Annotated in this window: 50 protein-coding genes (1 of these 50 running past the window's edge); 21 read left to right on the plus strand and 29 right to left on the minus strand. The window is 68.6% G+C overall.

Going from position 1 to position 57,671, the window contains the following annotated elements:
* Positions 1-186: 186 nt before the first annotated feature.
* On the plus strand, positions 187-813 hold the full coding sequence (locus tag DMC64_RS00005) for a hypothetical protein (RefSeq protein WP_125731210.1): 627 nt from the start codon (positions 187-189) through the stop codon (positions 811-813).
* Here the strand turns inward: DMC64_RS00005 and mctP are convergent.
* Entirely contained in the window at positions 810-2,453 is a 1,644-nt protein-coding gene (gene mctP, locus DMC64_RS00010) for a monocarboxylate uptake permease MctP (RefSeq protein ID WP_073845870.1), read from the minus strand. The two genes, DMC64_RS00005 and mctP, sit on opposite strands and share 4 nt — an antisense overlap.
* On the minus strand, positions 2,450-2,728 hold the full coding sequence (locus DMC64_RS00015; RefSeq protein WP_037334291.1) for a DUF3311 domain-containing protein: 279 nt from the start codon (positions 2,726-2,728) through the stop codon (positions 2,450-2,452). The genes mctP and DMC64_RS00015 overlap by 4 nt, the downstream gene beginning before the upstream one ends.
* A gap of 204 nt (positions 2,729-2,932) precedes the next feature.
* Between DMC64_RS00015 and DMC64_RS00020 the strand changes: the two genes are divergently transcribed.
* Together DMC64_RS00020 and DMC64_RS00025 are read left to right on the plus strand one after the other, a co-directional pair.
* Entirely contained in the window at positions 2,933-4,549 is a 1,617-nt protein-coding gene (locus tag DMC64_RS00020) for an alpha/beta hydrolase (protein WP_125731212.1), read from the plus strand.
* 339 nt (positions 4,550-4,888) lie between these two features.
* The gene (locus DMC64_RS00025; RefSeq protein ID WP_125731214.1) at positions 4,889-5,164 is read left to right on the plus strand and encodes a helix-turn-helix domain-containing protein; all 276 of its coding nucleotides are present in this window, start codon (positions 4,889-4,891) and stop codon (positions 5,162-5,164) included.
* A gap of 243 nt (positions 5,165-5,407) precedes the next feature.
* Here the strand turns inward: DMC64_RS00025 and DMC64_RS00030 are convergent, their stop codons facing one another.
* The 12 genes from DMC64_RS00030 to DMC64_RS00085 form a co-directional block, all read right to left on the minus strand.
* Positions 5,408-5,983, minus strand: coding sequence for an EndoU domain-containing protein (locus DMC64_RS00030; RefSeq protein ID WP_037334282.1), 576 nt, complete (start codon positions 5,981-5,983; stop codon positions 5,408-5,410).
* A gap of 76 nt (positions 5,984-6,059) precedes the next feature.
* On the minus strand, positions 6,060-7,307 hold the full coding sequence (locus DMC64_RS00035; RefSeq protein WP_125731216.1) for a DUF6297 family protein: 1,248 nt from the start codon (positions 7,305-7,307) through the stop codon (positions 6,060-6,062).
* Entirely contained in the window at positions 7,301-7,906 is a 606-nt protein-coding gene (locus DMC64_RS00040) for an ABC transporter ATP-binding protein (RefSeq protein ID WP_125731218.1), read from the minus strand. The genes DMC64_RS00035 and DMC64_RS00040 overlap by 7 nt, the downstream gene beginning before the upstream one ends.
* Complete coding sequence (locus tag DMC64_RS00045; RefSeq protein ID WP_125731220.1) at positions 7,903-8,775, minus strand: LLM class F420-dependent oxidoreductase; 873 nt, start codon at positions 8,773-8,775, stop codon at positions 7,903-7,905. The genes DMC64_RS00040 and DMC64_RS00045 overlap by 4 nt, the downstream gene beginning before the upstream one ends.
* A gap of 85 nt (positions 8,776-8,860) precedes the next feature.
* Positions 8,861-10,684: a phosphoenolpyruvate carboxykinase (GTP) gene (locus tag DMC64_RS00050; protein WP_125731222.1), complete on the minus strand. Its 1,824-nt coding sequence runs from the start codon at positions 10,682-10,684 to the stop codon at positions 8,861-8,863.
* 396 nt (positions 10,685-11,080) lie between these two features.
* Positions 11,081-11,800 (minus strand): hypothetical protein, encoded by a 720-nt coding sequence (locus DMC64_RS00055; protein ID WP_125731224.1) that lies wholly within the window; start codon positions 11,798-11,800, stop codon positions 11,081-11,083.
* Positions 11,801-11,910: 110 nt separating this feature from the next.
* Complete coding sequence (locus tag DMC64_RS00060) at positions 11,911-12,414, minus strand: hypothetical protein (protein ID WP_037334266.1); 504 nt, start codon at positions 12,412-12,414, stop codon at positions 11,911-11,913.
* Positions 12,411-14,252 carry a dynamin family protein gene (locus DMC64_RS00065; RefSeq protein WP_037334264.1) on the minus strand — a complete coding sequence of 614 codons (1,842 nt, stop codon included), beginning with the start codon at positions 14,250-14,252 and terminating at the stop codon, positions 12,411-12,413. Before DMC64_RS00065 ends, DMC64_RS00060 begins: the two co-directional genes overlap by 4 nt.
* Entirely contained in the window at positions 14,249-14,734 is a 486-nt protein-coding gene (gene grpE, locus DMC64_RS00070; protein ID WP_125731226.1) for a nucleotide exchange factor GrpE, read from the minus strand. The genes DMC64_RS00065 and grpE overlap by 4 nt, the downstream gene beginning before the upstream one ends.
* A 38-nt stretch (positions 14,735-14,772) precedes the next feature.
* Positions 14,773-15,429 (minus strand): TetR/AcrR family transcriptional regulator, encoded by a 657-nt coding sequence (locus tag DMC64_RS00075; RefSeq protein ID WP_125731228.1) that lies wholly within the window; start codon positions 15,427-15,429, stop codon positions 14,773-14,775.
* Positions 15,426-15,905 carry a hypothetical protein gene (locus tag DMC64_RS00080; RefSeq protein WP_125731230.1) on the minus strand — a complete coding sequence of 160 codons (480 nt, stop codon included), beginning with the start codon at positions 15,903-15,905 and terminating at the stop codon, positions 15,426-15,428. The genes DMC64_RS00075 and DMC64_RS00080 overlap by 4 nt, the downstream gene beginning before the upstream one ends.
* Before the next feature lie 120 nt (positions 15,906-16,025).
* Positions 16,026-17,549 carry a dynamin family protein gene (locus tag DMC64_RS00085; RefSeq protein ID WP_125732748.1) on the minus strand — a complete coding sequence of 508 codons (1,524 nt, stop codon included), beginning with the start codon at positions 17,547-17,549 and terminating at the stop codon, positions 16,026-16,028.
* A gap of 209 nt (positions 17,550-17,758) precedes the next feature.
* Here DMC64_RS00085 and DMC64_RS00090 point away from each other — a divergent pair, with 209 nt between their 5' ends.
* The 3 genes from DMC64_RS00090 to DMC64_RS00100 all read left to right on the plus strand — a co-directional run bounded on the left by DMC64_RS00090 (position 17,759) and on the right by DMC64_RS00100 (position 20,398).
* Entirely contained in the window at positions 17,759-18,946 is a 1,188-nt protein-coding gene (locus tag DMC64_RS00090; RefSeq protein ID WP_125732750.1) for a sensor histidine kinase, read from the plus strand.
* Complete coding sequence (locus DMC64_RS00095; protein ID WP_005167029.1) at positions 18,943-19,599, plus strand: response regulator transcription factor; 657 nt, start codon at positions 18,943-18,945, stop codon at positions 19,597-19,599. Before DMC64_RS00090 ends, DMC64_RS00095 begins: the two co-directional genes overlap by 4 nt.
* 385 nt (positions 19,600-19,984) lie before the next feature.
* A complete protein-coding gene (locus tag DMC64_RS00100; RefSeq protein WP_125731232.1) occupies positions 19,985-20,398 on the plus strand; it encodes a VOC family protein in 414 nt (137 codons plus the stop codon).
* Positions 20,399-20,419: 21 nt separating this feature from the next.
* Here the strand turns inward: DMC64_RS00100 and DMC64_RS00105 are convergent, their stop codons facing one another.
* Both DMC64_RS00105 and DMC64_RS00110 read right to left on the minus strand, forming a co-directional pair.
* On the minus strand, positions 20,420-21,331 hold the full coding sequence (locus tag DMC64_RS00105; protein WP_125731234.1) for an SDR family NAD(P)-dependent oxidoreductase: 912 nt from the start codon (positions 21,329-21,331) through the stop codon (positions 20,420-20,422).
* Positions 21,332-21,910, minus strand: coding sequence for a TetR/AcrR family transcriptional regulator (locus tag DMC64_RS00110; protein WP_125731236.1), 579 nt, complete (start codon positions 21,908-21,910; stop codon positions 21,332-21,334). It lies immediately after the preceding gene.
* Between the two features lie 190 nt (positions 21,911-22,100).
* On the opposite strand from DMC64_RS00110, the gene DMC64_RS00115 reads away from it, so the two are divergent.
* From DMC64_RS00115 to trmB, 6 genes are all read left to right on the plus strand, one after another.
* Positions 22,101-23,039 carry an ABC transporter ATP-binding protein gene (locus DMC64_RS00115; protein ID WP_125731238.1) on the plus strand — a complete coding sequence of 313 codons (939 nt, stop codon included), beginning with the start codon at positions 22,101-22,103 and terminating at the stop codon, positions 23,037-23,039.
* A 28-nt stretch (positions 23,040-23,067) separates the two neighbouring features.
* Complete coding sequence (locus DMC64_RS00120) at positions 23,068-23,796, plus strand: ABC transporter permease (RefSeq protein ID WP_125731240.1); 729 nt, start codon at positions 23,068-23,070, stop codon at positions 23,794-23,796.
* A 149-nt stretch (positions 23,797-23,945) separates the two neighbouring features.
* Positions 23,946-24,866: an ABC transporter ATP-binding protein gene (locus DMC64_RS00125; RefSeq protein WP_125731242.1), complete on the plus strand. Its 921-nt coding sequence runs from the start codon at positions 23,946-23,948 to the stop codon at positions 24,864-24,866.
* Entirely contained in the window at positions 24,863-25,615 is a 753-nt protein-coding gene (locus tag DMC64_RS00130; RefSeq protein WP_073845880.1) for a hypothetical protein, read from the plus strand. The genes DMC64_RS00125 and DMC64_RS00130 overlap by 4 nt, the downstream gene beginning before the upstream one ends.
* Positions 25,616-25,784: 169 nt before the next feature.
* On the plus strand, positions 25,785-26,327 hold the full coding sequence (locus tag DMC64_RS00135) for a hypothetical protein (RefSeq protein WP_037334228.1): 543 nt from the start codon (positions 25,785-25,787) through the stop codon (positions 26,325-26,327).
* Between the two features lie 44 nt (positions 26,328-26,371).
* The gene (gene trmB, locus DMC64_RS00140) at positions 26,372-27,055 is read left to right on the plus strand and encodes a tRNA (guanosine(46)-N7)-methyltransferase TrmB (protein ID WP_037334225.1); all 684 of its coding nucleotides are present in this window, start codon (positions 26,372-26,374) and stop codon (positions 27,053-27,055) included.
* A gap of 222 nt (positions 27,056-27,277) precedes the next feature.
* Here trmB and DMC64_RS00145 read toward each other — a convergent pair whose 3' ends face one another.
* Positions 27,278-29,527 (minus strand): FtsX-like permease family protein, encoded by a 2,250-nt coding sequence (locus tag DMC64_RS00145; protein WP_125731244.1) that lies wholly within the window; start codon positions 29,525-29,527, stop codon positions 27,278-27,280.
* Positions 29,527-30,222, minus strand: a complete 696-nt coding sequence (locus DMC64_RS00150) for an ABC transporter ATP-binding protein (protein ID WP_016338261.1) — start codon at positions 30,220-30,222, stop codon at positions 29,527-29,529. The genes DMC64_RS00145 and DMC64_RS00150 overlap by 1 nt, the downstream gene beginning before the upstream one ends.
* A 181-nt stretch (positions 30,223-30,403) precedes the next feature.
* On the opposite strand from DMC64_RS00150, the gene DMC64_RS00155 reads away from it, so the two are divergent.
* From DMC64_RS00155 to DMC64_RS00165, 3 genes are read left to right on the plus strand one after another with little or no spacing between them, the layout of a single operon-like run.
* Positions 30,404-32,179, plus strand: coding sequence for a sensor histidine kinase (locus DMC64_RS00155; RefSeq protein WP_125731247.1), 1,776 nt, complete (start codon positions 30,404-30,406; stop codon positions 32,177-32,179).
* Positions 32,176-32,826 (plus strand): response regulator transcription factor, encoded by a 651-nt coding sequence (locus DMC64_RS00160; protein WP_125731249.1) that lies wholly within the window; start codon positions 32,176-32,178, stop codon positions 32,824-32,826. Before DMC64_RS00155 ends, DMC64_RS00160 begins: the two co-directional genes overlap by 4 nt.
* A gap of 16 nt (positions 32,827-32,842) precedes the next feature.
* Positions 32,843-34,150 (plus strand): amidohydrolase family protein, encoded by a 1,308-nt coding sequence (locus tag DMC64_RS00165; RefSeq protein WP_037334209.1) that lies wholly within the window; start codon positions 32,843-32,845, stop codon positions 34,148-34,150.
* 230 nt (positions 34,151-34,380) lie between these two features.
* Here the strand turns inward: DMC64_RS00165 and DMC64_RS00170 are convergent, their stop codons facing one another.
* From DMC64_RS00170 to DMC64_RS43605, 8 genes are all read right to left on the minus strand, one after another.
* On the minus strand, positions 34,381-35,067 hold the full coding sequence (locus tag DMC64_RS00170; RefSeq protein ID WP_125731251.1) for an SDR family oxidoreductase: 687 nt from the start codon (positions 35,065-35,067) through the stop codon (positions 34,381-34,383).
* A 116-nt stretch (positions 35,068-35,183) separates the two neighbouring features.
* A complete protein-coding gene (locus DMC64_RS00175; protein ID WP_125731253.1) occupies positions 35,184-36,905 on the minus strand; it encodes a hypothetical protein in 1,722 nt (573 codons plus the stop codon).
* A gap of 53 nt (positions 36,906-36,958) precedes the next feature.
* Positions 36,959-37,576 (minus strand): class I SAM-dependent methyltransferase, encoded by a 618-nt coding sequence (locus DMC64_RS00180; RefSeq protein ID WP_125731255.1) that lies wholly within the window; start codon positions 37,574-37,576, stop codon positions 36,959-36,961.
* A 32-nt stretch (positions 37,577-37,608) separates the two neighbouring features.
* Complete coding sequence (locus DMC64_RS00185; protein WP_233629519.1) at positions 37,609-39,219, minus strand: SdrD B-like domain-containing protein; 1,611 nt, start codon at positions 39,217-39,219, stop codon at positions 37,609-37,611.
* A gap of 112 nt (positions 39,220-39,331) precedes the next feature.
* A complete protein-coding gene (locus tag DMC64_RS00190) occupies positions 39,332-41,434 on the minus strand; it encodes a PhoX family phosphatase (RefSeq protein ID WP_125731257.1) in 2,103 nt (700 codons plus the stop codon).
* A 179-nt stretch (positions 41,435-41,613) separates the two neighbouring features.
* Positions 41,614-43,656, minus strand: coding sequence for a PhoX family phosphatase (locus DMC64_RS00195; RefSeq protein ID WP_125731258.1), 2,043 nt, complete (start codon positions 43,654-43,656; stop codon positions 41,614-41,616).
* Positions 43,657-43,754: 98 nt separating this feature from the next.
* Positions 43,755-44,972 carry an MFS transporter gene (locus tag DMC64_RS00200; RefSeq protein WP_037334191.1) on the minus strand — a complete coding sequence of 406 codons (1,218 nt, stop codon included), beginning with the start codon at positions 44,970-44,972 and terminating at the stop codon, positions 43,755-43,757.
* Positions 44,962-45,420 carry a MarR family winged helix-turn-helix transcriptional regulator gene (locus DMC64_RS43605; RefSeq protein WP_125731260.1) on the minus strand — a complete coding sequence of 153 codons (459 nt, stop codon included), beginning with the start codon at positions 45,418-45,420 and terminating at the stop codon, positions 44,962-44,964. The genes DMC64_RS00200 and DMC64_RS43605 overlap by 11 nt, the downstream gene beginning before the upstream one ends.
* A gap of 77 nt (positions 45,421-45,497) precedes the next feature.
* Here DMC64_RS43605 and DMC64_RS00210 point away from each other — a divergent pair, with 77 nt between their 5' ends.
* Positions 45,498-46,133, plus strand: a complete 636-nt coding sequence (locus DMC64_RS00210) for an HAD family phosphatase (RefSeq protein ID WP_037334185.1) — start codon at positions 45,498-45,500, stop codon at positions 46,131-46,133.
* Positions 46,134-46,219: 86 nt separating this feature from the next.
* Here DMC64_RS00210 and DMC64_RS00215 read toward each other — a convergent pair whose 3' ends face one another.
* Positions 46,220-47,302, minus strand: a complete 1,083-nt coding sequence (locus DMC64_RS00215) for an inositol-3-phosphate synthase (RefSeq protein ID WP_125731262.1) — start codon at positions 47,300-47,302, stop codon at positions 46,220-46,222.
* Between the two features lie 64 nt (positions 47,303-47,366).
* Positions 47,367-47,912 carry a PadR family transcriptional regulator gene (locus DMC64_RS00220; RefSeq protein WP_005168208.1) on the minus strand — a complete coding sequence of 182 codons (546 nt, stop codon included), beginning with the start codon at positions 47,910-47,912 and terminating at the stop codon, positions 47,367-47,369.
* Positions 47,913-48,159: 247 nt separating this feature from the next.
* On the opposite strand from DMC64_RS00220, the gene DMC64_RS00225 reads away from it, so the two are divergent.
* The 3 genes from DMC64_RS00225 (at position 48,160) to DMC64_RS00235 (ending at position 54,114) form a co-directional block, all read left to right on the plus strand.
* Entirely contained in the window at positions 48,160-48,573 is a 414-nt protein-coding gene (locus tag DMC64_RS00225) for a DUF5318 domain-containing protein (protein WP_125731264.1), read from the plus strand.
* A gap of 487 nt (positions 48,574-49,060) precedes the next feature.
* Positions 49,061-51,439, plus strand: coding sequence for a transglycosylase domain-containing protein (locus DMC64_RS00230; RefSeq protein WP_125732754.1), 2,379 nt, complete (start codon positions 49,061-49,063; stop codon positions 51,437-51,439).
* A 161-nt stretch (positions 51,440-51,600) separates the two neighbouring features.
* Complete coding sequence (locus DMC64_RS00235; protein WP_125731267.1) at positions 51,601-54,114, plus strand: transglycosylase domain-containing protein; 2,514 nt, start codon at positions 51,601-51,603, stop codon at positions 54,112-54,114.
* Here DMC64_RS00235 and DMC64_RS00240 read toward each other — a convergent pair whose 3' ends face one another.
* On the minus strand, positions 54,115-55,161 hold the full coding sequence (locus DMC64_RS00240) for a Gfo/Idh/MocA family oxidoreductase (RefSeq protein WP_125731269.1): 1,047 nt from the start codon (positions 55,159-55,161) through the stop codon (positions 54,115-54,117).
* 55 nt (positions 55,162-55,216) lie between these two features.
* Here DMC64_RS00240 and DMC64_RS00245 point away from each other — a divergent pair, with 55 nt between their 5' ends.
* Positions 55,217-56,299 (plus strand): ROK family transcriptional regulator, encoded by a 1,083-nt coding sequence (locus DMC64_RS00245; RefSeq protein ID WP_125731270.1) that lies wholly within the window; start codon positions 55,217-55,219, stop codon positions 56,297-56,299.
* Between the two features lie 17 nt (positions 56,300-56,316).
* Positions 56,317-57,671, plus strand: partial view of a glycosyltransferase family 87 protein gene (locus DMC64_RS00250; RefSeq protein WP_125731272.1) — the 5' portion only. The gene runs 193 nt beyond the window's last position; only the first 1,355 of its 1,548 coding nucleotides appear in the window; the start codon lies at positions 56,317-56,319; its stop codon lies off the right edge, out of view.

Genomic DNA, 57,671 nt, shown 5'->3' on the forward strand with positions numbered 1-57,671 from the left:
AACAGAGACCCAGCACAAGCCGGCAGATCTTTCGCAAGACAACCCAACCAGGGCGTCAGTGGCTTTCCGAGCCAGACCCCGCCAGAACTCCATCCACACACATCATCATCACTGTGGCTTTCGCGACGTGCAGGCGTCCAGCGCGGAAGACACCTCCGGTTCACGCGAGCACGGTTACCTGGGGGAGTGAACTGGACGGCGTACGTCGACGGCTACTGCGAACGCCTCGCTCCCGGCCTTTGGGGCGAGCCGCTCAACAGCCTCAGTAATCTCGCGTTCCTGATCGCGGCGATCGCGCTCTGGCGGCAGCCGAAGGGTCGCGTCTTCGCCGTCCTCATCGGACTGGTATTCCTCGGCAGCACGGCCTTCCACCTGCTCGCCACCCGCTGGTCCGCGGCCGCCGACACCGGCTTCATCCTGGTGTTCGTCCTGTACTACGCCGCCGTGTTCCCACATCTGTTCTTCGGCGTCCGCCGCGGGCTCTCGTGGCTCGGCATCCCCGTGTTCCTCGCCTTCACCGCCGTCGTCGCGTCACTGGGCGGCGGGCTGTACCTCTCGGCACTGCTCGGGCTCGTGATCTTCGCGATCATCCTCAGGGGTGAACATCGCCGCAGGTTCGCCCTCGCCGCGGCCGTATTCGGGGTGTCCCTGTCGTTCCGCACGGCCGACCACACGGTCTGCGGCAGCTTTCCCGCCGGGACGCACTTCCTCTGGCACCTGCTGAACGGCCTCACCCTCTACCTGGCGGCGACCGCGGCCACGAAAAGGGCCGCGTCCCGGCAGGACGCGGCCCCTTCGATCAGCGGTGACTAGTGGACGCCGATTTCGCGGAGATCCTTGTCGTGTTCGTCGGCGTGGTAGTCCTCGGCCTCGGTGTCGTCCGTGCCGTTGAAGACCTTCAGCTGCCGCGCGATCACCGTGAAGATCACGGCGACCAGCAGGTTCGCGATCAGCGCCACGAACCCGACGTAGATCTGCAGCTGCGAGCCGCTGAGCGGGTGCCAGCCGAAAATCGACAGGTCCCCGAGCTTCAGCGCCGAGCCACCGAAGTGCGCCTTGCCGGTCGCCGGGTTCGGGATGTTGTAGAGCATGATCAGGCCCCACCCGATGCCGACCACCCAGCCGGCGATCAGGCCCCAGCGGTGGAACCACCGCGTGTAGAGCGAGATCGCCACCGCGGGCAACGTCTGCAGGATCAGCACCCCGCCGATGAGCTGCAGGTCGATCGAGAACTGCGGGTCGATGAACAGGATGAACGCCACCGCGCCGAACTTCACGATCAGCGAAGCGAGCTTGGCCTGCTTCGCCTCCTGGCCCGGCGTCGCGTTCTTCTTGATGTACTCCTTGTAGATGTTGCGGGTCCACAGGTTGGCCGCCGCGATCGACATGATCGCCGCGGGCACCAGCGCGCCGATGCCGATCGCGGCGAACGCGATCCCGGCGAACCACGACGAGAACTGCGTATCGAACAGCACCGGGACGACGGTGTTCGTGTCGGGTTTGCCGGTGGCGTTGTTCGTGATCGGCTTGACCGAGGCACTGATCGCGACGTAGCCGAGCAGCGCCAGCAGGCCCAGGACCAGCGAGTACGCCGGCAGCGCGACCATGTTCCGCTTGATCACGCTGCGGCCGCGCGAGGCGAGCACGCTGGTGAGCGAGTGCGGGTACAGGAACAGCGCGAGCGCCGAACCGAGCGCCAGCGTGGCGTACTGCAACTGGTTGTTGGCGTTGAGCAGGATGCCGTCCGCCGGAGAGGGCGTCTTGTCGAACTTCGCGTCGGCCGCGTCGAAGATCGCCGACCAGCCGCCGAGTTTCGAGGGCAGGTAGATGATCGCCACGAGGATCACGAGGTAGATCAGGATGTCCTTGACGAACGCGATCAGCGCGGGCGCGCGAAGGCCCGACTGGTAGGTGTAGACCGCCAGGATGATGAAGGCGACCAGCAGCGGCAGGTGTCCGACGATGCCGGAGCCGTTGATGCCCATGGTCCGCAGGACCGCCTCGAGCCCGACGAGCTGCAGCGCGATGTACGGCATCGTCGCGATGATGCCGGTGATGGCGATCAGCAGCGCCAGCGTCGGCGAACCGAACCGGCCGCGGACGAAGTCGGCTGGGGTGACGTAGCCGCGGACGCGCGAGACCGACCACATGCGCAGCGCCGGCATCAACACGATCGGGTAGACGATGATCGTGTACGGCAGCGCGAACAGGCCCATCGCGCCGGCGCTGAACATCAGCGCGGGAACGGCCACGAACGTGTAAGCCGTGTAGAGGTCACCGCCGAGCAGGAACCAGGTGATCCACGAGCCGAACTTGCGGCCGCCGAGACCCCACTCGTCCAGGTGATCGAGGGTGTTGCCCGCCTTCCAGCGAGACGCGACGAAGCCGAGGACGGTGACGACCGCGAAGAGGATCGTGAAGATGATCAGCTCAGGCCACTGGATGTTGGTCACTTGACGTCCCCCTCGTCGAGCTCGTCCACGGACAGCCGGTCGGGACGCTCACTGGTCGGCTTGTCCTTCGTCATCACGTAGACGATCCATGTGCAGAGGACACCGACCGCCACGAACACGAATTGGAACCAGTAGAAGAACGGCATCCCGAACAGCCGGGGACCGTCCGAATTGAACAAGGACGTGATCAGCACCAGCAACGGGATGATCAACAGGAGGTTCCAGGGGCTGAACTGAAAGCCCCTCACCTTCCCGTCTGCCTTACCTGACGCCATCGGACCTCACCTAACGTTCCCGTACCCCCGGATCGACCCGATGACCCTAGAACCTCTCACCCGCCCGGGTCACGCGTGCCGGATATCGATTTGATCAGCGACGCCTCATACGACGAAGGGCGGTTGCCGTCGGAGTCCCCGGCGGATATCAATAGCCGCAAGTCGCGAACAGGAACTTCGCACGCAACATCAAAGGGGCATCGGATGAAGAAACTCCGCTATGCGGTGGTGATCCCGGCTGTCGCCGGCACCATGCTGGCCGGGTTCACGCCTGCGTTCGCAGGGCCGGAGGCTGCCGGGCAGCAGCCGCTGAACTCCACCAACATTCCGGCGAAGTACGCGGACCAGAAGCTGGACTGGCACAAGTGCACCGCCAGTGAGCTGCCGTCCGCGCCGCCTCCGGGGGCCGAGAACATCGAGTGTGCGACCTACCGCTCGCCGCGTAACTGGTACAAGCCGAACGAGGCCATCGACCTGACGATCGCCGTCAGCCGCCTCGCCGCCACCAGCGGCAACGCGACGGCCAGTGTCATCACCAACCCGGGTGGCCCCGGCGCTCCGGGCCGTAACTTCCCGGCCCGTCTGCGTAACCAGACGAAGCTGCGCGCGAACCAGGAGATCATCGGTCTCGACCCGCGCGGCACCGGCAAGAGCACCAACATCACCTGCGGCAACGCGATCGGCACCGGCTCCGACCTGGACCCGCGCGACCGCAGCCGGGCGAACCTCAACCTGATCCTGGACGCCACCAAGTACGCGGCGGACTCGTGCCAGGTGAAGTCCGGCGAGCTGGGCCCGCTCATCAACACCGCCCAGACCATCCGCGACATCGACCTGCTGCGTGTCCTCCTGGGCCGCGACAAGATCAACTGGGTCGGCTACTCGGCGGGCACCTGGATGGGCGCGCACTACGCGCAGCAGTTCCCGACCCGGACCGGCCGCTTCCTGCTCGACTCCTCGACCGAGTTCACCACCACCTGGCAGAACTCGTTCGACGGGCAGCCGCTCGGCTTCGAGCGCCGCTGGCGTCAGGACTTCCTGCCGTGGATGGGCAAGTACGACAAGGTCTACGGCTTCGGCAAGAACGGTGAGGCCGCTCGCCAGACCTACGAGAAGGTCCGCTTCGCGCTGACCCAGAACCCGGTCGAGGTGGACGGCGTCCCGGTTTCGGCCAACGCCCTCGACTCGACCATCGCTTCGTACCTCTACTCGAAGCGCAACTTCCCGGCGCTGGCCGACTACCTGGTCAACCTGAAGACGCTGACCGAGGGCACCTCGTCGCAGCAGCAGAAGGCATCGGCCGCGCAGAAGGTCAAGGCCGAGACCGTCGACGGTGACGGCGTCATCGGCCCGCAGCCGCTGTTCGTCCCGAGCGACGGCGACTCCTACAACGCCAGCTTCTGGTCCATCCCCTGCAACGAGGGCAAGTGGACCGGCACCCGGCAGAGCGTCATCCGCCAGTCGCAGAAGCTGATCGACCGCGATCTGCCGCTGCTCGGCGCCGGCTGGCTGATCCAGCCGTGCATCTTCTGGAAGAACAAGCCGGTCGACCTGCCGAAGCTCGACGGCCGCGGCGTCCCGCCGGTGCTGATCGTCCAGTCGGTGCACGACCCCGCGACCCCGATCGAGGGCGCGACCCGTGCGCACCGCGCGTTCGCCAACTCGCGGATGATCACCGTGACCGGTGAGGGTGACCACGGTATCTACGCCGGCGGCAACGTGGGTGTGGACAAGGTCGTGGAGGAGTACCTCGTCGACGGCAAGGTGCCGAACGACCAGAGCCTCCCCGGACTCCCACTTCCGGTGCCCGCGGGCGCCTGAAGCCACTAGGGATTGTGGCCCCGTCGAGTTTCGGCTCGACGGGGCCCTTTTCTTGGGGTTGTCCACGACCTGTGCACAGAGTTGTCCACAGGCTGGGGGTAACTCGGCGGGCCGGTCGTAAGTGGCGTGGCGCTTTCGCGGGATCAGTCGGACGACACGCGTGTTTGGATGGACGACACGCGTGATCCAGCGGACGGTTCGTGGCGTCTCGTCCATCCAGTCACGCGTGTCGTCCGCCCAAACACGTGACATCGCCGGTGCCGCACCTCGTGAGCGGTAAGGACGGTGCGACCCGGATCGCCACTCACGACCAATCCGACCGGTATTAGTATTGGGCTCATGGTGCGAGTGCCGTTGACGGACGAGGAACGCGAACGCGGCGAGCGGCTGGGGCTGGCGCTCCGGGACGCGCGCGCGGCGTCGTCGCGGAGCATGGTCGAGGTCGCGGCCGAGGCCGGGATCTCGGTGGAGACGCTCCGGAAGATCGAGACCGGGCGGATCCCGACGCCCGCCTTCTTCACCGTGATGGCGATCGCGGACGCCGTCGCGCTGCCGCTGGACGCACTGCGTTCGGCCGCCGAGGGCGACGCCGAAGATGTCGCCGAAGCGAGCTGACGAGGGCTTCAGCACCGCTTCGTGAGCGGTGGGCGTACCCGAGAAGCGGGCGAAGGACGCTTTCGCCGCATCGCATGCGGTCAAGGCCCCCTTCGTCCCACTATCCACAGGCCCCCGCCGTTGTGGACAACTACCGCCCTCGATCACCTTCCACCCCGTTCCCGTCACCCACCGCCGATACGCTGGTGCAGGGCGCGCCCCCCAGGGACGGGTGGGGGGTGGGGTGCGCGGGGGACGCCGAGATCAGGGGCGCAGGGCGGCCAGGGCGTGCGCCCGGTCGTTCAGGTAGAGGAAGCCGTCGATCGGCAGGTCGAAGCTGTTCAGCAGGCTTTCCAGGGTGGCGTACTCGTCCACGCCGAGGTGCAGGTTCTCCTTCAGCGCGTGCGCGACGAGGACGTCCGCCAGTTCTTCCCACTCGCCCGACCAGTGCAGCGTGCGGTAGAAGGCCAGGAGGTCCGGCGCGATCCGGTCGCCGATCTGGTCGAGCAGGCTGTCGCCGAAGAAGCTGATCCGGCCGGCGGCGAGGTCGGCGACGGTCGGGTTCGCCGGGTCGGCGGCGGTGTCGGGATTGCGGACCACGCCGGGGCCCGCCACCGGATAACCCGTCTTGACGTGGCCGTTGTCTTCGACCAGCACGATCAGGTGCACGCCGTACCGTTCGCCGGCGCAGCGCCAACGACCGTTGTGGAGTCTGAGGCGGGGTTCGCTCGGATCGTTCGCGACGTCCTTGATCACCGCGATGATCTGCTCGTCGGTCCAGCCCGCGGGGAACTCGCTGGTCGCCCGCCGCCCCTTTCCCGGTGCGTGCCCGCCGCCCACTCGTGCTCCTTTCGTCGCATCGAGGGTAACCCGCGTTCGGAGTATCCGAATGATCCGAACGCGGGAACGGGCGACCTCAGGCGATCACGCTGAGCAAGACGCCACCGACGACGAGGACGTCCACGCCGCGCAGGGCCTGCAGCCCGGCCGCCCCGCCGCTGACGTCGTAGTTCATCGGTGGCCGGGTCGCCGTCCGCAGCGCGGCGAACACCGCGAGCGGGATCGCGAGCCACACCGGCCAGGCGGGGATCACGCCGAGGAGCAGAGTCACCAGGCCGAGCAGGATCCCCCAAGCGACACCCAGCAGGGTGATCACCAGCCCGTTGACCAGCCGCAACTCCCAGTCGGACGCGCCGAGCCACCGCCTGCGGCCGGGGTTGCGCCACAGTTCGCCGAGCCCGCCGACGAACGGCACGAGCGCCGCGTACGCGCCGAGCGCGAACAGCGCCGCCGCGGGGATCGCCGGAAAGGCCAGGTGCGTGACGCCGGCCAGGCACGCGATCACCACGCTCGACGCCACGTAGCGCGCCCGGCCGAGCACCCCCGCCCACGCGAGCCGCAGCGTCGTCGGACGCCGCAGCGACAGCCACGGCACCGGTTTCGACTCCGGGATCAGCAGCATGGGGTCCATGAAGACCGCGGCCATCGCCCGCAGCAGCCGCGCGTTCCAGCCGTCGACGAGTTCCTGGCGGCCGACCCCGGACATCGGCTCCCCACCGAAGGCCACCGCGACCGCCACCACGAACAGCGCGCCGGCCAGCACCTCGACGGCGACCGGGCCGAGGCCCGCGGCCGCGAACGCCAGACCGGCGAGCGCGAGCACGACCGGCGCGAGCGTTTCCCCGCGGATCGCCGTCCGCCGCGCGGTGACGGCGGCCAGGATCGCGCCGGAAGCGGTCAACGCCGACATCGCGATCCACACGTCCTTCGACCCGCCGCCGATCGCGGTGACCAGCGCCCCGGTGTAGCCGACCACCAGGACCAGGCCGGACCACAGCGTCCACATCCGCTTGACGACGACACGGCGCCTGTCGACGCGGGCGAAGTCCATCCACGTCAGCGCCGCCGGTTCGGCCCAAACGAAACCGCGGCGCAGCAGGCCGCGCCAGAACATCGCGCAGAGCACGACGAGTAGCCCGAAGACCGCCGGAAAGTCCACAACGGACTGTCCAAAGAGGAAATCGTGGAGCTTCGGCAGGTTCTGGAAGGCGGTGAACAACGCGCCGAAACCGAACAGTGCCAGGAAGGTCTGGTAGTCGCCGTTGAGCAGCCCACCGAAACGCTGCCGTCCTGGGACGTGCGTGGGCGCTTTCGTGGTCACCACAACTCGAGGGTGGAGTCGGCCGCTTCGAGCAGCGGAGGGTGATGCGTGGCCACGACGACGGCCGCCCCGGCGTCGGTCGAACGCTTGATCAACGACGTCAGCCATTCCTTGCCCGCGACATCGAGCGCCCGTTCGGGCTCGTCGAGCAGCAGGACGTCGTGCGGCCGCGCCGTCGCGCCGAGGAGCAACAGCCGACGGCGTTGCCCGGCCGAGAACTTGCCCGCGGTGACCTTCGCCCGCTCGGCGAGCCCCGCGTCCGCGAGGAGCGCGCCGTAATCGCCGAGATCGGCGCCGAACGAACCCTCCAGCAGTTCGAGATGCTGGAGCGGGGTCAGTTCGGCGAAGAAATCGGAGTCGTCGAACAGAACGGAAACCTTGCGACGGAAGGAAACATCGCGTTCGTCGGGCTTTCCGCCCGCGACGACGACGCGGCCGCGCTGCGGAGTTTGCGTGCCGTACAAACACCGCAGCAGGGTCGATTTCCCGACTCCGTTGGGGCCGACGATGACCGCGCATTCGCCGGCCTCGACCTCGAAGTCGAGGCCGTCGAACAACCAGTGCTCCCCGGCCTGGACGCCGAGCCCGCGTACGTCGATCATTCGCCGCGCAAGGATTCGATCACCGGAGCGAGCGCGTCCATGTTGTGTTCCAGCACGGTGAAGTAGGTGAAGCCGAAGCGTTCGCGATGCGCCAGGATCTGTTCGGTGATCTGTTCGTGGGTGCCGACCAAAGCCGTCGGCAGTTCGGCGAGTTGTTCGACGGTGAGCTTGCCGTCGAGCAACTCTCGCAGGCTCTCCAACCCTTTTCGCCGGTCTTCGACCACGGCGACGAAATGCGAGAGGATGTTGAATTCGACCGTGCGGCCGTTCAGTTTCCCGCGGACGAAGTTCACCCGCTCCTCGATTCCGGCGGCGTCGTCGACGGCGAGCGCACCGCCGTCGGGAACGGCCGCCGTGCCGGTGAAGCCGATGATGTCGGCGTGTTCGGCGGCGAGGGTGAGGAGCCTGTCGCCGCGGCCGGCGATCATCAGCGGAGGGCCCGGTTTCTGCACTGTCGGCGGTTTGTGGTTTTCGTCGGCATAGAGCCGTTTCAGCTCTTTGATGGTGTTTTCGAGATGGTCAACGCGTTTGCCCGCGCGCGGGAACTCCATTCCCGCCGCTTCGAATTCGGCCTTCACGTAACCGGCCCCCAGGCCGAGCTCCAGCCTGCCTTCGGTGAACTGGTCCGTGCCGGTCACGTCGCGGGCCAGCAGCACCGGGTTGTAGAAGGCGGTGTTGATGACGAAAGTGTTGAGCCGAGGGCGGTTCGTCACCTCGGCGGCGAGCACGAGGGCCGGGAACGGCGGTGCCATGCCGAGGTGGTCGGCCGCGCCGATCACGTCGAATCCGAGGTCCTCGGCCTTGCGGCACTTTTCGACCCACGCGGCACGGCTTTCCGGGACGACCATGTTGACGCCGAATTTGACCATGCGGCCACGGTACCGAGCGGGAAAGAAGAAGGCCTCATCCTCGGGAATGACTCCGAGGATGAGGCCTGCTCCGGCGTTCGGGCGATCAGCCGAGGCGCTGCTTCAGCGCGTCCAGCTCGTCACGCAGCGACGACGGGACCTTGTCGCCGATCTTCTCGAACCACTCCTCGATGAGCGGCAGTTCCTGGCGCCACTCTTCGGCGGAGACGTCCAGCGCGGCCTGGATGTCGGCCAGCGGCTCCTTGAGGCCCTCGGTGTCGAGGTCCTCGGCGTTCGGCACGAAGCCGACCGGGGTCTCGTTCGCGTTGCCCTTGCCCTCGACGCGGTCGATGACCCACTTCAGGATCCGCGAGTTCTCGCCGAAGCCCGGCCACAGGAAGCGGCCGTCGTCGCCACGGCGGAACCAGTTGACGTAGAAGATCTTCGGCAGCTTGTCCGCGTCGGCGTTCTTGCCGAGGTCCAGCCAGTGCTTGAAGTAGTCACCGGCGTGGTAGCCGAGGAACGGCAGCATGGCCATCGGGTCGCGGCGCACGTTGCCGACCGCGCCGGCGGCGGCCGCGGTGGTCTCCGACGACATGGTGGCGCCCATGAACACGCCGTGCTGCCAGTCACGGGCCTCGTTCACCAGCGGGACCGTGGTCTTGCGGCGGCCGCCGAACAGGATCGCCGAGATCGGCACGCCCTTCGGGTCGTCCCACTCCGGCGCGAGGATCGGGCACTGCGACATCGGGGTGCAGTAGCGCGAGTTCGGGTGCGCGGCCTTCTCTTCCGACTCCGGCGTCCAGTCCTGCTTCTTCCATGAGGTGGCGTGCTCGGGCTTGTCGCCCATGCCCTCCCACCAGACGTCGCCGTCGTCGGTGAGCGCGACGTTCGTGTAGACCGTGTTGCCCTTTTCGATGGTGCGCATCGCGTTGGGGTTGGTGTGCCAGTCGGTGCCCGGCGCGACGCCGAAGAAGCCGAACTCGGGGTTCACCGCGTACAGGCGGCCGTCCTCGCCGAACCGCATCCACGCGATGTCGTCACCGAGGGTCTCGGCGCGCCAGCCGGGGATGGTCGGCTGCAGCATGGCGAGGTTGGTCTTGCCGCAGGCGCTCGGGAACGCCGCCGCGACGTAGTGGACCTTGTCCTCGGGCGAGATCAGCTTGAGGATCAGCATGTGCTCGGCCAGCCAGCCCTCGTCGCGGGCGATGACCGAGCCGATGCGCAGCGAGTAGCACTTCTTGCCCAGCAGCGAGTTGCCGCCGTAGCCGGAGCCGTAGCTCCAGATCTCGCGGGTCTCGGGGAAGTGCGAGATGTACTTGGTGGTGTTGCACGGCCAGGAGACGTCCTCCTGACCCGGCTCCAGCGGCGCGCCGACGGAGTGCAGGGCCGGGACGAACTCGCGCTCGGTGCCGTCCTCGGTGACGAACTTGTCCAGCGCGGCCTTGCCGGCGCGGGTCATCACGCGCATGGAGGCGACGACGTAGGCGAAGTCGGTGATCTCGATGCCGAGCTTGGGGTCCTCGGCTCCGAGGGGGCCCATGCAGAAGGGGATGACGTACATCGTGCGACCGCGCATGCATCCGCGGTACAGCTCGGTCATCGTGGCCTTCATCTCGGCCGGGTCCATCCAGTTGTTGGTCGGACCGGCGTCGGATTCGTTCTCCGAACAGATGAAGGTGCGCTCTTCGACGCGGGCGACGTCATTCGGGTCGGAAGCCGCCCAGAACGAGTTGGGCTTCGCGTCGAGCTGCACGAACGTGCCGGCGGAGACCAGCTCGGCGTTGATCCGGGCGGCCTCTTCGTCGGACCCGTCGACCCACACCACACGGTCCGGAGTGGTCAGTTCGGCGACCTCCCGGACCCAGGACAGCACGCCACTGTGCGTCGTCGGCGCATTTTCCAGTCCAGGGATGGCGACTGCGGTCATCTCTACTCCTGACTTCCGACGGCAGAAGCCCACACCGGGAACGACGCTGTTCCGATGCGGGCTTCGATGCCGGCGACCGAATGGCTTCGCACACCGGCGGGAAGACCGGTGTGCAGGTTTTGGGATTCCCCGAGAGTAGCCGGATGACCGGCAGGTAACCGAGAGCTGACCTGTCGGTTCTCTCACAAGAACGATAAGGGAATCGATTCAGTATCACCGGAATGGGCCATACGCAGAAATTCTTCCGGTGATCAATGGCACAGCCGCCGGCCGAATCGGACATGAGAAAACCCGGCACGAGGTCTCGTGCCGGGTTGTTCTGTGACCAGGATTACATTAATCGGCCTGGTGAAATGGACTAAACCATTCTTGTATTGGTCCAGGCCATTTCAGGATTTAGTTGGGGCTGATCCACTGGCCGGTGGCGGAATCGATCTTCGCCACTCCTTCGAGTGTTTCGGTGCCCTCGCCACCCCACGCCGCGTCGCCCGCCGGGTCGCCTTCGGCCGCCGGAGCGCTCGTGAAGACCGAGTCGATGTCGTTGTTGACCAGGCCGCTGCCGACCTCGGACCACTGGCCGGGGCCGGTGTGCTCGTAGGTCTTGGAGTTGCCGGAGGCGTCGGTCTCCACCGCGATGTCGGCGCTGCCGTCGCCGTCCTTGTCGGTGAAGGCGATCGTGCGGCCGTCCTCGGTGTGGACGATGGCGGTGTCCGGAGTCCCGTCGTTGTTGGTGTCGACGGTCGGCGGGCCGACCTCGACGTCGCCGCTGGGCATGTCGGCGTGCATGGTGCCGCTGGTGCCCGCGTCGGAACCGTCGTCGCCACCGCTGCCGCCCGCTTCGACCCAGGAACCGGACGCCTCGTCGTAGACGGCTTCCTGGACGACCTTGCCGTTCTCGTCGAGCACCGCGTACTGGTCGGCCTCGCCGTCGCCGTCGCTGTCGACGAACGCCTGGCCGGTGCCGTCCTCGTGCTGGATGACGGCGGCGTCGTTCACGCCGTCCTTGTCGAGGTCGTAGTTGAGCTCGGCCTGGTACTCCTCGCCGTCAACGTGGACGGTGACCGCTTCGGTGGAGCCCGACTCGGTGTCCGTGCCGCCGCTCTCGTCGACCCACATGGGATAACCCCCTCGTTGACCTGCTGGTGTGTCGAAGCTTAAGACTCACCGTAAGCCGGTTCGGTTCCGGTCCACAACAGGACCACCCGCGCGGGCAGTCCGGAGGTTCGTCAGGCTGGGAGCCCAGTGCCGCCCAGACCGACGCACCACGAGCCGCCCTCCTCCTGCGTCACCCACAGGATGCTCGGGTCGGGCGCCGCGTCCGTCCTGCGGATTTCCACGTCGAAGGACACCCGCGTCGCTTCGTTCTGCCGTCGCGCACCGATCGTCACCGTGGTGCCGTGCTCCGCGAACCCGGCCACTGATTTCGAAGCCGGGTACTCGGCCGAAGGGGCACAGTCGACATTCGTCAGCTTGACGGGATCCCGAGTCTCCACCGCGTCGGCGTAGGCACGGGCGATCTCGTCCGGGCCACCGGGAAGACGCTGATAGGCCACCTTGTCCGAGTTGGCGACGACGACGCCCACCACGACCACCGTCGCGATGGTCAGCACGATCACCCCGGCCAAGACCCCGAAGCCGATGAAGAGCCTCTTTTTCTTCTTCGCCCTCTTCTCGACCACCCAAGGCGGCTCGGCGAACGGCTGCTGCTGCGGCTGCTGAGGAAAGGTCACGCTTGATTGTCGCGCAGTGACCGAATGCGTCCGAGCAGTGCCTCAGCGCGGTCCCGGCCGTCCGAGACGTCCTTCAGGCGCTTCGCGACGACCGAGATCTTCTTCGCCCGCTCCTGCGCGCCCATCTTGATCGTCTTGTCGACTTCCTTCAGCTCCGCCTCGATCGCGTCGATGCGGCGGCCGAGGGCTTCGTCGAGCGCCATCGAAAGCTGCTGTTCGGCTTCGATCAGCTGCTCCGCGACGAGCTGGTCCAACGTGGACCGCGCGTCGGCGATCGCCTCGACCAGCCATTGCTTCATGTGCTGCTTGTCCGACGCGTGTTTGCGGGTCCGCGCCATCCACCAGCCGGCACCGAGCCCGATGATGATCGTGGCGGGCAGGATCACCGGGTTCAGGATCGCGACGCCCGCCAGCGGCAGCGCGGCGACCTTCCCAGCGCCGAGACCGCCGGAAACGCCCATGAAGATGAGCAGTTTGTCCTCGGCCGTCGGCGGTTTCTTGTCCGGCGGGCGCAGTACGACCGGCGGGCCGCCCGCCCTGGCGAACTGGCCGCGGATGATGTCGAGCTCTTCGGGTGAGAACAGTTCGGCGAGCGCGACGTTGGTGACCTGGTTGAGCCGCTGGGAGAGCAGCATCGAGATCCGCTGCGACGTCGTCTGCAGCGCGATGTCGACCTGCTGGGGCAGCGCGGCGAGATCGTCCCGTTTCGCGCCATCGATGCGCTGGCGGAAGTGGGTCGACGCGTCGCGCATCTGCCTGCTGGTCTCGTGCCCGACCTCGACACGGGTCCGCTGGATCTCCGCGCGCAACTTCAGCTGCCAGCCGCGGGTCGAAGACCGGCGTTCGGTGGTCAGATCGTCGCGGCGCTGGCGCAGCTGCTCCGCTTCGGCCTCGCCGGCGGACAGCGCGCGGCTTTCCGCCTGCAGCTTCGCCTTGAGTTCGCCGAGCGCGCTCGATAGCGCGCGCAGGGTGTTGGCCTCGCCCAGCATCGCCGAACGGCCGACCAGCATCTCCTGCAACGCGCCCTGCAGCGCGGCGATGCCCGCCTTCTCGCGCAGCATCATGGCCATCTGCTCGTTCGGGGCCTTGGCCGCCGTCTCGAACATACGCGCGGACACCGGGTGGAACACCGCGTCGGCGAACCGGGGGGCGTGCTCGGCGAGCAGCCGCCGGTCGGCTTCGAGCACCTCGCGCCAGCCGCGGAACTGGTCGGTCTTGGTCAGCGCGAACAGCACGGTCTCGACGCGCTCGCCCATGTCCTGCAGGAATTGCAGTTCCTGCGCGGTGAACGGCGAAGAGGAGTCGACGACGAACAGCAGCGCGGTGGCGCCCGCGGCGGCTTCCTTCGCGAGTTCGCCGTGCATCGAATCGAGCCCGCCGACGCCCGGGGTATCCACAATGGACACTCGTTCGAGCAGCGGGACCGGGCCGGAGACCTCGACGTACCGCGGCGGGATCTGCCCTTCCGGCAGTTCGTGCGCGGCCGAGACCCAGTGGATCAGGTCGTTCAGGTTGATCGGCACCGGCGCCAGCTGGCCCGGATAGCAGGCCTGCGCGGACCACTGCTCGGCGTGTTCGAAGACGAGATACGTCGCCGTGGCGACGTCGGCGTCCACAGGGGACAGTCCCGGCATGGACAGGAGCGCGTTCACGAGCGAGCTCTTGCCGCGGTTGGTCTCGCCGACCACCACGACCGACGGCTTCTTCGGCCGCGTCTTCCGGATGTCCTCGACCCATTTCGCGGCCTGGGGATCGGCTTCACGGACGACGGTGAGCAGCTGCTCGCGGGTGCTCTTCACGACCGCGGGCAGGTTGGCCGCCGCGCTCGGAGCGGTCACTGTGCCTTCTTCGCGTAGACGATGACGATCGGCGCGCGCAGCACCCGGTCGTGATCGGCGAACCCGACGACCTCGGTCTCCGCGACGAGCCCTTCGAGCGCCGGATCCTCGGTCGCGACCGCGCCGCCCGCCTCGTGCACGGCGGGGTCGAACCGCTCGCCGTCCGGACGCAGGGCACGGACGCCGATCGCGGCGAGACCGTGTTCGAGCCGCTCGACGACACCGCCGCTGCGGGCGCGATCGAGGGCGTACAGGCACATCTGGATCAGTGCCTGCCTGTCGGCGAGAGCCTGTTCGAGGTCGGCCGGACCCGTGGTCGTGGACTCCACATCGGGTTTCGACGCGGCTTCGACCTCCGTGGTTCCCTCGGATGGCGAAGTCACGCCATCCGCCTCGGCGATGAGCGCCGCCGAGATCTGGCCGGTCGGCACATCGTCCGGATTTTCCTCGTCGACCGCCTTCTTGCGCAGCCAGGCACCCACCGATTCGACCCCCGTAACTGATGTCCCGGGCCTACCGATCAGCCCGGGGAGATTTCACCAGTGTCGGCCACCCGCCCGGCCGCCGGGGGCGGAATCGCCAGAACGGGACGCAGGAATCTGGTGATCAGCTCCTTCATCACCGCGAGTTCCGCCGCCGGATCGAGGTCCGGCTCCAGAATCACGCGGGAAAGCGGCGCGTCGACCAGCGCGACGAGCCAGCTGGCCACCGTCCGCGGGGGCAGCCCGGGGTCGATCCGGCCCGCGTCCACCGCCCGCGTCACGAGGAGGGTGAGCCCGTCGCGCAGGGCGCGGTCGTTGCCCTGGACGAGCTCGGCCAGGTCGGCGTCGCGGGAGCACTGCGCGGCGACTTCGAGGACGAGTTTGGCCGCGACCGGGTGCAGCAGCTGTTCGGACACGTGCGCGATGACGTGGAGGATCGCCTCCCACGGGTCCTGGATCTCCCCGGCGGCCGCGAGCAGGGCCGCGGTCTCGTCGGCGTCCTGCTCGAAGATGCCGACGAACACCGCGCGTTTGTTCGGGAAGTAGTGGAAGAGGCTGCCGGTGCTGATCCCCGCCGCGCGGCAGATCTCCGCCGTCGTGGTCTTCTCGAAACCCTTCTCCGAGAAACGCCACGCGGCCGCGTCGAGGATCGCGCGGCGTTTGGCCTCGTGTTTGGCGGGGTCGACCGTCCTCATTTCACCGCCGGGGGCTCGTCGAGCCACGGATAGCCGTGGTCGAGGAAGGCCTTGGCGACGGCTTTGCGGTCGACGTCGCCCTTCTGCCGCGTCAGCTCCCGTCCGTCGGCGGCGAGGAGGACGAGCTCCTTGCCGTCGAGGAAGACGGCCTCCAGCTCGGCTTCGTACGCGCGGCTGCGGCCCTTGGTGGTGAGCGTGATGCGGGACGGCGTCACCTTGACGATCAGCCGTTCGTGCGCCCAGACCGCGGCGAAGAGCAGGCCGAGGACCAGGCCCGCGCCGATTCCGACGACCGTGCCCCAGGGCTGGGGGATGTTCGAGACGAGCTGGAACGGGCCCTTGAACGGGATCCAGCTCAGGGACGCCACCCAGCCCGAGATCGACTGGAGGAACCAGCCGAGGGCCGCCCCCGCCAGCGGGCAGCCGATCCAGGAGGCCGTGCGCAGCCACTGGGGCTCGTCGACGATCGTTTCCATGCACTCATTATTAGACCGAGCGCTCGGTTTATCAATCCGGCCCGCATTTAGTCCTCTGGATGCGGTCGTTGCTCGCGCGAGGACCGCATCCAGAGGACTAAATGCGCGGATTGCGGGGGGTCAGTCGCGGATCTGCTGCCAGATGAGGAAGTAGGCCCGGTGCACGACGTGCGCGACGCGGCTTTGGGCGGGCGTCGCGCCGAAGGACGCGAAGGAGCGCCACCAGCCGGCGCGTTCGAGGGCGTGGGCGGCGAGTTCGGCGCGGGGAGCGCCCGGCTTGCCGAGCTGGGCGCCGATGTCGGCGTTGCTGCCGACCCGCAGGACCTCCTCGGACAGGTCCTCGGGCATGTCGACCGCGCCGGACGCGACCAGGGTGAGCGCTTCGAGCAGCCGCAGCTGATGTGCCTCGGGCTTGGCGAGCAGGACCTCGATCGCGTCGTGCACGCGCTGCCGCTCGGCCGGATCGCCGGACGCGTGGGCCAGCGCGGTGACCGAAGCGAGCGCGGCGGCGGCCTTGATGCCGTCTGCCCGCGCGGCGAAGACGATGCTCAGCCGCTGGCGGACGGCTTCGAGCCCGGAGGCGTCGAGCAGCTTCCGCCGCAGCGAGCCCGCGGTGATCTCGGGTTCCTTGCGGATCGCCTCGACGGCGTACCGGACGCCGAACAGGTCCAGTTTCTCCAGCAGCCGCAGCCGGGTGCCCGCCGCGACGTCGCATTCCCAGCTGGTGAAGATGTCCGCCGAGATCAGCATGGTCTCGAGGATGTCGTCGTCCATCTCGGCCAGCTGGCGCAGCGCCTCGGCGTCGGGGGAGGTGAACCCGCCGGACTCGGCCGACTCCGCGATCAGCCCGATCACCGGCAGCACGTCTGCGACACGGGGCTTCAGCGTCGCGGCCTGCTTCTCCGACAGCAGCGTCGCGGCCTTCCACACGTCGCCGCCCGAGCCTTCGACCGATTCCGGCGCGATGGTGTCCGCCTTGTTGAGCACCGCGATCGCGTTGACCGGGCCCGCCTCGCGGCTCGCGGTCGCCGCGGTGAACGCGGCCAGCGCCTGCTGATCGTCGGCACGCACGCCCTGCGTGACCACGTAGAGAACGGCCTCGGCGCCCGCGACGGCGTTGCGCGAGGTGTCGTCCAGCTCGTCGGAGCCTTCTTCTTCCTCTTCGTCATCGTCGGGCTTGCGGTGCTTCGCCGCGCCCAGCAGCTCCTCGGTCCGCGACACCGAAGCGGCGTCGAGCGAGCCGAGGCCCGGGGTGTCGATGACGGTCATGCCCTGCAGGACCGCGTTGGTGAGGTACGCCTCGATATGCGACACCTGGTCGATGTCGATGCCCAGCTCGGCCGGGATCATCCCGTCGGCGGAGAAGGGCAGCACCTGTTTGCGGCCGTCGTTGAAGACGATCTCGACGCGGTCGACCGTGCCGTACTGGAACCGGGTGACCAGCCGCGTGCACTCGCCGACGTCGGTCGGCGCGACCCGGCGGCCGATCAGGGCGTTGACCAGGGTGGACTTCCCCGATTTGATCCGGCCCGCGACGGCGACCTGCAACGGGCCGCCCAGCCTGCGCAGCACTTCGGCGAACCCCGCCGCGGTTCGCGCGGACACCTGGGGCTGGAGGCGATGGCAGAGATTCGCCACCGACATCGACAACGGACCGGCGAGACGGCCCTGCTCCGTCGCTGAGGTCACGGCGCCCACCCCTCCCAGTCGTCGAGCACGCCGAGGAGAATCGTGCCATGCCGCTCATCCTCGGGTCGCACCGAAGGTGGTACCGGCGACCGACGCGCGGACGGCATCGCCCGACATAGTGTTACCAGGTGCGACGGTTAAGCCTCTGGATGCGTGCCCACCCCATGGCCGGGGACAGCTTCATCGCCGTCGCCCTGCTGCTCACGGACCTGCTGTTCTTCGTGGCGGCGGCCGAGACGCCCGAAGTCCCGATGCCGCCCTGGTACGTGGTCCTGCCGCTGGACGTCGCGATGGTCGCGCCGCTGGTCTTCCGGCGGAAGGCGACGCTGTGGTCGGCGTATCTCCTGCTGCTGATCGGCATCCCGCACAGCGCGCTGGAGCTGGGCGCGGCCAGCGCGTTCGCGATGATGATCAGCATCTACTCGGTGCTGGTCTACGTCGGGCGCAAACAGGGGCTGCTGTACCTGCTGGCGACCGTGGTCGTCACGGGGCTCCAGCTGTGGATCGACACGCCTGAAGACGTGTGGATCCTGGCGATCATCGCCCTTTTCTCCACCGCGCTGTGCTGGACGCTCGGTGAGTTCGCCGGCGCGAGGCGCGCCTATCACGAGGAGGTGGAAGCCAGGTTGCATCTGCTTGAGACGGAACGGGACCAGGCGACCAGGATCGCCGTCGGCGAGGAGCGCGGACGTATCGCCCGTGAGCTGCACGACGTCGTCGCGCACGCGGTGAGCGTGATGGTCGTGCAGGCCGACGGCGCGTCCTACGCGGTCGACGGGAATCCCGAGATGGCGAAACGAGCCCTGCAGACGATTTCGGAGACCGGCCGCGGCGCGCTCGCCGAACTGCGGCGGCTGCTGGACGTACTCCGCAGCGACGGCGACGACGAACCGCGTGTGCCGCAGCCGGACGCCACCGCGCTGACCGACCTGGCGGACCGGATCCGCCAGGCGGGGGTGCCGGTGACGCTGGCGATCGGGCCGGAAGCGCTGGCCGGGCTGCCCGCCGGTGTCTCCCTCGGCGTGTACCGGATCGTGCAGGAATCACTGACGAACACGCTGAAACACGCCGGTCAGGGCGCACAGGCCGAGGTGGTGGTGCGCCGCGAGGCCGACGTGATCGACGTCAAGGTCACCGACGACGGCGCCGGCCGCGCGAAACAGCTGGTGCCCACGGCGACGAAGGTGGCGGCGCACACCGCGCCGCCGCGGAAGCTCACCGTCCCCGGTGGGAACGGATTGATCGGAATGAGGGAACGGGCGAACGTCTTCGGCGGCACGCTGGAGGTCGGCCCCGCTCCCGGTGGAGGGTGGCAGGTGCACGCGAGGCTCCCGGTTAGGTTGACGACGTGATACGGGTGGTGGTCGTCGACGACCAGGAATTGATGCGCGTCGGGTTCCGGATGGTCCTGGGCGCGCAGGCCGACATCGATGTCGTCGGAGAGGCGGGGGACGGCGCGCAGGCCATCCGGCTCGCCGAGGAACTGCGGCCCGACGTCGTGCTGATGGACGTCCGGATGCCGGTGCTGGACGGGGTCGAAGCGACGAAGCGGATCGTCGAGGCCGGGACGGCGCGCGTGCTCGTGATGACGACGTTCGATCTGGACGAGTACGTGTATTCGGCGTTGCAGGGCGGGGCCAGCGGGTTCCTGCTGAAGGACACGCAGCCGGATCACCTGGTGTCGGCGCTGCGAGCGGTCGCTTCGGGCGACGCCGTGGTCTCGCCGTCAGTGACCCGGCGGTTGCTCGACCGGTTCGTCGGCGGCGGCGGGAAGCCGATGCGCGACGCGGCCGAGCTCGATGTCCTCACCGAACGGGAGCGGGAGGTGCTCGTGCTGATCGCGAAGGGCCTCTCGAACCTGGAGATCGCCGAGACGCTGTTCCTGTCCGAGGCGACGGTGAAGACGCACGTCGGGCGGATTTTGTCGAAGCTGGATCTGCGCGACCGGGTGCAGGCCGTGGTGCTCGCCTACGAGACCGGGCTGGCGCGTCCCGGGGTCACCTGAGCCTCGTGAGTGGCGAGGACGGTTCCATTGCGGGGTGGCGTGATGGAGTCGGCGCAGCACCGCGCCCTCATACTGTCCAAAAAGGACACCTTTCGAGTTCAAGGCGTCCGATTTGGGCACTTTGAGCAGTGTTGCCCGAGGGTCGTGAGTGGCGATGGTCGTTCTAACCCTCTTTACCACTCACGACCCCGCGTGAAACCGGACTTACGGGCACAAAGCAGGCGTGCACTGTTCGGAAAGCGACCACTGTGGACACACGGTGCGCACACGGTGCGAGATCGGTTCGTGTGTTCCGGCCCCAATCACGCGAGTTCGGAAAAGTGGTCATTCGGTGAGCACTTTGCGGTGGATCCTTCTTCTCAGAGCCACTACCTGAGGAGAAGAAATGCTGCGAGGTCTCACCACCACCACGTTCTACGCCGACGACCTGACCGCCGCGATCGAGTGGTACTCCGACCTCTTCGGGATCGAGCCGTACTTCGTCCGCAACGGCCCCGACGGCGCGCCGGCGTACGCCGAGTTCCGGATCGGTGACTACCAGCACGAGTTCGGCCTGGTCCGCGGGGACTTCCGGCCGCCGTCGGCTCAGCCCGGCCCCGGCGGGGCCATCGCGAACTGGGCCGTCGACAACGTCGAGGACGCCTTCGCGAAGCTGCTGGAGAAGGGCGCGAAGGAGTACGAGCCGATCATCGAGCGCGGGCCGGGCTTCGTGACCGCGGCCGTCGTCGATCCGTTCGGCAACGTGCTCGGCGTCATGTTCAACCAGCACTACCTGGACGTGCTGGCCGGGAAGAAGTAGCTTCCCGGCCCGCACGATCCCTCAGCGGTAAAGCGCGTGATCCGCCGTCGCGGCGTCCTTGCCCTGCTCCCTGACTTCGGCCATCCACTTGCCGAAGTCAGGGCGTGAGCCGTCGACGTCGGTCAGGCCGTACTCGTTCATCAACGTCCACGACGCGAGCGTCTTGCCCGCGAACCGCGAGACCTCCGGATCGGTCGCCAGCTTCGCGACACCGCGCCCGAGCAGCGCCGGCGTCTCCGAGATCGCGAAATCGACCGGTGCGGCCTTGCCGACCGCGTCCCGCCACGTCTCCTCGGTGACCTTGAAGTAGTCGAGCATGGCTTCCGAACGCAGGAAGCCCGGCGTGACGGTCATGCCGACGCAGCCGTACTTCTTCAGTTCGGCACCGAGTGCCCTGCCGATCGCGCGGATCCCGCATTTCGCGAGGAAGTACGGGATCCCCGCGCCGACGTACTCGTCGTGGTCGCCGTCGGTGACCTCGATGACGAGGCCGCCTTCCCGCCGCACGACCAGCGGGAGCAGCCGGTGCAGCGCGATCAGATGCGTGTCGATCGCGTTGTGCACCAGCGTGAGCGCGTCGTCGAGGCTGGAGTCCCAGTACGCCCCCTCGAAATCCGCGAACTGGTCGCCGCCCCAGACGTCGTCGACCAGGACGTCGATCCTTCCGTCCACATCGGACTCGATCCGCGCCTTCAGCGTGTCCACATCGGACACGACGGTGAAGTCGGTCCGGACGGGGATCCCCCGGCCGCCCGCCGCGTCGACGAGCTCAGCGGTGTCTTCGATCGTCTCCGACCGCTTCATCGGCGACTGCTGCTCCCGCGTCGTGCGGCCGGTGACGAACACCGTCCAGCCGAGCCTGCCCAGTTCCACCGCGATCGCCCGGCCGCATCCCCGCGTCGCCCCCGTGACCACGGCCACTTTCCGGTCCATTCAGGACACTCCCTTCCACGCGGTCAGCACCGCGTCCACGTCTTGCCCCAACCGTTCGGTGATCCGTCCCTTCGGCCGGATCGACCAGTCCAGCGCGGCCCCGTTCGCCACCCCCAGCAGCACTCGCGCGGCGCGGACGACCCCCGGCGCGCCCGGCAGGTCACGCGTCGCGGCGCGCACCAGCCTGCGCAATTCCGCTTCCACGGCGGTGAAATGGTCACCGAGCAGGGCGCGCAGCTCCGGATCGCCGATGTCCACCCCCAGCTGCCCGAGATGGTTCGCCGCGGTCTCCGCGTCGCCGAGGCCCTCGTAGACCACGACGACCGCCGCCCGCAGTGCTTCCACGGGATCGGCCAGTTCGCCGCATTCCCGCATCAGCCCCACGACGGATCGCGTGTTCGACCGGCTCAACGCCAGCAGAAGTCCGTTCTTCGAACCGAACCGCTGGGCGACGGTGCCGACCGCGACCCCGGCCTCCGCCGCCACCTGGGCCAGCGTGAAACCCGGGCCGACCTTGCCGATCACGGTTCCCGCCGCGGTCAGCAGTCGTTCGTCGGTGATGCTGCGGGGCCTCGCCATGCGATTATTGAACCACGGTTCATTAACCCTGGCGAATCAGGGTCACTCTCAGGGGTATCACCGATCGCGTACGCCGCCGGAAGACGGCAAGCTACGTCTCAGGTCGGGTATCAGGTTGGCACCTCAGGATGACGCGCTCGGCCACCCACATGGACGACGATTGTTCTCGCAGTCGCCGAGGGGAGCAGACATGATCGAGGCAGCGGGCCTCACCAAGCGGTACGGCAAGACACTGGCGGTGAACGACCTGTCCTTCTCCGTCGCGGCGGGTGAGGTCACCGGGTTCCTCGGCCCCAACGGGGCGGGCAAGTCCACGACCATGCGGATGATCCTCGGTCTGGACAACCCGACCTCGGGCCAGGTGCGCATCGGGGGCAAGCTCTACCGCGACCTGAAAGACCCGCTGCGGACCGTCGGCGCGCTACTGGACGCCAAATGGGTGCACCCCAACCGGTCGGCGCGGGCGCATCTGCGGTGGATGGCGAAGTCCAACAAGATCGCGGAGAGCCGGGTCGACGAGGTGCTCGAGATCGTCGGGCTCACCAGCGTCGCCGGCAAGCGCGCCGGTGGGTTTTCCCTCGGCATGTCGCAGCGGTTGGGGATCGCGGCGGCACTGCTGGGCGACCCGGAGGTCCTGCTTTTCGACGAGCCCGTCAACGGCCTCGACCCCGAAGGCATCCTCTGGATCCGGAAGTTCATGCACCGGCTGGCCGACGAAGGCCGCACGGTATTCGTTTCCTCGCACCTGCTTTCGGAGATGGCGCTGACCGCGAGCCACCTGGTCGTGATCGGCAAGGGGCGGCTGATCTCCCAGTCCTCCACCGAGGACTTCGTGGCGCGGGCCGCCGAGAACACGGTCAAGGTCCGGTCCCCGCAACTGCCCGCGCTGCGCGCCGCGCTGACGCAGGCGAGCGCTCAGGTCACCGACGCCGACCGAGCACTCGTGGTGTCCGGTTTGGACAGTGACAAGATCGGCGAGATCGCCGCGGCCAACCAGATCGTGCTGCACGAGCTCAGCCCGCAGACCGGCTCCCTGGAGCAGGCCTTCATGCAGATCACCGGCGATTCGGTCGAGTACCACACCGGTCTCGAAACCGAAGCCGCCGAAGTGGTCACCGCCGCCCAGTAGCCAGCCACTCTTCGAGGAAAGAAAAGCCATGACTCTGCTCGCCGTGGAACGCATCAAGCTGTTCACCACCCGCTCACCCTGGTGGTGCGCGCTGGCCGCACTCGCGGTCGTGATCGGCTTCGCCGCCATTATCTCCAGCGCCGCGCCCGCCGGGGAACTCACCGACGTCAGCCTGACCCAGTTCGGTTACGGGTTCGGCATGGCCGTGATCATGGTGCTCGCCGCGCTTTCGGTGACCACCGAATACCGCTTCGGCACCATCCGGACCACCTTCCAGGCCGTGCCGAACCGCACTTCGGCGCTGCTGGCCAAGACCGGCGTGGTCGCGACCCTGTCGCTCGTGGTCGGCGAGGTCGCCGCGTTCGGCGCCTGGGGCCTCGCTTCGATCATGCGGCCGGAAGACCTCATGCTGAACACCACCGCGGAGTGGGTCTCCGTCGCCGGGGTGGGCGTGGTGTTCGCCCTCGCCTCGGTGATCGCGATCGCCGTCGGCATCCTGATCCGGCACAGCGCCGGCGCCATCTCGCTCGTGCTGATCTACGCCCTCGCGGTGGAGAACCTGATCCAGCTCATCCCGAAGATCGGCAAGGACATCTACGACTGGATGCCGTTCCACGTCGCCGACCGGTTCCTCACTGGTGGCCCCGCCGCGGCGGACGCGCCGCTGAACCAGGCAGGCTCGCTGGCCTACTTCGCCGGTTTCGCGCTGGTGCTGCTGGTCATCTCGCTGGTCGTCGCGAACAAGCGCGACGCGTAAGGACTTCCACAGGGGAGAAGCCGGACGTCTCACTCGGGGGAGCGAGACGTCCGGACGGGGAGAAAAAGGGGAACAAGGACCGGGCCGCCTATCGGGGGGCAGCCCGGTCCTTTCCCGCGTACTGTCGGAATCCACCGGAGGGAGGGCTGATGATCGAGGCCACCGGACTCACGAAACGCTACGGCGACAAGCTCGCCGTCGACGACCTTTCCTTCACCGCCGAAGCAGGACGGGTGACCGGGTTCCTCGGCCCCAACGGGGCGGGGAAGTCCACCACCATGCGGATGATGCTGGGGCTCGACAACCCCACGTCGGGCACGGTGACGATCGACGGCCACGTCTACCGCGAGCTGCGTGATCCACTTCGGACGGTCGGCGGCATGATCGACGCCACCTGGCGGCATCCCGGCCGCACCGCCCGCGAGCACCTTCGGTGGATCGCCGCGACCAACGGCCTCCCGGACAAGCGCGTCGACGAGGTGCTCCGGCTCGTCGGGCTGGAGCCGGTCGCCCGCAAACGCGCCGGGCAGTTCTCGCTCGGGATGGCGCAGCGGCTCGGGATCGCCACGGCGCTGCTGGGCGACCCCCGGGTGCTGCTGTTCGACGAGCCGGTGAACGGGCTCGACCCCGAGGGCATCGTGTGGATCAGGAAGCTGATGCACGCGCTCGCCGCCGAGGGACGCACCGTGTTCGTGTCCAGCCACCTGCTGCCGGAGATGGCGCAGACCGCGCAGGACCTCGTCGTGATCGGGCGCGGGAAGCTGATCTACCAGGGCACGATGGAGGACTTCGTCGGCCGCGCGAAGAGCCTCGGCGTACGGGTCCGCAGCCCGCATCTGCCCGAGCTGCGGAGGGCCCTGACCGAGAAGGGCGCCGAATTCCGCGAGGAGGACGGCGCGCTCGTCGTGTCCGAAATGGACAGCGACCACATCGGCGAGCTCGCGTTCGCCGCGGGCGCGACCCTCCACGAGCTGAAGCCGCTCACCGGCTCGCTCGAACAGGCGTACATGCAACTCACCGCCGAGGCCGTCGAGTACGGCACCGGCCAGGTCCCGGAGGTCGTCCGATGACCGCGGCGAACATGCTCCGCGCGGAGCGGATCAAACTGCTGAGCACCCGCATGCCCTGGTGGTGCGCGGGGATCGCGGTCGTGATCGCGCTCGCCTACACCGCGTTGTTCTTCGGTTTCGTCCCGCTCGAAGGCCAGACCGGCGTCAACTCGACGCAGGTCGCCAGCGCGCTCGGCCGCACCGTGGTGCTGGTCCTCGCCATCCTCGCGGCGGCGACGGAGTTCAACTGGGGCACGATGAAGCTCACCTTCCAGGCGGTGCCTTCGCGGTTGCCCGCCTTGCTGGCGAAGGGCGCCGTCGTCGGGGTGTTCTCGGGGCTGATCGGCCTGCTGGTGGGCTTCGGCTCGTGGGCGATCGCGTACTTGATCAAACCGGCCGCCGACCTGGGCCTTGCTTCGGGCGCCGACTGGCGCGCGGTGGCGGGACAGGGCCTGACCTTCTTCCTGACCGGCCTGCTCGGCGTCGGCCTCGGGCTGCTGTTCCGCAGTCCCGCGTTCGCGCTCGGGTTCGCACTGGCCTGGACGCAGCTGCTCGAGGGACTCGTCATGCTGATCCCGAAAGTGGGCGACGACATCTACCAGTGGATGCCGTTCTTCGCGGCGAATCAGTTTTCGGGGCCGGATCTGACGGTTTCGATGCTCAAACTCGAACCGCCGTTGGGACCGTGGGGCTATTTGGCTTATTTCGGCGGCATCTGCGTGATTGTTTATGCGGCCGGGCTGATGATCACCCATCGAAGGGATGCGTGAGCTTTTACCGCGGCCAAAGGAGTTAAGTCCACGTTAAGAGCCTGTGGCTTCTCTCACAGGAAGCGGACATACTGTTCCTGACCGGGCGATGCTCGGGATGAGCCGATTTCTCGGCTCTCGGCCCCGGAGGTGATCCTTGACGGTGGATTCCGGTCAGGGAGTGGAACGTATGATCCCGCAAGCCCGCACGGAAAGTATGCAGCCCCGGCTCGAGCCCATGCTCGACCTCGAATGGTCACAGGCGATCGAACTGCCCCGCACGGTGGCGTCCGCGACCCGGCCGTCGGATATCCGCCGCGCCTGGGTGCATCGCGCTCCCGAAGATCTCGTCGTCGCGTTGTATCGCGCGTCGAGCGGAATGCACGGCGAAATTCCCGCGCCTTGGTGGCTCCGCGCCATCGTGGACGGACGGCTCGAATCGCGGGAGCTCGGTTTCCGCATCGAAGATCGCATCGCCGGCCTGCTCGGCAGGCGGCCCGGTTGGGAATTCGTGCCGTGGGCCGCGGACGGTGAATCCGGCTACTGGGAGTTCATGCCTTCCGAACGCGGCGCGTCCGGGCATTCGATCCCGACCACGGTGCTGAACACCAGCCGCCACGACGGCTGGATCGACGTTCTTCCCGCGCATTCCAGCCCGACGCCCGCTCCGATCGCGGTCGGCGGTTTCGCCGGGCTGCGCTCGCGGCTGGGGGAGTTCGAAGCAGTCAGGTAACCGCCGCGTTTAATGGGCTGGTGGAAAACGAGGACCAGCCACGGATGCGCAGCGTGGTCAGCTATGTCAAACGCGGCGGCCGGATGACCGTCGGGCAGCAGCGAGCCTGGAACGAACTCTGGCCGTCGCTCGGCCGCACCGTCGGCGAACTGCCCGAAGGACCGGTGGACTTCGACGACTGGTTCGGCAGGCGGGCCCCGGTGATGGTGGAGATCGGTTCGGGCATGGGCGAGACCACGTCCCAGCTCGCCGCCGCCGCGCCGGAGCTGAACTACGTCGCGGTCGAGGTGTACGACCCGGGGCTCGGCCAGCTGATGCTGCGCGCCGAGAAGCTCGGGGTGGAGAACCTGCGGCTGATGCACGGTGACGCGGTCGTGCTGCTGACCTCGCATGTGGAGCCGGGCTCGCTGTCCGGCGTCCGGCTGTTCTTCCCGGACCCGTGGCCGAAGAAACGGCACCACAAACGGCGGATCGTGCAGCCCGAATTCGTCGCGCTGGTGGCCTCGCGGCTCGCGCCGGGCGGGACCTTCCACATGGCGACCGACTGGGAGAACTACGCCGAGCAGATGATGGAGGTCTGCTCGGCCGAGCCGCTCCTGCGCAACCGCCACGCCGGCGAGCCCGGCGGCTGGGCGCCGCGGCCGGAGTGGCGGCCGATCACGAAGTTCGAGAACCGCGCCGACGTCGAGGGCCGGATCTCGCACGACCTGATCTTCGAGCGGGTTTAGGGCACACAGAAAGGGCCGGTCAGGACGTCCCCACGTCCCCTGACCGGCCCTTTCTTCACACCCCCGCGCCTTGGAACGCCCCCTGCGCGTCCCCGGTGCCCGTTCGTCCCTCCCCCGACAGAGAGACGACCGGGCACCCGGCCTCGTGGATGTGATCACCCGACTCCACCCACGAGACCTGCCCGCCCAGGCGCCATGACGCCATTCGGGCGAATCTTTTTTCTATTCGTCGGCCAAGGGCTCCGACTGCACCCGCTTGAGCGCCGGGGTCGAGACGGATGCCCCGAGCAACGCCACCCCGATTCCCAGCACCACGGGCGCCAGCAGCCACGGGCTCAGCACGACCGACTCCTTCTCGACCAGGCTGTAGAGCCCCATCCCCACGCCGATCCCGACCACCCCCGCGCCGATGGTGGCCACCATCGCGGGCAGGGCCGCTTCCATCCGCAACGCCCTCGCCAGCACCCGGACCGGTGTCCCGGCCGCGATGAGCGCCCCGAAGGTGCGGCGGCGGTCCATCACCGAACCCGCGGTCGCCACGGCCGCGCTGCAGCCGGCGAGCACGCCGGCGGCGATCAGGCCGATGACGGTGACCCGGCGCAGGTCGCCGAGCTCCTGCTGCTGGCCGATCAGGTGCAGGCCGCGGCTGCCGACCTCCTGGCCGGGGGCCGCGCCGACCAGCGCGGTCCGCACGACCTCGGCGTTGTCCGGGGTCGTCGGCACGATCACGTCGAAGCGCTCCGGCGTGACCCCCGCGGGCACCAGGGCCGGGTCGATGACGATCGTGCTGGACGTGTCCTCGTCACCCTGCGGGAAGAGGTGCACGGGAGCCTTCGGATCCAGCTGCGGACCGGCCTTGTCGTACTCCGACAGCACGCGGTACTCCGCCGGGTTGATGGCGTACCTGCTGTAGATCGCCGGGCCCGGCTGGCAGGAGCCGCCGATGTTCACCCGCAGGAGTTTCGAGGCGTCCTCGCAGGTCATCACGAAGGCCCGGTTCAGATTCTGCGAGCGGGTGCCCGGTTCGCCGGTGGACAGGTAGACCTGCCCGACCGCAATGGCCTTCTCGCTGATCCCGTAGCGGGCGAGGGACGCGTTGGTCTGGTCGGCGACCTGCCGCGCCTGGGTCGCGTCGGATTGGGCGTAGAGGACGTTGTCCTTGAAGGTCCGGCCACCACCCGCCATCGACTCGAACGAGGGCAGCAGGGTGAGCGCCATCGAGCCGGTGAAGACGGCGAGCACGACACCCGCTGTGGCGCGGTAAGCGCTCTTCGGGTCGTCGCGGAGCCTGCGCCCGGCCAGCAGCGACGCCGGTTTGCGCCAGATCCGGACGAACGTGCCACCGACCGCCGAGGTGACCCACGGTCCGATGATCGCGGCCGAGCCGACCAGGAGGAACAGTCCGAGCATCACCATCGGCAGGCTGGCGTTGTCCTGGGTGATCGCGAACAGGAAGAAGGCACCGGCCACGGGGACCGCCAGCAGCCGCCACCAGTGCAGCGGCTTGCGAGCGTGCGCCGAGGCCGCGAACAGCGGCGTCTTCAGCACGCGGCGGATACCGAGGACCCCGGCGAGGACGACCAGCAGCGGGATCGCGATGGCGACCGCGATGGTCGAGCCGACCGACAGGCTGAAGTCCGACGCGAGCCAGGTCCCGCCAGCCCACGGGACGAACGTGGAGAGCCCTTGCAGGGCGGGCGCCACGAGGATGCCGAGCAACGCGCCGACGGTCGCGGACAACGCCGTTTCGGCGGCGACGATCTTCGTCACCTGACCGGGAGTCGCCCCGGCGAGCCGGAGCGCGGCCATCCGCAGCTCACGCCGGGCGGCGGTGAGCCTGGCCGAAGACGCGACGAGCACCAGGCTCGGCACGAGCAGGACGATGACGCCGACCCAAGCGAGCAGTTCGAGCATCGGGTCGGGTTTCGCCTGCGTGTTGGGGAAGCCGTCCGCGGCGAGCGCCGTCTGCGGCATCGACTCCGGGGTGTGGCCGACGACGGCGACCAGCTGCTCCGGATACATCAGCGATTCAGGACCGAGGGCGTCGACGAGTTTGCCGAACCGGTCGCCGAGCTGCGCCTGCGGCGCGGACTGGATCAGTTTCCCGAGTTCGGGGGAAACGATCGACTCGCCGGGGGCGGGCAACCTCGGGATGCCCGGCGGCAGGCTGAGCATCGGCACGGTGCCGGTCAGGGCGATGTCGACGCGGATGATCTCGCGGTCGCCCGAGTAGTCCTTGTTCGACGCCATCAGCAGCGGCGCCGGACGCTGGCTCTCCCCGGATTGGGAGTAGTAGCTGCCGATGTCCTGCCAGATCGCCCGCTGGGAACGCGCCTGCGTGGCACCGGGAAGAGAGGCGAGCAGGAGCACCAGACTGGTCGCGACGGCGACCCCGACCGCGGTGAGGATGGCCGACGTGCGGGTCCGGCGGTCGACCCGGAGCACCCGCATGGCCAGCTGGAAGCTGTTCATTACGCGGCCAGCCTCGTCGCGATCAGGCCGTCCCGGATGGAAACGGTGCGCGGCATGGCTTCGGCGAGCTCGCGGTCGTGGGTCACCACGATCACCGCGGCGCCGCTGTCGGCGGCCGCGGCGAGCAGCGCGTCCATGGTGGCGCGGCCGGTGCGGGTGTCGAGCGCGCCGGTCGGCTCGTCGGCGAAGATCACCTTCGGCCGGTGCGTCAGCGCGCGGGCGATCGCGACGCGTTGCGCCTCACCGCCGGAAAGTTCGCCGGGGCGGCGCTTCTCCTTGCCCGCGAGGCCGAGCTTCGCCAGCCATTCGCGGCCGGCTTCGATGGATTCCTTGCGCCCCTTGCCACCCAGCAGCGACGGCAGCGCGACGTTCTCTTCGGCGCTCAGTTCGGCGACGAGCATCCCGGACTGGAACACGAAGCCGAACTCGGTGCGCCGCAGTTCGCTGCGCTTGCGCTCGTTGAGCTGGTCGACGCGCTGGCCCGCCAGGAAGATCTGCCCGGAGTCGGCGCGGAGGATCCCGGCGAGCACGTGCAGCAGGGAGGTCTTGCCCGAGCCGGAGGGCCCGACGATGGCGACCGCGTCACCCGCCTGGATGTCGATGTCGATCCCGGCCAGCGCGTGCTGTGTGCCGTACCGCTTCACCAGCCCGCGGCCCGAAAGCACCGGCTGCCCTGTCCACTGTGGATCAACCACCGTGATTCTCCCTAGTCAGTCACTGTGTGTTCCGCTTCGGTGAAGAGCTTCGCGGTGAACCACCTGTGTCCACTTCGGGCAGACGGCCAGTGCTGATCACCCGCGCATCGGCCGATCGGCCGACCCGGCTCGGGCCGGTCGGCCAAGGTGCGGACGGCGGCCGATCCTCTACCGTCACGGTGTGACAGCAGGTCCGGCCCAGAACAAGTTCACCGCGCGGGTGAGTGCGCTCGCGCGACGGATCGGCATGCCCGCCGTCGTCCTGCTGGCCGCGCTCGCGTTCGACCTGGTCTTCGTGACCGACGCGGCTTTCGACGACACGGGCCCCCGCGGCATCGATCTCCTGCTGTTCCCCGGCATTTTCGCGATGGTGTTCTGCGCGCTCTGGGCGCAGAAGCGGGCCGCCGTCGCCGCCGTCGCGGCCTCGGTCGTGCTGGTGGCGTACACGCTGGTCGTCCGGTACTTCAACATCCCGACCTACTCGAGCGTGCTCGCGCATCTGTCCATCACCGAGGTGGTGGCGGGGGTCGAGATCCTGTTCTACGCCGCGCGCCGGACACGACCGGGGGTCGCCTTCGCCGTGATCTCCGGTCTGGTGCTGGCCACGTTGACCGCGGTGTCCGGCCGGTACTTCTCCGGCAGCGATTCGAACGGCACCATGGCGCAGGCGATGCTGTTCGGCGGCATCCTGCTGGGTGGCACGCTGATCTTCGCGATCCCCGGCCGCGACCGCACGGCGCATCCGAAACGCTACGAGAAGCTGCAGAAGCTCAACAAGCTGGTGATGGGCCAATGGCCGCTCATCGGTCTGCTGGGTGTCGCGCTGATCCTGGAGTTCGGCTTCACCTACGAGAGCGGGGCGCACGGCTTCCCGATCCTGGTCTGCTCGATCGTCGCGGCGATCATCGCGGTCGCCGCGCCGCGCCGGCCCGCCGATGCGATGGTCGCGCTCACCGCGGTCATGCTGCTTTCGGCTCTGGTGACGCCGTTCCTGCGGCTCCGCTACGACTACGCCACCCCCGGCGGGGTGCCGGGGACGCAGATCGTCGCGGGGATGGGGCTGGTCGTCACCCTGGTCCGGGCGGTCGGGCTCAGCAAGGCCGTGTCCCGGATCGCGGGGCTTTCCGCCGTGGTCGCCGTGGCCGCGATCCTCAACACCAAACGGCCGGGTCCCAGGCTGATGACCGACCCGGACGAGATCGCCGGTCTCGCCGTCGCGGCGGTGCTGCTGCTCGGTATCTCGGTGGCGGTCGGCCTGGCGCTGCGTTCGCGGGATTCGGAGCGCACGCAGGTCATCCAGTCGGCGATCAGTGACGCGCAGACGTCGGAACGGATGGCGCTGGCGCGGGAACTGCACGACGTGGTCGCCCACCACGTCACCGGGATCGTCGTGCAGGCGCAGGCGGCGAAGATGATGGGTGAGAAGAACCCGCAGGTCGCGGTCGAGGCGATGGGCCGGATCGAGGACGCCGGGGTGGAGGCGCTGGCGGCGATGCGGCGGCTCGTGCGGAGTATGCGCGGCGACGCCCCGGCCGGGAGCAGCGAATTCAGCGAACAGGCCACCACCGATCTCGCCGCCGACCTGCGGACGCTGATCGAACGGTCGAACCACGGCGTGAAGACGTCGATGAAGCTCGAACTGCCGTCGAACGTGCCGCACGAGGTCGGGCGGTCGGCGTTGCGGCTGGTGCAGGAGTCGCTGACGAACGTCGGCAAGCACGCGTCGGGGGCGAAGGAGGCGCTGGTCATCGCCGAGGTGACCGGGAACGAACTGCACCTCCAGGTGACCGATGACGGACGCGAACCCCAGCGGCGTCCGGCGGGCGGGTCGGGCGGCTACGGTCTGATCGGCATGCGCGAACGGGTCGCCCTGCTGCACGGCCGGCTTTCCGCCGGGCGGGCGCCGGGCGGCGGATGGCGCGTCGAAGCGTGGCTACCACTTGAAGGAGAAGAGTGATCCGGGTATTGATCGCCGACGACCAGGACATGGTGCGGATCGGCTTCCGGATGATCCTGGACGCGCAGGACGACATCGAGGTGGTCGCCGACGTGGCGGACGGCGTCTCGGCGGTCGCGAAGGCGCGGGAACTGCGGCCGGACGTCTGCCTGCTGGACATCCGCATGCCCGGGATCGACGGGCTCGAGGTCACCAAGCAGCTGGCGGGCCCGGACGTCGCCGATCCGCTGAAGGTGGTGGTGGTGACGACGTTCGACCTCGACGAATACGTGCACACCGCGCTGCGGAACGGTGCGAGCGGCTTCCTGCTGAAGGACGCCGGACCGGCGTTGCTGATCGAAGCCGTGCGCGCGGCTGCGCGCGGGGACGCGCTGGTGTCGCCGCAGATCACCGTCCGGCTGCTGAAGCATTTCGACGGCGGGACGGTGAAACGCGACGTCAGCCCGCCTTCGGAGCCGCTGACCGCGCGGGAGCTGGATGTCGTGAAGGCGGCCGCGAAGGGGCTGACGAATACCGAGATCGGGGCCGAGCTGTTCCTGTCGCTGTCGACGGTGAAGACGCATCTGGCCTCTGTGCAGGGGAAGGTCGGTGCGCGGAACCGGGTGGAGATCGCGGCGTGGGCGTGGCGGAGCGGAGTTGTGGACTGACCGTAAGCTCGGCGGCATGCAACGCCGTTTCCACGCTCCTGTCGTTCTCCCCGCCGACCCCGCCTGCTCGTTGCTGCGTGACGCCGTGGTCGACGTGGACGAGGCGGGGCGTATCACCCATGTCGGTCCCGCTTCCGAGGCGCCCGAAACGTCCGCTCCCGTGACCCGGTTGAGCGGCATCCTTCTGCCCGGTCTGGTCAACGCGCACGCGCACAGTCCGATGACGCTGCTGCGCGGGATGGGCGGCGACCTGCCGCTGCTGCCGTGGCTGACCGAGATCATCTGGCCGACCGAAGCGAAGCTGAAGCCGGCCGACATCCGCACCGGCATGCTGCTGGGCTCGGTCGAGATGCTGCGGCACGGTGTCACGACGAGCGCGGAGATGTACTTCGAGGGCGAGCAGCTCGCCGACGCGGTGCTCACCACCGGTGGCCGCGTGGTGCTGGGTCCGCCGATCATGGAACTGCCCGGGATGGATTGGCGCGCGATGCTGAAGAGCATCGAGCGCTGGATCGACACCGACGGCCTGCGGTTCGGGCCGGGCGAGCGGATCGAGGTCGGTTATGGGCCGCACTCGGCGTACATGCTGAACGAAGAGGCGCTGCGGGCGACCGCGGAATCGGCGGCCGAGCGAGGCGCACTGGTGCAGATCCACGTGGCCGAGGCGGCGCTCGAAGACGTCAAGCAGCGTGAAGCGCACGGCTCGGTGCCCGCGCTGCTGGAGAAGGTCGGGATGCTGCGGGGCCGGACGCTGGCCGCGCACGCGATCCACCTGTCCGACGAGGACATCGCGCTGTTCGCCGCGCGCGGTGTCGGGATGGCGCACTGCCCGGGCTCGAACGCGAAGCTCGCTTCGGGCATCGCGCGCGTGACGGAGCTTCGCAAGGCGGGTGTCGCGATCGGGCTCGGCACGGACGGCCCGGCGTCGAACGACGACATCGACCTGTGGGAGGAGCTGCAGCTCTCCGCGATGTTCGCGCGGCTCGCGACCGGCGACTCGACCGTGCTGACCGCGGCCGACGCGTTCCTGCTCGGCACCCGCGGCGGCGCGGACGCGCTGGGCCGGACCGACATCGGCGCGCTGGAAACCGGCCGGTGGGCGGACATGGTGCACGTCGACCTCGACGACCCGGCCTTCGCGGCCGGTATCGACGTGCCGGACGTGCAGCTGCTCTCGAACCTGGTGTGGGCCGCGGGCTCGCGCCGCGTGCGCGACGTGTGGGTCGCGGGCGAGCAGGTCGTCGGCGACGGCGAATCCCTGCGCGTGGACCGCGCCCAGGTGCAAGCCGAAGTCGCCGACACCTCCGCACGCCTTCGCTCTTGACTCACCTACCCAGCCCCCCACCCGTCCCAGGGGGCGGCCCCGAAGCCAGTCTATCGGGGGTGGGGGCCAGGGCCTGGGGAAAAGTGCTGTTCAGGGGCTAGTTGTCCACAATGGGGCGGGGCTGTGGACAACTGAGCTGGGCTCGTGCGCCCAATGTGGCATTGGGGACGTTGAGTGGCTCCGATGCCGCATTGGGGGCACACGAGCGGCCGGCAGAGAACGAAGCCGCGTCAGACCAGGCCCCGTGGCCGGAGGGTCACCTCGGTCGGGTGCGCGTCGCCGGTCGCGGAGACCGCGGCGAGGACGGCGGCCGCGACGGATTCGGGGCGCAGGAAGCGTTCCGGCTCGTACGCGCGGCCTTCGTCGGCGATGATCGCCTGCTGCATTTCGGTGTCCGTGCGGCCGGGGTAGATCGACGTCACCCGAAGCGTGGACTCCTCCTCCCGCAGCGAGTCGGCGAAGGCGCGCACGGCGAATTTGCTCGCGGCGTACGGACCCCAGCCCGGGCGGGCGTTCTGCCCGGCACCCGAGTTGATCACGACGACGTGCCCCTTCGAAGCACGCAGCGCGGGCAGTAGCCGCCTGGTCAGCGTGACGACGGCGAGCACGTTGACCTCGAAGTTCGCTCGCCAGTCGGCGTCGGTCGCGGTCTCGACCGTGCCGAGCCGCGCCACACCCGCCGAGTGCACCAGCACGTCCAGCTCGCCGAATTCGGCCGTCGCCGTTTCCAGCGCCTCGTCGTCGGTCAGGTCGATCGGCCACGGCCGCGCGTCGGGCAGCGTCTCCGCGAGTTCGCCGAGCGCGTCGGCGTCGCGACCGCCGAGCAGCAACCGGTGGGTCGGAGCGAGCGCGCGGGCGGTCGCGGCACCGATGCCGCGGGTGGCGCCGGTGACGAGAGCCAGGGGGAGATCAGCCATACCCGCCACGCTAGTACGGCGGTCTCACGTGCTCGAAAGCGGAACTCGCGTGATTGAACGGCGAACTCGCGTGATTGGAAGGCGAACTCGCGTGATTGGGGGGCGATCTCGCGTGATCAGGGGGCGCACACGACGGGAGGGGTCGCGACCCGCGGGAACCGCACGGAGCCGCGCGTGAAGGAACCGGTGAGGTTGTCCGCGAAGCGGGCGGCGGTGAGGGGGTCGCGCACCGAAGCGTCGATCGCGCGAAGGGCCGGGCAGTCGAGCGCGGCGCGGGCGGCGGCGACGTCCTCGGCGCGGGCCGGGCCGCCTTCGGCGATCGGGAGGCGGGCGGAGTTCGCCAGTTCCCAGACCGGCGGCAGCCATTTCTGGTGGCCGGGGCGGCCGTTGGGGAGTGATGTCGAATGCGCGGCGAACGGGTTGGCGAGGCCGTAGCCGTCGCGCAGCCGCACGTCGAGCGGGATCAGCAGGCCGAGGGCGCCCATGCTGTCCGCCGCGACGGTGACGTACGGCCGGTCCGTCGGGTACGCGTACCAGCGCCTGGTCGCGTAGTCCTGGACCAGCACCGCCGGGCCGACCACGCCGTGAACGGCTTCCAGCGCCGACGGCATCAACGGGTGGTCGGCGTAGTCGTCGGCCAGGACCGGGTGTTCGTGCCCGGTCGACCGCGACCAGAACGCTCGCTCGTCCGTGACGCCGACGGCGCGCGGAGAAGCCGAGGACTCCGGACGAAGCGACGCGGCGGCCACGAACGCCCAGATCCCGACGACGACCAGGAGCGCCACGGTCCGCCTCGTCACCGGCAAGGCCAGCACGGGCAGCAGCAGGCAGAACAGCGCCGGGAGCAGCATGCGCCCGTGCATGAAATCCCCGCCGACGCGGATCACGTACCCCGCGAGCAGCACCGCGCCGACGAGCGGGACCGCGGTGAGCACCACGAACGTCTTGTCCACAGTGGACGAAACCGTGGCGGCCGCGACGGCGAGCACCAGCACCGGGAGCCACAGCCAGTACGGCTGGACGAGATCCACCAGATAGGCCCAGCCGCGGGCCCAGTTCGCCTCCGACGCTTCCTTGACCAGGGCGGTGTTCGGCGTCAGCAGGCCGTAGTAGCCCATGCGGAACACCTGATACGCCAACGGGAGCGCGCCCGCCACGGCCAGCAGGCCCAGCGCACGACGACGCCCCGGACGCATCAGCACGAGCAGCGCCACCAAGGCGACGACGCTGAACAGCGCGAGATCCGGCCGCACCAACGGCCCGAGGCCGGCGACCAGCGCGACCGGCCAGGTGCGCAGATAGTCCACTGTGGACACTCGGCGGACGAGCAGCCACCAGGTGCCGCCCAGCCACAACGTGATCAGGCCGGTTTCCAGCCCGGACGTCGCGAAGTCGCGGAACGGCGGCAGCGCGCAGACCATCAGCGCCCCGGCGGGTGCGAGGCCGTGGAACGCCAGCGGCTGGTACAGCCGCCGGGCGCCGTCCAGGCCGAAGAACAACCCGGCGACGGAGAAGACCAGCCCGGTGACCACGGAGATCCACTCCAGCGGCACCCCCGGAATCAGCCCGAGCACGCTCAGCACCGCCGTCCACAAAGGACTGGTGTTCGTCTCGACACGTTCGCCGATGTTGAACACCGGCCCGTTGCCCGCGAGGATCTGGCGGACCGTGCGCAGCACGATCAGCCCGTCGTCGCTCATCCAGCGACGGCGCCAGGCCAGGTCGGCGTAGACCATCAGCACCAGGCCGAACCCGAACCACGTCCACGGCCGGCGGAACCAGGCGCGCGAAGGCCAGTCGGGCGTGTTCTCGCCCGTGGTCGTGTTCGTCTGCGTCATGACCCCGCCCGGCTCGGTTGCGTGCGCAGGAGATCAGGTCCGCGGCCCGCGCGTCAAACCGCCCGTGCGGACAGACAGGCCTGTGGCCATTTCCTCCCTTCCATGGTCAGCCGCGCGACGACCTCGAAGCCGGCCAGACCCAGCAGGTCGGCGATCCGGCCGGGATCGAGCAGGTAGGCGTCGTAGCTGACGGGGTGGCCGTACGCCGTCTCCGGGCTCAGCCGCTCGTCACCGACGTGGAATCCGACCAACAGACGGCCTCCGGGCGCGAGCGTGCGGCGGAACTCCGCGAAGACCTCGGGGAGTACCTCCGGCGGCAGATGGAAGATCGACCACCAGGCGACGAGACCGCCCAACGAGCCGTCGCGGAACTCCAGGGCCGTCATCGAGCCGACGGAAAACCGCTGTTCAGGGAACTGACGACGGGCCACTTCGATCATTTTCGGCGACAAGTCGACACCCGTGACGTCGAGGCCGAGCGACGCCAGATGGGCGGTGACGTGCCCGGGACCGCAACCGACGTCGGCGACCGGGCCGCGTACCTGTTCGGCGAACGCGGCCAGCATCGCGCGGCTGATCGGCTCCTGGTCGAAGCGCGGGCCGATCAGCGCGGCGTAGTCCTCGGCGACGGTGTCGTAGGACTCGCGGATGGCATCGAGATGAGTGGTCACGGTGGGCGACGCTAGCGGCACCCACCGACAATTCACGGTTCGAGCAGCCCGGCGTCCCTGGTCAGATCCTCCGGCGCCGCCACCGCGGCCACCGGCGTGCACCCGGTCGCGGGATCCGCCGCCGAATCCGTGCCGTCGTGGTGCGCGGCACCGGATCGGGTCAGCTGACGCGAGCCGACGTCGAAGCACACCTGGTACGAGCCCGGAGCCAGCCGCTCGAAGGCGTACCGACCGTCCGGCCCGGTGACGGCCGAGCCGACCTCCTTGCCCGACGCGTCCTTCAAAGTCACCTTCACGTCCGGGACGCCGAGTTCGTCGCGGCTTTGGAGGCCGTCCTTGTCCTTGTCCAGCCACACGAAGTCGCCCAGCCTGCTCGTCGGCGCGTTCAGCCCCGCCGCGAGCGTCAGGTCGACGCGGTTACGCGGGCCGACGGTGGTGGTCGCGGTGCAGCCGGTCGCCGGGTCGGCGTCCGAATCCTTCGTGTCGTCGCCCGCGTCCTTGGCCGTATACGTGAACGGAAGCCCGGCGATGTCGAAGCAGACCTGGTAGATGCCGTCCTTCAGCTTGGTGAAGCGGTACTTGCCGCCGGCGTCCGTGGCGATCGTCCCGAGCGCCTTGCCCGACGCGTCCTTCAACGTCACCTTCACGCCCTGGACGCCCGGCTCCCCGGCGTCCTGCAGGCCGTTCCGGTCGACGTCGTCCCAGACGAACTCGCCGATCTCGTCGATCGCGGGCGGCGGGGTGACCTTGATGGTGGTGGTCGCCTTCTTCTTCGGCAGGGTGCCGCTGGAGACGGTCACGGTGCTGACGTGGCCGTTGTCCGCTTCGGTGACGTTCTTGTGGTCGCAGGTGACGGTCGCGGACTTGCCGCTTTCGAGGCTCGCGATCGGCGTGGGTTTCACGTCGCAATACGGGTCGTCGACCTTGACGTCGGTCAGCGTCGTGGTGCCGTCGTTGGTGACCGTGAACCGGTAGTTCGCGGTGGCGCCCGCCTCGATGGTGGCCGTGGCGCCCCAGGCGCCGCTCGCCGGATCCCGCACCTCCGCCTTCGCCGAGAACGAGGCGACCTGCAGGTGGACGCAGTCCCACATGACCCAGTTGCGGTCGGTGGCGGCGAAGAACTTCACGGAGCCGGCCGACGGCGGGGCGGTGGACGGCGGGAAGTCCTGTCGCGCCAGCGCGCCGTCGGTTTCGACGGCGTGCGTGACCTTGAGCTTGTTCTCCAGGACGACCTTGCCGGAACCGTCGTAGAACCGCAGTCCTGTTTCTTGGACGGCGTCCGTGCGCTGGAGGTTCGTGCCGGTCCAGTCGGTCAGCGTGTAGACGCCCTCGGGCACGAACTTCAGCGCCGCGTAGGCGGTGCTGATCATCTTGTCCGGTGTCGCGATCAGGGCGTACTTGCCGCCGTCGGGCTGGTAGCCACTCGCCGTCGACAACCGGGGTTGCTTGCTCCTCGGCGTGCCCGGCGGCACCGGGGCGGCCGGGCTGAACGTGTACCCGGCGGGCGGGCTGCCCTGCTCGACGCTCGGGTTCGGCGCGGCGCCGCCGGTGCAGCCCGACGGGACGGCCGTCGCCTGCGCGTACGAAGGGACGAAGCCGGAGACGAGCGCGCCTGCCGCGATGAACACCAGTGCCCTTTTCACAGGGCTGAAGCTAATGAGCTCGGCGGGCTTCCGTCATCACCGAACGGTGTCGTCCGGCGCCCCGATCAGGGAGAACAAGTCTCGCCGAGAGTGATCGGGGCGCCGGAGGCCACTACTTGACGCCGATACGGCCGACCTGGCCCCAGCGGCCCTTCTTCCACACCGACACGATCGCCGGTCGCGGCTGCGAAGTGCCGCCGTCCGGCCAGTGCGACGTCGGGTTCGCGGAGCTGGCCGCGTCCTCACCCGGGTGCTGCACGGCGACGAGCACCAGGTGGTCGGTCACCACCGGGCCGCAGCATTCCGCGCCGACCGGGACCGACAGGAACTGCTTGACGTGCCCGCGTTCCGGACCGTCGACCGGCACCGAGAACAGGCCGTCGTGGGAGCCGAGCGCGTTGCCGTCGGTGGAGATCCACAGGTTGCCGTGCCGGTCGAACGCGACGTTGTCCGGGCAGGAGATCGGGCTGACCTGCTCCTTCGGGAAACCGCCGAAGTAGGTGTCCGCCGTCTTCGGGTCACCGCAGACCAGCAGGAGCCGCCAGGAGAACTTCGTCGACGCGGCGTCGCCCCGGTCCTCTTCCCATTCGAGGACGTGGCCGTTGCGGTTGTTCGGCCGCGGGTTCGCCTCGTCGACGTTCGCCTTGCCGGCGGGGCCACGCTGGCTGTTGTTGGTCAGCGCGGCGTAGATCCGGCCGTTGACCGGGTTCGGCTCGATGTCCTCGGGGCGGTCCATCTTGGTCGGCTGGACCTTGTCCGCCGCCTGCCTCGTGAAGACGTAGACCTCTTCGGCGGTGAAACCGTCCACAAAGGACTGATTCCCGGCGGCCAGCGGGATCCACTCGCCGACGCCGTCGAATTCGCCGTCCGACGGCAGTTTGCCGGTGCCGTCGATCTCGGCGGCCGGGCTGTCGCCGGTGAAGCGGGCGACGTACAGGGTGCCGTCGTCGAGCAGCGCCGAGTTGTGGCGGCGCGCGTGCGCGCTCTTGCCCGGCTTGTACTTGCCCTTGGAGACGAACTTGTAGATGTACTCGAAGCGCTCGTCGTCACCGGAGTAGACGGCGACGCGGCCGTCCTTGGTGATCTTGACGTTCGCGGCCTCGTGCTTGAACCGGCCGAGCGCGGTGTGCTTGATCGGCGTCGAGTTCGGGTCGTTCGGGTCGATCTCGACGACCCAGCCGAAGCGGTTGGCCTCGTTGGGCTCCTGCGCGAGGTCCCAGCGCTTGTCGAACCGCTCCCACTTACGGGTGCTGGCGGCGCCGGAGAAGCCGTACCGCTTCAGGCGCGCGGCCGCGACCGGGTCGGTGACGCTCGCCGCGTTGGCGAAGTACTGGTTGACGTTCTCCTCACCGGAAAGCACGGTGCCCCAAGGGGTCACGCCGCCGGCGCAGTTGTTCTGCGTGCCGAAGACCGTGCGGCCGGTCGGGTCCGCGGAGGTCTTGAGGAACTTCGAGCCCGCCGCCGGGCCGCGCACCTCGAAGGGGGTGTTCAGCGTGATGCGGCGGTTGAACGGGCTCGGCACGGTGCGCAGCGCGCCGCCGATCGGGTCGCGGAAGGCCTGGACGACCGAAAGACCGTGCGCGGCCCACGCGATCTTGACCTGCTCCTCGGTCGGGTTCGCCGGGTCGTACTGGTCGGCCGGGAACATGTGGACCTCGGTGGTGTACTCGTGGTTCACCACCAGCAGGTTGCGGATGCCCAGCGGATCCTGCGGGATCAGGCCGACGAAGTCGTTGTTGTAGCCGAACTGCTTCGCCTGCGCGGCCGCGGTCTGCTTGCGGAAGTCGAACTTCGGGGCGCCGGATTCGACCGCGTCGCCCCAGCGGATGACGACGCGCTGGTCGTACCCCTCGGGGATGGTGATCGCGTCGAGCGTGTTCGGCGGCACCGCTTCGAAGTCGGTGCCGGGCACCGGACGCCCGGGGCGGCCCGGCTTGCCGCGACCGGCGGCGGAGACGTCAGCCGGGGTTTCGGCGGCGGCCGTACCGGACAGCGCGGCGAAACCACCGGCGGTCGCGGCCAGCACGGCGCTCGCCTTCAGCGCGCCACGACGGGAAAGCATGTTCTTGACGACGTCGCCGAAGTACTCGTTGTCCGACGTGTTCGGCTCGGGGTGGGCGCACGCGTTGCCGCAGCGGTACTCGCAGGTGACCGCGGAGCGGCCACCGGGGTGGGAGGTGATCAACGGCAGGAGCCGCTGAGGCTCGAAGGACACAGGGCCTCCATGGTCGCGGTGGGTACACGTAGTCCAGTCGGGGGAACGCCGTGACGTTAAGCGACCAAAACGATCCGGCCCTGGCCAGAAGATGAACAGCGCGCGAACGAGCGATGGCGCGCTGCCGGACCTGGCAGCGCGCCATCGACCAAAAGTACTGCTAGATCGTTGCTTTTCGACTAAGAGCCGATGTCGGACAGCCCGTGCCTGCCCGGTTTCCAGACCGCCACCACCGAGGGACGGGGCTGGTTTTCGCCGCCGTCCGGCCAATGGGAGGCCGGTTTGTCGGCGTTCGCGCCGTCGACTTCACCCGGATGCTGGACACAGACCGTGACGATCTTCCGCTCGACGATCGGACCGCAGGTCTCCGCGCCGCGGGGCACGGTGAGGAACAGCTTCAGCTCGCCGCGGTTGCGGCCCTCCAGCGGCACCGAGTAGAGGCCGTCGTTGATGCCGAGGGCGCCCGCCGAGTCGGTGGAGATCCAGAGGTTGCCGTGCCGGTCGAAGGCCACGTTGTCCGGGCTGGAGATCGGCGAGACCTGATCCTTGGGGAAGCCGGCGAAATAGGTGTCCGGCGAGGCCGGATCGCCGCACACCAGGAAAAGCCGCCAGCCGAACGTCAACGCGAGCGCGTCCCCGCGCCGTTCTTCGAGCTCCAGCACCTGGCCGTGCTTGTTGTTCAGCCGCGGGTTGGGCTCGGTGGCGCCCTCCTTGCCGGGGTTGCCGCGCTCGACGTTGTTGCTGAGCGCGCAATAGATCCGGCCGGTGTACGGATGGGCCTGGATGTCCTCGGGACGGTCCATCTTCGTGGCGCCCACCCGGTCGGCCGCCTCGCGGGTGAAGACGTACACCTCTTCGGCGGTCATTCCGTCCACAAAGGACTTGTTCCCGGACGCCAGCGGGATCCACTCGCCACCGCCGTCGAATTCGCCGTCACTGGGCAGTTTCCCGGTGCCGTCGATCTCGGAGACCGGGCTGTCGCCGGTGAACCGGCCGACGTAGAGCGTGCCGTCGTCGAGCAGGGTCATGTTGTGGCGGCGGGCATGCGCGCTGTCGCCCGGCTTCATGCGCCCCTTGGAGATGAACTTGTAGATGTACTCGAAGCGCTCGTCGTCGCCGGAATAGGCGACCACGCGGCCGTCCTTGGCGACGCGGATGTTCGCCGTCTCGTGCTTGAACCGCCCGAGATGCGTGTGCTTGACCGGGGTGCTGTCGGGATCGTTCGGATCCAGTTCGATCACCCAGCCGAAGCGGTGGGCCTCGTTCGGTTCCCTGGCGATGTCCCAGCGCGCGTCGAACCGCTCCCACTTGCGGGTGGTCGCGGTGCCCTTGATGCCGTACCGCGCGTAGCGCTTGCGCTTGACGGGGTCGGTCACCGTTTCGGCGTTCCCGAAGTACTGGTTGATGTTCTCTTCGCCGGACAGGATCGTGCCCCACGGCGTGACGCCGCCCGCGCAGTTGTTCATCGTGCCCAGCACCACCGTGCCGGTGGGATCGGCGGCGGTCTTGAGCAGATCGCTGCCCGCGGCGGGACCGGTCACCTTGAACGGCGTGTGCAACGTGATCCGCCGGTTGTAGCGGGACATCTTCGGCCGCAGGTGCCCGGTGTCGCGTCCGCGCGACACCTGGACGACGGTCAGCCCGTGGGCCGCCCACGCGATCTTGACCTGTTCCTCGGTCGGGTTGTCCTTGTCGTAACCGCGGAACATGAACTCTTCCGAGGTGTACTCGTGGTTCGTGACCAGGAGGGAAGTGAGGCCCGAGTGGTCGAGCGGCAACAGCGCGGCGAAGTCGCAGTTGTAGCCGAACTGCTTCGCCTGCGCCTCGGCGGTCTGGTGGTCGAAGTCGAATTCGGGCGCACCGGGCAGCACCGCGTCACCCCAGCGGATCACGATGCCCTGTTCGTAGCCCTCGGGCACCACGACGGCGTCGAGCGTATTCGGCTGGACCCGCTTGTAGTCGGTGCCGGGTGGCGGTTTCGGCCGTCCCTCGGGAGCGGCGGACGCCGGCGCCGCGAGCGCGAGCGGCGTCCCTGCGGCCAGTGCGACGACGGCCGTCGCCTTCAGCGCGCCACGGCGGCTCACCGCGCCGAGCACGTCGGCGAAGGTGGGGTTGTCCGACGTGTTCGGCGCGTCGTGGAAGCACGCGTCGCCACAACGATAGGTACAAGTCACTGACGCCCGGCTTGGTGAGTGGCCGGCCAGTAACGGAAGGAACTTCACGCGGACCTCCGCATCTGCAGTTCGGGAGGTCGACGCTAAGGCACCGGACCAACGGGAGGAAACCCCTCGTTGGTCCGGTGTTCACCTTTTGTTCCGATTTACATCTCTTCGCCGACGAGGACCGCTTCGGCCGGGATCGTGTGCGGGTCGGCGGTCTTCTCGCGGATCGTCAGCAGGGCTCCGGCGAGCACGCACAGGACCGCGGCGATCACGAACGGCGCCTGCTTCGCACCGAACCACTCGGCCAGGTGACCGACGACGGTCGCGGCGACCGCGCCGCCGAGCCAGCGGCAGAAGTTGTACCCGGCGCTCGCGACCGGACGCGGGGCACCGCTGATCGACATGGCCGTGCCGGTGAAGAGCGTGTTGAGCAGGCCGGACACCAGACCGGACAGGATGATGCCGACGACCAGCACCGGCTTGCTCGGGATCGCCATGATCAGCAGCAACACGGCGTACCCGAAGACGGCGACCACGGTCGCGTGCCGTTCACCGAGCTTCGCGGCGAGTTTCGGCGCCAGCACCACACCCGCGACGGCGACCGAAAGGCCCCAGCCGCAGAAGATCAGGCCGACGGCGACGGCGCTCCACTCCAGCACGAACGGCGACCAGGCCAGCACCACGAAGAACGCGGCCGTGTAGAGCGCGGAACCGATCGACGTGCGCAGCAGCCCGCCGTGCTTGAGCGCGCGGAACGGGTCGAGCAGGCGGATCTTCGGCCGCTTCTCCTTCGCGTCACCGGTCAGGAAGATCGAGCAGAGCACGAGACCGCACAGCATCAGCAGCGAGGTGCCGAGGAACGGACCGCGCCAGGAGATGCTGCCGAGCAGGGCACCCAGCAGCGGGCCGACCGCGAGACCGACGCCGAGCGCGGCTTCGTACAGCAGGATCGCGCCTGCCTGGCCGCCGGTCGCGGCGCCGACGATCACCGAAAGCGCGGTCGCGATGAAGAAGGCGTTGCCCAGCCCCCAGATCGCGCGCAGCCCGATGAGCTGCTCGATCGACCCGGACGCGGCGCACAGCGCGGTGGCGACGACGACCAGCGTCAGCCCGACGACCACGGTCCGCTTGGCCCCGAACCGGGCGGTCATCGCGCCGGTCACCAGCATGGCGACCGCCTGGACGCCGAGGTAGCTGGAGAACAGCAGCGTCACTTCGGACGGCGTCGCCTTCAGGCCTTCCGCGATCGACAGCAGGATCGGGTCGACCAGCCCGATGCCCATGAACGCGATGACCGCGGCGAACGCGGTGATCCATACCTGTTTGGGCTGTCCTTTGACGGCGTCCAACAGGCTCGAGTGGGGCTCAGCGCTCATCGCGGATCAGTTCCTCCTTCTTGTCTTCGTGCAGCAACTTGGTGAGGGCGGGGAGCACGGCTTCGATCGCGGAGCGGTCGGTCTCGTCGAGTTCGAGGAGCCGCTCACGGAGGAACTCCTCCCTCGCGACGATCAACTGACGGTGGAAGCGCTGCCCGACCTCGGTGACCTCGACGAGCACGGCCCGGCCGTCGGCGGGATCGCGGCGGCGGCTGACCAGGCCCAGCCGTTCGAGACGGCGGACGACGTCGGTCATCGTCGGCATCCGGACCCGCTCGAGGTCGGCGAGCGTGCTCATCCGGCGCGGCCCGCCGTTGAGCAGCTCCGACAGCACCGAACCCTGCGTGAGGGTGAGCTGCACCTGCGGGGTCTCCCGGCGGACGAGGTAGTACAGCCGGAACACCAGCGGGCGGAGCCGGTGGGCGAGATCGGCGACTTTCGTGGTCACTTAGCCATGCTAACTAAAATTACTGAGCATGGCTAAGTAATCTGCCGCACAGGTTTCGACGGCCTAGGGTTGAAGGTGTGGAAGCGGTGATCTTCGATCTCGACGGTGTCCTGGTGGATTCGGAAAAGATGTGGGACGAGGTCCGCCGGGCGGTCGTCCACGAGTTCCACGGCACCTGGCGGGAGGAATCGACCAGGGCCATGCAGGGGATGAGCACCCCGGAATGGGCCGCCTACCTGGCGCACGACCTCGGCGTCCAGCTCCGGCCCTCGGACGTCGCGCAGCTGGTGATCGAGCGGATGGCGCGACGATACGCGGAGAAGCCGCCGATCATCCCGGGCGCGCCGGGTGTCGTCCGCGAAGTCGCGAAGCACTGGCCGGTGGCGATCGCGAGCTCTTCGCCGCCGCTGCTGATCAAGGCGTTCCTGGACATCACGCGGCTGCCGGTGCCGACGGCGGTCTCGTCGGAGCAGGTCGGCGCGGGGAAGCCGGCGCCCGATGTGTATCTGAAGGCGGCCGAGCTGCTGGGCGCGGAGCCGAAGAACTGCGCGGCCGTGGAGGACACGACCAACGGGCTGCGCGCGGCGCTGGCGGCGGGGATGACGGTGTACGCGGTGCCGAATCCACATTTCCCGCCGGATCCGGCGGTGCTGGAGCAGACGACGGTGGTGCCGGTGATCACGGACCTGCCGTCGGCGCTTCAGGAGGACTGAAGTCGGCCCTGGATGTCATGAAAGGGTCGTTCCTGACGAAAAACGTCAGGAACGACCCTTTCATGACATTTGAGCGACCGGGAAGGTCACGCCTCGCCGGCGATGAACTTCTCCACCTCGTCGCGGGCGGTCGCGTCGTCGTACTGCTCCGGCGGCGACTTCATGAAGTACGAGGAAGCCGAGAGGATCGGGCCGCCGATGCCGCGGTCCTTCGCGATCTTCGCGGCGCGCACGGCGTCGATGATGATGCCCGCCGAGTTCGGCGAGTCCCACACCTCGAGCTTGTACTCCAGGTTCAACGGCACGTCGCCGAAGGCGCGGCCTTCGAGCCGGACGTAGGCCCACTTGCGGTCGTCGAGCCACTGCACGTAGTCGGACGGCCCGATGTGGACGTTGCCCTTGCCGAGCTCGCGGTCGACCTGCGAGGTGACCGACTGGGTCTTCGAGATCTTCTTCGACTCGAGCCGCTCCAGCTCCTTCATGTTCAGGAAGTCCATGTTCCCGCCCACGTTGAGCTGCATCGTCCGGTCGAGCTGGACGCCGCGGTCTTCGAACAGCTTCGCCAGCACGCGGTGCGTGATGGTGGCGCCGACCTGGGACTTGATGTCGTCACCGACGATCGGGACGCCGGCCGCGCGGAACTTCTCGGCCCACTCCGGGTCGGAGGCGATGAACACCGGCAGCGCGTTGACGAACGCCACACCGGCGTCGATGCACGCCTGCGCGTAGAACTTGTCGGCCTCTTCGGAACCCACCGGCAGGTAGGAGACGAGCACGTCGACCTCGGCCTCGCGCAACGCGGCGACGACGTCGACCGGAGCCTCGTCGGACTCCTCGATGGTCTCGCGGTAGAAGCGGCCGAGACCGTCGTAGGTGTGACCACGCTGCACGGTGACGCCCAGCGGCGGCACGTCGGCGATCTTGATGGTGTTGTTCTCGCTGGCGAAGATCGCCTCGGACAGGTCACGGTTGACCTTCTTGGCGTCCACGTCGAACGCGGCGACGAACTCGATGTCGCGGACGTGGTACTCGCCGAACACGACGTGCATCAACCCGGGCACGCGGGTGCCGGCATCCGCGTCGCGGTAGTACTGAACGCCCTGGACCAGTGAGGCCGCACAGTTGCCGACGCCCACGATGGCCACCCGAACGCGGCGGTTCTCGCCCATGCCGGTTTCTCCTTCATTAGTCCAACAGTTGTAGGTAATGCGCAGCGAGGACCGCCGGAGCGCCTCAGGTCTCCGGTCCGCGCTGCTCGGCCTGTTCGTGCGCGATCAGCTCGTTGAGCCAGCGCACCTCCCGTTCACTGGACTCCAGCCCGAGCCGGTGCAGCTCACGGGTGTAGCGGTCGATCTTCTCCTCGGCCCGCGCCATTGCCGTCCGAAGTCCTTCTCGGCGTTCCTCGACCCGACGACGACGGCCTTCCAGGATTCGCATCCTGACGTCGGCCGGTGTCCTCGAAAAGAACGCCAGGTGGACGCCGAAGCCTTCGTCGTCCCACGTCTGCGGCCCGGCGTCGCCGAGCAGTTCGGCGAACCGTTCCTTGCCCTCGGCGGTGAGCTTGTACACCCGCTTGCCCCGGCGTGCCCACGCCCGGTCTTCCACCTCTTCGAGCTCCTCGACGAGGTAACCGGCGCGAAGCAACCGGCGCAAGGTCGGGTACAGCGAGCCGTACGAGAACGTCCGGAACATCCCGAGCGTCTCATGCAAACGTTTGCGCAGCACGTAACCGTGCATGGGGGTCTCGTGCAGCAGCCCCAAGATCGCGAGCTCGAGCACACCGCACCCCCTTCCGGGAACAAACCGCGACCGGTCGCGTTGGCCACCGTGACCGGCTCGGTCAACCTACCGGCCCACTATATCGCGCCGATACATCGAAGTGGCGTAGCTAACCCGATCGAGCGTGGGCGGATCCGGGCGAAATTCACCGGAGAGTTATCGAATCGTCGGCGTGTCCGACCGTGCGCGGACCGTCTCCCCGAGAACGGGACGTGGACCACACAGCAAGAGCCCGTACTCTGTTGGCGTGCGAAACCAGCGGCAGGTCGTGGACTACGCCTTACAGCGGCGCGCGCTGCTCAAGGGCGTCCACTCCGGACGGGTCGGCACATACGACGTCTGCGACGCGGGGCCGTACCTGCTGCGGGCCGCGAAATTCCACGGCCGACCAGGTGAGCAGGACTGCCCGGTCTGCCACCGGGAGCAACTGACCCTGGTGTCCTGGGTGTACGGCGACGAGCTCAAGCACGCCGCCGGATCGGCCAAGACACCGGAGGAACTGACGCGGATGGACGGGCTCTTCGCGGAGTTCACCGTCTACGAGGTCGAGGTCTGCCAGAGCTGTCACTGGAACCACTTGGTGCGGTCCTACGTCCTCGGAACAGGAGAACCGGGAAGCACCCGGCCACGGACCCGGTCGCAGAGGACAGCGGGTCAGTGACAGGTATCGAAAACGCAGTTGACCACAGAGCGGCGTCCCCCGAAGCGCCGGTCTGGGAGGCCCATTCGTGAACGACGACCGCAAGCGCTCCTGGCCTGGCCAGGAGCCTGATGCACCTCGCCGTGCCCAATGGCCGGGCGAAGCCGACGAACCAGGCTGGCCGAGCGAAGAACCGCCGCGCCGCCCCCAGCGCCGGACACCCCCGAACGGCACCCCCCGCTCGGCCGCGCCACGGTCCGCGAACGAGCCGCAGTGGCCGGGCGGCGACGCCGGCGGCCCGGAGTGGCCCTCCGACAACGAGCCGCGCCGTCCCGCGGCCCCGCGTCGTTCCAACGGCATGCCCCCGCGCAGGCAGGGACCCCCGCCGCCGGGAGCGCGAGGCCCCGCCGGTGACCAGCGGTCCCGCCAGGGTGCCGCCGGGCATCGCCCGCCGCCGCCCCCGCCCGGCAACCGCCGTCCTCCGGCCCCGGCCGACCAGGCGACCGCGATGGTCCGGCCGGTCGAGCCGGAACCGTACGAGCGCGAGCCCGAGCTCATCACGCATCACGCGCACAACGGCACCGAAGATCCGTACGGCTACGACCCGTACGACGATCGCTATGACGATCGTCACGAAAGCACGGCGCTCGGTGCGGAGGGCGAAGACGCCTACGACGACGAGCCCGCTGAAGACGAGGAAGACGGCAAGAAGAAGGTCCTCACGCCGAAGCAGCGCAAGAAGCGCCGCTGGCGGATCATCCGCCGGGTCCTCTACGCGATGTTCGGCCTCTTCGTCGTGGTGCCCGCGATCGCGTTCGTCATCACCTACTTCCTGGTGGACGTCCCGTCGCAGGAAAGCGTCGCGAGCCTGCAGAGCCAGCCGATCACGCTGATGTACTCGGACGGCAGCCCGATGGGCAAGATCGCGCCAGCCAGCGGCGGAAGCCGGTACCTGCTGCAGCCGGGCGACGTCCCGGAGGTGGTCAAGAAGGCCGTGTACGCGGCCGAGGACTCGTCGTTCGAGACCAACTCCGGGTTCGACGTCGGCGGCATCCTGCGCGCGGTCTACAACAACGTCACCGGCGGCCAGGGCGGCGGTTCGACGATCTCCCAGCAGTACATCAAGAAGGCCACGGCCAACGAGGCGCCGACGCTCACGCGTAAATGGACCGAGCTGGCGAAATCCTTCAAGATGAACAACCAGATGTCCAAAGAGGAGATCATCACCGCCTACCTCAACACCATCTACTTCGGTCGCGGCGCGAACGGCATCGAAGCGGCCGCGCAGGCCTACTTCAAGAAGCCGGCCAAGGAACTCGGCGCGTCCGAGGCGGCCCTGCTCGCCGGCCTGATCCAGGGCCCGAGCAAGTCCGAGAACGAGGCTTACGCCACCAGGCGGTGGACCTTCGTGATGGACCAGATGGTGGCGAACGGCTGGCTGCCCGCCGGCGAACGCGCGAGCGCGACCTTCCCGAAGCCCATCCCGAAGGCGCAGGCGAAGGCCGACGACGCCGGGACGCTGAGCCTGCACATCCGCAACCGCGTGATCGACGAGCTCGAAGCGCGCGGCTACGACCAGGACCGGCTCCACCAGGGCGGCTACAAGATCACCACGACGATCGACCCCAAGGCGCAGAAGATGGCCGAGGAGTCCGTCGCCGAGGGGATGAAGGGCCAGACGGACGAGAACATCCTGAACGCGCTGGTCGCGATCGACCCCAAGACCGGCGGCGTGGTCGCGTACTGGGGCGGCCCGGACTGGACGAAGAACGCGCAGGGCCAGGACGTCCAGGCCATCGACTGGGCGAACGTGCCGCACAACCCCGGTTCGGCGTTCAAGGCCTTCGACCTGACCGCGTTTCTCAAGATGGGCAAGGGTCTCGGCGAGACCTTCGACGGCTCCAACAACCGGAAGTTCGACGGCCGCACGATCCGGAACGCGGGCGAGAGCTCCAACTGCGGGCCGCAGTGCACGGTCGCCGAGGCGATGAAGGTCTCAGCGAACACCGTGTTCTACGACATGGTCCGCAACGAGACGAAGATCGACCCGGTGGCGAAGGCCGCGAAGGAAGCCGGCGTGATGGTGGAGGCCGACGGCGGCAAGGCGAAGCTGAGCCCCGACATCAACATCGCGCTCGGCGGTGGTGGCACGGTCACCACCGCGGAGGACATGGCGGCCGGCTTCGCCACGTTCGCCGGTGAAGGCGTCCGGCAGAAGCAGCACTTCGTCGCGAAGCTGACCAACTCCCAGGACGAGGTCGAGTTCGACGAGACCGCTCCCAAGGGCGCTCCCGCCTTCAGCGACGACGCCGCCAAGAGCAAGCAGATCGCCGGCAACGTCACCGACGCGCTCGAAGAGGTCATCCCGTACTCGAAGCTCAAGTGCCCGAAGGGGCACGAATGCGCGGGCAAGACCGGGACGCAGCAGTACGACTTCAAGGACAGCGACCCGGCGAGCTATCGCGATCGCAACGCGCAGACCTGGATGGTCGGCTACACGCCGAGCATCTCGACCGCGGTGTGGGTCGGCGGCGACGGCAACAAGCCGCTGCACGACAAGAACAACAAGCCGGTCTACGGGCGGACCATCGCCGGTCCGATCTGGGAAGACTTCATGTCCCGGTACATGACCGGCAAGCCGTCGGAGAAGTTCGAGAGCGTCAAGCCGATCGGCAAGGACGCGCGCTACGTGCCGACGACGACGGCGCAGAAGCCGCCGGAGACGTCGACGCCGCCCGAGACGCCGACGACCACCCCGACGCCGACGACTCCCACCGAGCCGACGGAGACGGAGCCGACGAAACCGACCAAGCCCACGAAGCCGAGCTGGACGAGGCCGGGACCGGGGACTTCGGATCCGTTGTTCCCGAACGGCGAAGATCCGTGACGATCGGGCTGAGCACGTGAAGGAAGGTGTGCCGGGCGGGTGCCCGGCACACCTTTTTTCGTGGCATCGGTGAACCTGAACCGATCCGATACGTCTTCAGTAGAAGGAGACCTGCGACCGCAGGACCGCGCTCACCCACGGAAGGTTCGGAGGACGTCCCAGTGAACGACGATCCCCACGGCGGATGGCCAGGTCAGGACCCTGACCCCGCCCGTCGTCCGCAACGCCCGGCCGGACCGCCCCGTCGTCCCGCCGGTCCGCCCCCGGGATACGGGCAGCGGCCAGGCCCCGGTCCGCAGGGTCAGGCGCCGTGGCAGCGCCAGGGTCCGTCCCAGCAGCAGCCGCCCCCGCGTCGTCCGCAGCGGCCGCCGGTCGCGCCGCAGCACGAGCCGGACCTCATCACGCATCACGAGCACAACGGCACCGCCGACCGCGGCTATGACGAGCCGTACGAGGACGAGCAGTACGGGCCGGAGACCGACGAGAACGGGAAGCCGGTCCTCACCCCGGCCCAGCGCAAGAAGCGCCGGTGGAGACGTATCCGGCGGGTGCTGCTCGCGCTGTTCTGCCTCTTCGTCGTCATCCCGGCGATCGCGTTCGTGATCACCTACTTCGCCGTCGACGTGCCGTCGCCGCAGTCCGTCGCGGCGACGCAGGGCCAGGCGGTGACGTACTACTACGCCGACAACACCGAGATGGGCAAGGACGTCCCCAAGGGCGGCAACCGGCACATCCTGACGCCGGAGCAGATCCCGGACATCGTCAAGAAGGCCGTCATCGCCACCGAGGACGCGTCCTTCGAGACCAACTCCGGTTTCGACATCGGCGGCATCCTGCGCGCGGTCTACAACCAGGTGACCGCGGGCAAGGGCGGTGGTTCGACCATCTCCCAGCAGTACATCAAGGTCGCCAGCGGGGACGACGAATCGTCGCTCGCGCGCAAATGGACCGAACTCGCCAAGTCCTTCAAGATGAACCAGACGTACGAGAAGAAGGACATCATCACGGCGTACCTGAACATCATCTACTTCGGGCGCGGCGCGTACGGCATCGAGTCGGCCGCGCAGTCGTTCTTCGGCAAGCCCGCGGGCGAACTCAACGCCTCCGAGGCGGCACTGCTCGCGGGTCTCATCCAGCAGCCTGGCCGCTCGGAGAACCCGAAGGTCGCGAACGAACGCTGGACCGTCGCGCTGAACCGGATGGTGCAGAACGGTTTCCTCTCCGCCGCCGACCGCGCGAACCTGCAGTTCCCGACGCCGATCCCGCAGGAGGACAAGCAGCAGGCCGGGGTGGTCAACCCGTTCATCCGCGACAAGGTCAAGGAAGAGCTCGCCGCGAACGGCATCACCGACGACGTCTACTACCGGGGCGGCTACAAGGTCTACACGACCATCGACCCGAAGGCGCAGGCCGCGGCCGAGCAGGCGGTCGCCGACGGGATGAAGGGCCAGACCGACGAGAACCTGCTCAACGCGCTCGTCGCGATCGACCCCAAGACCGGCGGCGTGAAGGCGTACTACGGTGGCCCGTCCATCGTGAAGGGGCCCAACGGCAAGGACCAGAAGGGCCGCGACTGGGCGAACACACCGCAGAACCCCGGGTCGTCGATGAAGCCGTTCGACCTCACCGCGTACATGCAGCTCGGCAAGGGTGGCATCAACTCGACGTTCGACGGCTCCAACAACCGGCAGTTCGGGAAGCAGACGATCCGGAACGCCGGTCCCGGCAGCACCTGTTCGCAGCAGTGCACGGTGTCCGAGGCGATGCAGCGGTCGGCCAACACGGTGTTCTACGACATGGTCGTGAACGTGACCAAACCCGGGCCGGTCGCGCAGGCCGCCAAGGACGCCGGGGTGAAACCCGCCCCGGACGGCAACTCCGAACTGTTCGCCGACAACAACATCGCGCTCGGCGGTGGCAAAACGGTCATCACCCCGGAGGACATGGCCGCCGCGTACGCCACCTTCGCGGGCGACGGCCAGCGCCGTGACAAGCACTTCATCGTCAAGGTGACCAACTCGCAGGACGAGGCCGCGTACTCGGCTCCGGAAGAGGCGAAGCCGGCCTTCGCCGACGACTCCGACAAGAGCAAGCAGATCGCCGGCAACGTCACCGAGTCGCTCAAGGGTGTCATCCCGTTCTCGAAGCTCAAGTGCCCCAACAACCACGAGTGCGCCGGCAAGACCGGGACCCAGCAGCACACCTACCGGCCGGGCGAGCCCGCTTCGGCGAAGGACGCCAACTCGCAGACCTGGATGGTCGGCTACACGCCGTCGATCTCGGCCGCGGTATGGGTCGGTGGCGACGGCGACAAGGCGCTGAAGGGCAAGAACGGCAAGTCGATCTTCGGTTCGACGATCGCCGGGCCGATCTGGCAGAAGTTCCTTTCCCTGTATCTGAACGGGAAACCGGGGGAGCGCTTCGACAAGGTCAAGATCATCGGCGGGGACGACAGCAACACCGTCCCGTCGACGCAGACCCCGCCGGACGACGACGAGGGTTCGACCGAGACCGGCACGCCGTCGACGGGTCCGTCGACCGGATCTTCGTCTTCGCGGAACGAGGACGACGAAGAGCCTTCCAGCACCAAGAACCCGCCGACGTCCAGCCAGAACAACGAAGAGGGCGGCAACGGAGGTCCGCCGGGCCGGGGCGGCAGAGGCGATACCGAATAGCTAGAGGGTGACGACGCGCCGTTCGGCACCCGCGAGGTGGGCGGCTTCGATGACCCGGAGCGTCTCCACGGCGGAGGCGGGATCGACCGGGAAGCCGCCCTTGCCGAGCAGCGCGTCGCGCACCTGCGCGTAGAAGTCCTCGTAGCGGCCGACCTCGGTGGGCACGGTCTCGACGTCGTCGTTCACGCCGAGCACGCCGGCGTCCGACTCCGGTTCGACGCCCCAGCCGGGGTCGCCGGGCCGCAGCCCGTCCTTGATCTGCGGCTCCTGGACGTCGAGGCCGTACTTGGTGAAGGTCGCCTTGTCGCCGAGCACGCGGAATCGCGGGTTCCGGGTGCCCGCGAGCGCGGACGCCCACAGATGCGATCGCACGCCTTTGGTGTGCCGAAGCGCGACGAAGGCGTCGTCGTCGACCGACACCCCGGCGCGGCGCCTGTCGACCTCCGCGTAGACCTCGGAGACCGGGCCGAACAGCTGCAGCGCCTGGTCGACGATATGCGCGCCGAGGTCGTAGAGGAGTCCGCCCGCCTCGGCGGGGTCGCCGAACTCGCGCCAGTTGTCCCGCGGTTTCGGCACCCAGCGGTCGTAGCGTGACTCGAAGCGGAAGACGTCGCCGAGACGGCCCTCGTCGAGGACCTTCCGGACGGTGAGGAAGTCCGAGTCGAACCGGCGATTCTGGAACACCGTCAGCCCGACGCCCTTGGCCTTCGCGGCTTCGACGACCTTCGCCGCTTCGGCCGCCGTCGGCGCGAAGGGCTTGTCGACGACGACAGGCAGACCCGCCTCGATCGCCCGAAGCGCGAGCGGAACGTGCGTGCGGTTCGGCGTGCTGACGACGACCAGGTCCAGGTCGGCCTTCGCGAACAACGCGTCCGCGTCCGGCAGCACGTCGGCGGCCGGGTGGTCGGCGCGTGCCTGCGCGACCCGGTCCGGGTTCGAGGTGACGATGGCGGCCGGGGTCAGCCCCGGTGTCGCGTCGATCAGCGGCGCGTGGAAGACGCGTCCACCGGTGCCGTATCCGAAGATCCCCACTCGCAAGTCAGCCATGACCCCATTAAACAACAGTGTTGCATAATCAGCCAGTCATGGCAGGATGCGCGCTATGCCGGAGACCGGGGTCAATCTGCGCGGCCTGCGCCAGCACAATCGGACACTGCTGCTCACGCACATCCTGCGCGCGGGCGGTCTCAGCCGCGTCGAACTCGCCGAGCGCACCCGGCTCACCCAGCAGGCCGTCTCGAAGATCGTCCCCGAACTGCTCGAAGCCGGCCTGCTGGACGAAGAACGCCAGCCCGCGTCTGGTGTCGGCAAGCCACGCACCCTGCTGCGCGTCCGCGCGAACGCCCGGCACGCGCTCGGCGCCCAGCTCGACCGGGACTCCTTCCGGGTGGTCATGACCGACCTGACCGGGAAGATCATCGCGTCGCGCGGCGGGCCGCTGCCCCCGGGATTCACCCCTGACCAGGCCGTTTCCGCCCTCGGCGAAGCAACCGAAGCGCTAGCCGACGGCGTCGAGGGTGTCCTCGGCCTCGGCGTCGGCAGCGTGGGCCCGCTCGATCACCACGAAGGAGTGGTCCGGGACGCCACGAACATGCCGGGCTGGCACCACGTGCCCCTGCGCGACCTGCTCGCGAAGCGCACCGGACTACCCGTGCGGCTCGACAAGAACACCAACGCCGCCGCCTTCGCGCAGCACTGGCCGGAGGGCGACCAGGCCGCGACCGCCGTCGTGCTCGTCGGCACCGGGATCGGCGTCGGCCTGCTGATCGACGGCAGGCTGTATCGCGGGCCGCGGACCAACGCCGGCGAGTTCGGGCATACGACGCTCGCCTTCGACGGACCGCGCTGCGCGTGCGGCCGCCGCGGCTGTGTGGAGGTGCTGCACAACGCGGCGGCGACCACGGAAGAAGCGGCGGGCCTGCTGGCGATCGGGCTCGCCGACCTCGTCCAGGTGCTCGACCTCGAACGTGTCGTGCTGACCGGACGGTCGGTCCGCGCGGCACCCGAGGTGTACCGCGACACCGTCGCGGCGCGGCTGCGGGAACTCCTGCCTTTGCCGCACTGGCAACGGATCCAGGTCGATCTCGACGAGATGGGCGACGACGTCGTGGCGTTCGGCGCGGCGGCGGAGGTGCTGGCCGGGTTCTACGAGAGCGGCGACATCACCGGGTGGTCACCCGGATAGGCGCTAACATCCGCCACGTGTCCGACCAGACGACCCAGCCCGAGGCTCCGCTCTCCCTCACCCCCGGCGAGCGGGTCATCCCGAGCTGGAACGAACCGCTCGTGGCCGCGGCCACCCGCCCGATCGGCGGCCCGCTCGGCGAGCACGCGGCCGTGGGGCGGCACTGGTTCTGGTCGCCGCAGCGGGTCGGGCTGCTGCTGGCCTGCCTCGCGCTGGTGCTCTCGTGGTTCGGCAAGGCGTCGTGCATCCAGCAGTACACCGACGACTCCGGCACCCATCAGCTCGACTGGCGGGCGGGCCGCCCGTTCGTCGCGATGTGCTACTCGGACATCATCCCGCTCTACAGTTCCGAGCGGCTGAACAACTCCGACACCTTCCCGTACGTGACTTCGTGGACCGAAAACGCGGGAACGGCGAAGGAGACCACGCGGTACATGGAGTACCCGGTGGCGACCGGGCTGTTCCAGTGGATCAACGCGAAGCTCACCGAAGCCTGGCTCTCGGTCGCGGAAGCGGGCTGGCTGCCCAGTGCGCTCCCGGTGGCCGTGTACTTCAACATCTCGGCACTGTGGCTCGCACTGGCCTGGCTGGTCACGGTGTGGGCGACCGGCCGATCGCTGAAACGCCGCCCGTGGGACGCCGCGCTGGTCGCGATCTCACCGCTGGTGCTGGTGCACGTCTTCACCAACTTCGACGCCATCGCGACCGCGTTCACCGCGACCGCGCTGCTCGCGTGGGCGCGGCGACGGCCCGAGGTCGCGGGCTTCCTGCTCGGGCTCGGCGCGGCGGCGAAGCTGTATCCGCTGCTCCTGCTCATCCCGTTGTTCTTCCTGTGCCTGCGCGCGGGCAAGGTCAAACAGTGGGCGCTCGCCGCCGGGCTCGCCGTGGCGACGTTCGTCGTGGTCAACGTCCCGTTCGCGCTCGCCGCGCCGACCGGCTGGTGGGAGTTCTTCCGGCTCAACACGGCACGTCCGATGGACCCGGACTCGCTCTACAACGTGATCTCCCACCTTTCCGGCTGGGCCGGATTCGACGGGAAACTCGCCACGGGCGAGACACCGGTCGTGCTCAACGCCGTCGTCGCGGTGCTGTTCCTCGCCGCCTGCGCCGGCATCGGCTACGTCACGCTGAAGGCGCCGCGCCGTCCGCGGTTCGGCCAGCTGGCGTTCCTCGTGGTGGCCGCGTTCCTGCTGACCAACAAGGTGTGGAGCCCGCAGTACTCGCTGTGGCTGGTTCCGCTGGCGGTACTCGCGATCCCGCGCTGGCGGCTGCTGCTCGGCTGGATGATCCTCGACGCGCTGGTCTGGGCGCCGCGGATGATGTACTACCTCGGCGTCGACAACAAAGGCCTGCCCCAGGACTGGTTCCTGGG

This window comes from Amycolatopsis sp. WAC 04197, from assembly GCF_003947475.1.
In the GTDB taxonomy this organism is placed as follows: Bacteria; Actinomycetota; Actinomycetes; order Mycobacteriales; family Pseudonocardiaceae; genus Amycolatopsis; species Amycolatopsis japonica.

Coding starts and splice junctions, on each gene's coding strand:
- DMC64_RS00015 (WP_037334291.1), bottom strand. CDS start 2,728: ATGGCGTCAGGTAAGGCAGACGGGAAGGTGAGGGGCTTTCAGTTCAGC.
- DMC64_RS00020 (WP_125731212.1), top strand. CDS start 2,933: ATGAAGAAACTCCGCTATGCGGTGGTGATCCCGGCTGTCGCCGGCACC.
- DMC64_RS00025 (WP_125731214.1), top strand. CDS start 4,889: ATGGTGCGAGTGCCGTTGACGGACGAGGAACGCGAACGCGGCGAGCGG.
- DMC64_RS00040 (WP_125731218.1), bottom strand. CDS start 7,906: ATGATCGACGTACGCGGGCTCGGCGTCCAGGCCGGGGAGCACTGGTTG.
- DMC64_RS00045 (WP_125731220.1), bottom strand. CDS start 8,775: ATGGTCAAATTCGGCGTCAACATGGTCGTCCCGGAAAGCCGTGCCGCG.
- DMC64_RS00050 (WP_125731222.1), bottom strand. CDS start 10,684: ATGACCGCAGTCGCCATCCCTGGACTGGAAAATGCGCCGACGACGCAC.
- DMC64_RS00055 (WP_125731224.1), bottom strand. CDS start 11,800: ATGTGGGTCGACGAGAGCGGCGGCACGGACACCGAGTCGGGCTCCACC.
- DMC64_RS00075 (WP_125731228.1), bottom strand. CDS start 15,429: ATGAGGACGGTCGACCCCGCCAAACACGAGGCCAAACGCCGCGCGATC.
- DMC64_RS00080 (WP_125731230.1), bottom strand. CDS start 15,905: ATGGAAACGATCGTCGACGAGCCCCAGTGGCTGCGCACGGCCTCCTGG.
- DMC64_RS00085 (WP_125732748.1), bottom strand. CDS start 17,549: ATGTCGGTGGCGAATCTCTGCCATCGCCTCCAGCCCCAGGTGTCCGCG.
- DMC64_RS00090 (WP_125732750.1), top strand. CDS start 17,759: ATGGCCGGGGACAGCTTCATCGCCGTCGCCCTGCTGCTCACGGACCTG.
- DMC64_RS00100 (WP_125731232.1), top strand. CDS start 19,985: ATGCTGCGAGGTCTCACCACCACCACGTTCTACGCCGACGACCTGACC.
- DMC64_RS00105 (WP_125731234.1), bottom strand. CDS start 21,331: ATGGACCGGAAAGTGGCCGTGGTCACGGGGGCGACGCGGGGATGCGGC.
- DMC64_RS00110 (WP_125731236.1), bottom strand. CDS start 21,910: ATGGCGAGGCCCCGCAGCATCACCGACGAACGACTGCTGACCGCGGCG.
- DMC64_RS00115 (WP_125731238.1), top strand. CDS start 22,101: ATGATCGAGGCAGCGGGCCTCACCAAGCGGTACGGCAAGACACTGGCG.
- DMC64_RS00120 (WP_125731240.1), top strand. CDS start 23,068: ATGACTCTGCTCGCCGTGGAACGCATCAAGCTGTTCACCACCCGCTCA.
- DMC64_RS00125 (WP_125731242.1), top strand. CDS start 23,946: ATGATCGAGGCCACCGGACTCACGAAACGCTACGGCGACAAGCTCGCC.
- DMC64_RS00130 (WP_073845880.1), top strand. CDS start 24,863: ATGACCGCGGCGAACATGCTCCGCGCGGAGCGGATCAAACTGCTGAGC.
- DMC64_RS00135 (WP_037334228.1), top strand. CDS start 25,785: ATGATCCCGCAAGCCCGCACGGAAAGTATGCAGCCCCGGCTCGAGCCC.
- trmB (WP_037334225.1), top strand. CDS start 26,372: ATGCGCAGCGTGGTCAGCTATGTCAAACGCGGCGGCCGGATGACCGTC.
- DMC64_RS00145 (WP_125731244.1), bottom strand. CDS start 29,527: ATGAACAGCTTCCAGCTGGCCATGCGGGTGCTCCGGGTCGACCGCCGG.
- DMC64_RS00165 (WP_037334209.1), top strand. CDS start 32,843: ATGCAACGCCGTTTCCACGCTCCTGTCGTTCTCCCCGCCGACCCCGCC.
- DMC64_RS00170 (WP_125731251.1), bottom strand. CDS start 35,067: ATGGCTGATCTCCCCCTGGCTCTCGTCACCGGCGCCACCCGCGGCATC.
- DMC64_RS00175 (WP_125731253.1), bottom strand. CDS start 36,905: ATGACGCAGACGAACACGACCACGGGCGAGAACACGCCCGACTGGCCT.
- DMC64_RS00200 (WP_037334191.1), bottom strand. CDS start 44,972: ATGAGCGCTGAGCCCCACTCGAGCCTGTTGGACGCCGTCAAAGGACAG.
- DMC64_RS00215 (WP_125731262.1), bottom strand. CDS start 47,302: ATGGGCGAGAACCGCCGCGTTCGGGTGGCCATCGTGGGCGTCGGCAAC.
- DMC64_RS00230 (WP_125732754.1), top strand. CDS start 49,061: ATGGTCCGGCCGGTCGAGCCGGAACCGTACGAGCGCGAGCCCGAGCTC.
- DMC64_RS00240 (WP_125731269.1), bottom strand. CDS start 55,161: ATGGCTGACTTGCGAGTGGGGATCTTCGGATACGGCACCGGTGGACGC.
- DMC64_RS00245 (WP_125731270.1), top strand. CDS start 55,217: ATGCCGGAGACCGGGGTCAATCTGCGCGGCCTGCGCCAGCACAATCGG.